Below are 52,006 nucleotides of genomic sequence, written 5' to 3' on the forward strand. Positions count from 1 at the left end.
GGTCGAGGCACCGGACACCGTGCCGCTGGAAGTGTCGGATCTGGAAGACGGCTATCGCTTTCAGGGCGGGCATAACGGATACGAACGCCTCTTTGGCCTGACCCATGCCCGCACATTGGAGCTGGCCGTGGACGGTCGGGGACTGGCAGGCGAGGACATGCTGCTGGCGATAGATACCCGAAACAAGCGCCGCTTTGACAAGGCAATGGATGCCCAATCTTTGGGCGGTGTTGGGTTCGACATCCGGCTACATTTGCACCCTGATGTGGACGCGGCTCTTGACTTGGGCGGCGCAGCGGTATCCATGGCGCTCAAGAGCGGGGAAATCTGGGTGTTCCGTCATGATGGGACCTGCGAACTGAAGCTGGAACCCAGTGTCTACCTGGAAAAGACCCGCTTGAAGCCGCGTGCGGCAAAACAGATCGTTCTCTCCGGGCGGGCAATGAACTATGCAACGCGCATCCGGTGGACGCTCAGTAAAGCGCAGGAAACTGCCGTTGCCGTGCGAGACCTGAACCGGGACGACCCCGCGTTAATCGACTGAGCCTGAAAAGGACCTGCCCTGCCATGACCGACCTTCACCCCGTACGCCGTGCGCTGCTTTCCGTATCTGACAAGACCGGCCTGATCGATTTGGGCAAGGCGCTGGCTGCGCGTGGTGTTGAATTGCTGTCAACCGGTGGTTCTGCCAAAGCGCTGCGTGATGCGGGGCTGACCGTGAAAGACGTCTCCGACGTGACAGGATTTCCGGAGATGATGGACGGTCGCGTCAAGACACTGCATCCGATGGTGCATGGTGGTCTGCTGGCCCTGCGGGACAACGACACCCACGTTGCCGCGATGAACGAGCACGGCATCGGCGCCATCGATCTGCTGGTGGTAAACCTCTATCCGTTTGAGGCGGCGTTGGCACGGGGCGCAGACTATGACGAGATGATCGAAAACATCGATATCGGCGGTCCGGCGATGATCCGTGCGGCATCGAAGAACCATCTGTTTGTGAACGTTGTGACCGACGTGCAGGACTACGAGGCGCTGCTGGCTGAGCTGGACGCCAATGACGGCCAGACAACATATGCCTTCCGTCAGCGCCTGTCGCAGATCGCCTATGCCCGTACCGCAGCCTACGACGCGGCAGTGTCGAACTGGATGGCGACGGCGATTGAAGAGAAGGCCCCGCGCCGCCGTGCCTTTGCCGGTGAATTGAAACAGACCCTGCGTTATGGTGAGAACAGCCACCAGCAGGCAGCGTTCTATACCGACGGAACCAACCGTCCGGGTGTCGCGACGGCTGTACAGCTGCAGGGCAAGGAACTGTCCTACAACAACATCAACGACACTGACGCGGCCTATGAACTGGTGGCGGAGTTTGACCCGGCCGACAGCGCCGCCGTGGCGATTATCAAACACGCAAACCCCTGTGGTGTGGCGAAAGGCGCCACCTTGGTCGAGGCCTATCAGAAGGCGTTTGATTGTGACCGCACATCTGCCTTTGGCGGTATTGTCGCGCTGAACCAGCCGCTGGATGCGGCAACCGCGCAGAAAATCGTCGAGATTTTTACCGAGGTGGTGATCGCACCTGGTGCTTCGGATGAGGCGAAAGAGATCTTCGCCGCCAAGAAGAACCTGCGCCTGCTGCTGACCGATGGTCTGCCGGATCCGCGCAAGCCCATCGTGGCCTACAAGCAGGTGGCAGGCGGTGTGCTCGTCCAGGACAAGGATGTTGGTTACGTCGGCATGGAAGACCTGAAAGTGGTCACTGAAAAGGCACCCACAGATGCGCAGATGCAAGATATGCTGTTCGCGTGGAAAGTCGCCAAACACGTCAAATCCAACGCAATTGTCTATGTGAAGGACAACGCGACCGTCGGGGTTGGTGCAGGTCAGATGAGCCGCCTGGACAGCGCCAACGTCGCTGCTGCAAAAGCTGGTCGCATGGCCGCCGAGCTGGGCCTCGAAGAAAGCCTTGCCAAAGGTTGCGCCGTCGCGTCTGATGCGTTTTTCCCGTTTGCGGACGGCTTGTTGGAAGCGGCCGCAGCAGGTGGTGCCTGCGTAATTCAGCCGGGCGGCTCTATGCGCGACGATGAGGTGATCAAGGCGGCAAACGAAAAAGGCCTCGCGATGGTCTTTACCGGTATGCGCCACTTCCGCCACTGATCGCTGAGTGTATGAACAACGGGCCGGGCAATTCATTGCCCGGCTTTTGCATATAGGGGCCCGATTGGGGCAGACGGGACGAGGCAAGAGGACGTGGGTATGCGCGCGAAGATGATGGTCTGGGCAGCAGCACTGGCGCTGATACTGGATCAGCTCAGCAAATATCTGGTGATACAGGTCATGGATCTGCCCAGTCGCTTCTCCGTTGACGTTTTCCCGCCTCTGCTGCGGTTCCGCTACGGGGAAAACACCGGCATCAATTTTGGTCTGTTTGGTGGCGGGACGGATACGACACGATGGATCCTCATTGGTCTGTCACTGGTGATTTGTGTTGCCCTGGTGATCTGGATCCTGCGTTTGCCTGCACAGGCGCGCGCCATGCAGATTTCTGCGGGCTTGGTGATTGGCGGCGCTTTGGGGAACGTCGTGGATAGGGTGGTTTTTGGTTATGTGCTCGATTTCCTGAATATGTCTTGCTGCGGCATCAACAATCCGTTTGTCTTCAATGTCGCGGACATCTTTATTTTTGCAGGTGCGGCCGGGCTTATTCTATTTGACGGGCGGCATAAAAACCCTGCGTGACCTCACGCGGCAAATGCGATAAACAGCCTTTGAACAGGCAGGAGTGACGGGTCATGCGGATCCATTTTGGTGTTATTGTTTTGATGGGTGCTCTGGCCGTTTCTGCCTGCGGGCAAAAAGGTCTGCGTGATCTGCGACCCTCTGGCACCGGGCCGGACGAGTTCCTGATCTTACCAAGCAAGCCACTGGAAGAGCCGACAACCTATGACAGCCTGCCGGCACCGACACCGGGCCAGGCCAACCTGACCGATCGCAACCCCAAAGGTGAAGCCGTTGCCGCGCTTGGCGGTCGCGCGTCTGCTCTGGTTCCGGGGGAAGGTGTGCCAGCATCCGACGGTGCCTTGGTTTCTGCGGCAAGTCGTTATGGCGTCGATCCCAATGTGCGGATTGATCTAGCCGCTTTGGATGCAAAAAAGCGCAAACGTGAAAACCGCACTGCGCGCTTCAAGCTATTCCCGGTGGATCGCTATCAGGAAGCCTACAAACGCGAGGCAATCCGCCCCGACGAGGTCAATGCACTGTTCCGCCGGTCCGGTTTCGAAACACCTTCGGCCCCGCCACCGAACCAGTAAAACACCGGTCCGTTTTCGCGCTTTTGCCGGTTGAGGCAGTTCACGAAAACGCCATTCCCCTTGTATAGGGTGTCTTCAAGCGTAGTTTGATTTTAGCCACGCCGATCCTATGTTTCCGGGATCGGACGCCAAGGGTGTGTTGCGTCGCCCGTTCCGGAGTGCACGGTGCAGTTTGCATGGATAGCTCTGCACCTGCTCTTGCTCCGGTCGTTTGCGGGGCGATGCAGCACTAAGATAATTTGGCCTTTTCCCGGATTGGACGAAGGCCCCTGAAAGGAGATCGCCAGATGATCCAGCGGATCACGCGGGCTGCAGCAGTGGTTGCGACCCTTTTGGCAGTTGAGGCAGCCGTGCCTGAAACCGGCCTCATGGTCGCACAGGCGAGGGCCGATAGCGGCGCCACTCAGCCCACTGCCGATGACCTAGTGACCAGTTTCACGCTCGAAAACGGTATGCAGGTGGTTGTCATAGAAGATCACCGTGCTCCTGTAGTGCAGCATATGGTCTGGTACCGGGCAGGCTCTGCTGATGAGCCTATCGGCCAGTCCGGTGTTGCGCATTTTCTGGAACATCTGCTGTTCAAGGCGACAGACACGCTGGAGGCGGGCGAGCTTTCGGCAACGGTTGCAGCCAATGGCGGGCGCGACAATGCCTTTACCAGCTATGATTACACCGCTTATTTCCAGCGCGTCGCATCGGATCGTCTGGACCTTATGATGCAGATGGAAAGCGACCGGATGGTCAACATCCGCCTTACGGGACGGGACATCGAAACCGAGCGCGAGGTGATCTTGGAAGAGCGCAACCAGCGCACCGACAGTGAACCACGGTCCCTGTTTCGCGAGCAGATGAATGCAGCCCAATATCTGAACCATCGCTACGGTCAGCCGATCATCGGCTGGCGGCATGAGATGGAAGAGCTGGATATGGAAGACGCACTTTCATTTTACGGCACGTATTATGCGCCAAATAATGCGATCCTTGTCGTATCTGGTGATGTGACACCGGATGAGGTGCGCAGTCTGGCCGAAAAACACTATGGCAAGATCCCGGCGAACCCGGATCTCCCGGAGCGTATGCGCAGCCAAGAGCCGCCGCAAACCGCTGCACGTCGTTTGGTTTACAAGGACGCGCGCGTTGCCCAGCCCTACATGCAGCGCTCTTATCTTGCACCCGAGCGTGACAGCGGGGCACAGGAGCAGGCGGCCGCGCTTTACCTTCTGGCAGAGCTGTTGGGAGGGGGCAGCACATCTTATCTGACAAATGCACTGCAATTCGATCAGCAGGTCGCCGTCTATACAGGTGCATTTTTTTCCGGTGTGTCACTGGATGACACGACCTTTGATTTTCTGATCGTGCCTGGCGCGGATGTATCGCTTGAAGAGGCGGAGGCCGCACTGGACGAAACCTTTGCGCGTTTTCTTGAAGAGGGCGTCGATGAAACGCAGCTGGAGAGGATCAAGCTGCAGCTGCGTGCGTCCGAGATCTATGCGCGCGACAATGTGGATGGCATTGCGAACCGCTACGGCCGGGCCCTGACATCGGGCCTGACGATCGAGGACGTTCAGGCGTGGCCGCAAATTCTGCAATCGGTGACAGCAGACGAGATCATCGCCGTGGCCCGTGAGGTTCTGCGCCCCGAGGTTTCGGTAACGGGCTGGATGATGCGAGACGAAGAGGTGAGCCAATGAAGGCGTTGAAATTCATCAGTGCCGCGCTGGCCCTGTGTATTCTGGCATTGCCTGTCTGGGCTGAGGTCAAAATCAAGGAAGTGGTTTCGCCCGGCGGGATCACGGCGTGGCTGGTCGAGGATCACAGCATTCCCTTTACGGCGCTGGAATTGCGGTTTCGGGGTGGAACCTCTCTTGATCAGCCTGGCAAACGGGGTGCGACCTATCTGATGGCCGGACTGCTGGAGGAGGGCGCAGGTGGTTTGGCTGCACAGGACTACGCGCGCGAGCTCGAAAGTCTTGCTGCCCGTTTCTCTTATGATGCTGATCGTGACACGGTGTCGATTTCGGCCCAGTTCCTGAGTGAAAACCGGGCGGAGGCCGTTGACCTGCTGCGCTTGACCATTCACGAACCGCGTTTTGATCAGGATGCGCTGGATCGTGTTCGCGCACAGGTTCTGGCGGGTCTGCGCTCTGACGAAAAAGACCCAAATGAGATTGCCAGCCGTGCGTTTTCAAAGATGGCGTTTGGTGATCACCCCTATGGCAGCGAGGGAGAGGGCACCATCGACAGCGTGTCGGCTTTGACCCGTCAGGACATGTTTGATGCGCATGAAGCGGCGTTTGCCCGGGACCGGTTATTTGTCGGCGCGGTCGGCGATATTACGGCTGAAGAGTTGGGTGCGCTTCTGGACGAGTTGTTGGGGGATTTGCCCGCAACCGGGGCTCCCATCCCGGGCCCTGCCGAGGTAGCAATTGATGGTGGGGTTACAGTGATCGACTATGACACACCACAATCCGTTGCACTGTTTGGCCACGTTGGCATCGATCTGGATGATCCGCGCTACTTTGCGGCCTATCTTCTGAACCAAGTTCTCGGTGGTGGTTCCTTCAACAGCCGCCTCATGACTGAGGTGCGGGAAAAGCGCGGGCTGACCTACGGCGTTTACAGCTACTTGGTCCCACGGGATCTGGCGGCTGTCTACATGGGTTCTGTGGCCTCTGATAACAGCAAAATTGCCGAGACCGTGGAGGTCATTCAGACCGAATGGGCACGCCTGGCGACAGAGGGCGTAAGTGAGAAGGAGCTGGCAGATGCCAAAACCTATCTTACTGGCGCCTACCCCTTGCGGTTTGATGGCAACAGCCGGATTGCCTCTATCCTTGCAGGAATGCAGATGGACGACCTGCCGATCGACTATGTCGTGACCCGCAATGACAAGGTGAACGCTGTAACCTTGGAAGAGGTCAATCGGGTTGCTCGTGAAATTCTGCTGCCGGAGAAGCTTCATTTCGTCGTCGTTGGTCGACCTGAAGGTCTGCAGTCGACCAATTGATCACCTCTGGTGAAGGGTATGAAAAGGGGCGCGGCCATTGCTGGTCGCGCCCCTTTTATGTTGCCCGGTTGGCAGGATTTACTCGCCGTAAGGGATCCAGATGTTTTTGACCTCGGTCCCGGCTTCGAGAAAGCGACGGGTCTGATCCGTGGACCAGTCCATAGCTGTCGCGTTGTTGACCCAGGTCCGCTTGAGGTTGCCCGCAGACGCCTTTTCAATCTCGGCAGAAAGATCGGTGGAAGAGAAGCTCCAGACTGCATCCAGATTCAGGTGTGATGCCATCGGCGCAGCCAGCTCTGCGTGGCTACCGGTCAGGATATTGACCACGCCAGCAGGGACATCGGAAGTGTCCAGAACCTGATAGAAGTCCGTTGCGGCAAGCGGATAAGTCTCGGACGCGGCCAGGACCACTCGGTTGCCCATCGCCATCGCGGGGGCCATGACTGACACCAGCCCCAAAAGCGGTGCTTCATCCGCGCAGACCGCACCGATCACGCCAACGGCTTCCTTCATGGCGAGTGCCACCCCGCGGATCGGGACCCCGTGCGCCTGACCGTCGTATTTGTCTGCCCAGGCCGCGGCGGTGAACAATCTCTGGATAGAGGCCTCGACTTCATCGGCGCCGGATTTCTTGCCTGTCATGGCGTCGATCCGGTCTGCAAACTCGGCTGCCCGCGCGGACAGGTTCTCTCCGATGTAGTAGAGGATCTGGGCACGCAGGTGGCCAGTCGTCTTCGACCAGGACTTGGCGCCAGCAGCCGCTTCAACGGCGTTGCGCACATCCTTGCGGTTGCCGAGGCCGACATGGCCCAGCAATGCGCCGGATTTGCCGTAGACTGCTTTGGAATAGCCGCCGTCCGGACGCGCCTGTTTGCCGCCGATGTACAATTTTGCGGTGCGGTCGACAGCATCAACTGGCGCGCCTTCACCTGCAAAACCGATGAGCTTTTCCAGTGGTTTCGTCTTTGTTTTGGGCTTGGTGTAGGCGCTGAGACCTTCCCAGCCACCTTCCCGGCCAAAGCCGCTTTCGCGTGTGCCACCAAAACCAGCCGCCGCGTCAAACAGATTGGTCGCGTTGACCCAGACGACGCCCGCAACCAGCTTGGGCGCGATATCAAGCGCCAGGTTGACGTTCTCTGTCCAGACCGTCGCGGCCAAACCGTAGCGGGTGTTGTTGGCCAGTTCGACCGCTTCACCCGGCGTACGGAACGTGGTGGAGACCAGAACCGGGCCGAAGATTTCTTCTTGCATCAGCGCATCAGACGGGGCGAGCCCTTCAACCAGCGTGGGCGGATAGAAACAGCCGCCTTCCGGCATGTCGACACGCGCTTGATGCACCTTGCCTGCGGTGTTGGCCGCCACCATTTCGCTGATCGTGTTCAACTGAACAGGATCCACGATGGCGCCAACGTCGATGCACTTGTCGAGCGGGTTGCCCACGCGCAGCTTGTCCATGCGCGCGCGCAGCTTGTCGTGGAAGCGATCTGCGATCCCTTCCTGCACCAGCAGGCGCGACCCGGCACAGCACACTTGACCCTGGTTGAACCAGATGGCGTCGACCAGACCTTCGATCGCGCTGTCGATATCGGCGTCATCAAACACGATGTACGGGGACTTGCCGCCCAATTCGAGCGTCAGCGCCTTGCCGCTGCCGGCCGTTGCTTCACGAATTTTACGACCCACAGCAGTTGAGCCGGTAAAGGCGATCTTGTCGACATCGGCATTCACGATCATTTCGCCAACTGCACCATCGCCGGTGACGATGTTCACGACACCTTTGGGCAGGCCCGCCTGGCGGCAGATGTCAGCAAACAAAAGCGCGGTCAGAGAGGTGTATTCTGCTGGCTTCAGGACAACGGTGTTGCCCATTGCGATGGCTGGCGCGACCTTCCACGCCAGCATCAGCAGCGGAAAGTTCCACGGAATGATCTGGCCACAAACACCCAGTGCCTCGCGGTCAGGCAGTTCGCTTTCCATCAGCTGGGCCATGCCAGCGTGATAGTAAAAATGCCGCTGTGCGAGAGGGACATCGATGTCGCGGCTTTCGCGGATCGGCTTGCCGTTATCAAGGGTTTCGAGAACTGCAAACAGGCGTGCGTGCTTTTGCATCAGGCGCGCGATGGCATAGATGTAGCGGGCACGCCCTGCGCCACCCAGTGCGGCCCATTTCCCTTGGGCCTTGCGTGCCGCGGCGACGGCGCCATCGACATCGTCCTGGCTTGCCTGGCTCAGCGTTGCCAGGGTCTCGCCATTTGCAGGGTTCTTGCTGTCAAACCCGTCAGCGGGGGAGGTGAACTCCCCATTGATGAAGTGGCCAAAACGGGCCCCTTGGTCGACCAGCCACGCCAGAGCGTCGGCAGCACTTTCAGGAGCGGGGCCATAGTCCATCGTTTCAAAGATCTCTTTTACGGTCATCGCGGTTACTGTCCGGTTTGGAACGACAGGACAAAGACTGTCAGATAAAGGAAGAGCAGGATCAGCCCCGGCAGGCGGCTTTTGCGGTGAAACCGGGCGAACTGAACCAGCTCGGGTGTAAGGCGATCGCGCGGGGGCGGCGTGAAATAGGGCGCAGGCCCTAGACGATCACGCGCAGCCTCCGGCAATTCGGATGCTTCAAGACGCAGACGCCATCGCCGCCACTGGAATGCAACAATCCAGAGACTGATAAAGATCGCACTGACGACCCATTCAGATGGCATCTGCCTCTCCGTTCTTTAGGCCAATGCGTGACGGTAGCCTGCGGAATAGGCGCCAGTCACGTGATGTTCGAGTTGGCGTTCGATATCGCCCAGCAAGGAGGATGCGCCAAAGCGGAACAAATCAGGCTGCAGCCAGCGGTCGCCCAGCTCGTCTTTCATCAGAGACAGATAGACCAGGGCGTCCTTTGCCTTGGAAATTCCGCCCGCAGGTTTGTAGCCCACGCGATAGCCGGTGCGTTCGTGATAGTCGCGAATGGCACGGATCATCACGAGGCTCACGGGAAGGGTCGCGTTCACGCTTTCCTTGCCGGTGGACGTCTTGATGAAATCGGCACCTGCCATCATGCAGATCAGCGAGGCGCGCGCCACGTTGCGCAGCGTGCCAAGTTCGCCGGTTGCCAGAATGGCTTTGACGTGGGCATCCCCACAGGCCTCGCGGAAGGCCTTCATCTCATCATAAAGCGCCTGCCAGTTGCCTGACAGAACGTGCCGACGGGAAATGACAATATCGATTTCCTTTGCGCTGGCCTTCACGCTTTCCTCGATCTCAGCAAGACGCAGGTGGAACGGCGACAGACCGCCCGGGAAGCCGGTCGAAACCGCGGCAACTGGAATGCCGGATCCGTCCAGCGCCGAAACCGCTGTTTCAATCATGTCGTGATAGACACAGACCGCGCCAGTGGTGATCGGGCCCATGTCCAGCGCCTTGAGCAGGTCCGCGCGCACCGGCTGGCGTGCTTTGGCACACAGACGGCGGACGCGACCGGCCGTGTCGTCGCCGGACAGGGTGGTCAGGTCGATCAAGGTGATCGCCTTCAGCAGCCAGGCTGCCTGATAGTCTTTCTTTACGCTGCGACGGCCGGGCAGGGTGGCACAGCGACGTTCGATCGCCGAGGTGTTTGCCTCAACGCCAAGCGCCCAGTCCAGATCCAGCTCCATGCCGGGATTACGGGGTTCGCCCACCTGCGGCAGCTGCGCAGTGTGCTCTGCAATTTGGCTTTCCATGCCGGGAATCCTCGTTGGAATTTGGTGCGAAAATCGCACGCCACCCCTTGCTTGGCAAGCGACGGGCCAGGGTGACGTGGTGAATTTTTGACTATTTGGACAAAAAATCGGGCATTTTGCGAACGATTCTCATTTCTTTTTGCGAATAATTCGCATTTTCATTGACAGGCGCGAGACTCACGCTCTTATTGAGGTCAGTGAAACGCTGGAAGGGGGCTCCCCATGTGGTTGAAAATCGCAGATCTGACACGCGTACCGGGTTTGAACCGTCGGCTGGTTGCAGTGACCTTTCTGGCCATTGCGGCCCTGTTGGCGGCGCCATTTGTCGCGGGCAAGTCGGCGATGGCTCGCGCACAGACACCGCTGAATGTTGTGGCCACGACCGGGATGATCGCAGACGCGGTGCGGCAGGTTGGTGGTGATGCTGTCGAGGTTCGCGCCTTGATGGGCCCGGGTGTCGACCCTCATGCCTATCGCCAGACCCGATCTGACATCGTGGCCATGACCCGCGCGGATCTGGTGTTGTGGCACGGGCTTTATCTTGAGGCGCAGATGGAAGAGTTTTTTCATGATCTGGCCCGCAAGCGGACTGTCGTGGCCGTGGCAGAGGGGCTTTCAAAGGAAAAGCTGCGCGGGCATGACGATTATGCAGACAAATTTGACCCCCATGTTTGGATGACCCCAGTTCTGTGGAAGGATGTGGTGGTAGAGGTGCAAAAGGCCCTGACAGAGGCGCGTCCCGACCAAGCAGAGCTGTTTGCGGCAAATGCAGCAACCCATCTGGCGGAGCTGGATCAGCTGATCGCCTATGGCGCAGATATTCTGACCCAAGTGCCCGAAGAAAACCGCGTGCTGGTCACAGCCCATGACGCATTTGGCTATTTCGGTGGAGAGTACCGCTTTGAGGTGATGGGCATTCAGGGCATCTCGACCCAGTCTGAGGCGGGGCTGAACCGGATTGGCACCCTTGTTGATGTTCTGGTGGAGCGCGGTGTCTCTGCTGTCTTTGTCGAAAGCTCTGTATCTGACCGCTCTGTCAGAGCCCTGATCGAAGGCGCTGCAGCGCGCGGTCATGATGTCCGCATCGGCGGCGAATTGTTCTCGGACGCGATGGGGGCAGATGGCACATATGAAGGCACCTATATCGGCATGCTGGACCACAACATGACGACGATCGCCGGTGCGTTGGGCGCGGATGTCCCTGCCAAGGGGATGTCAGGCCAGCTGTCGCACGCCGGTTTGTAAGAGGTAGGATTGATGACACTCGAACTTGCTCGGGACAATGGCATGCCGACGGCCACAAACGGAACCGCCGCATTGGAGCAGTCCCCCTTTGCGATCCGGGGGCTGACGGTCAGCTACGGCGAAAAACCAGCCGTGTTCTCGGTGGATATGACTGTTGAAGCAGGCAAGATGACCGCCATCATCGGGCCAAACGGTGCGGGGAAGTCGACACTTCTGAAGGCTGCATTGGGTGTGGTGCCTCCGGTTTCCGGGCGGGTTCAGGTGTTTGGAAAGCCGCTGGACACCCAGCGCGCTCGGATCGCTTATGTACCCCAAAGAGCAAGCGTCGACTGGGATTTTCCAACCCGGGTGATCGACGTGGTGATTATGGGGCTCTACCGCGAACTGGGTCTCCTTGGCCGGATCACTGGCCGCCACAAGGCTGCTGCAAGGGATTGTCTGGAGCGGGTGGGAATGGCGGATTTCGCAGATCGCCAGATCGGCCAGCTGTCAGGCGGCCAGCAGCAGCGCGTGTTTCTGGCACGTGCTCTGGCACAGGGGGCAGATCTCTATCTCTTGGATGAACCCTTTGCCGGCGTGGATGCTGCAACAGAAAAAGCGATCATTGCGGTCCTGAAACAGCTTCGGGCAGAGGGAAAGACCGTCGTTGTCGTCCATCATGACCTTGCGACTGTGACTGACTATTTCGACAATGTGTTTCTGATCAACACCCGCAAGGTTGCCGAGGGGCCGGTATCCGAGGCCTTCACCGCCGATACCCTGCAAGCGGCCTATGGCGGGCGCCTGGCAACAGCGCAGGTGGATCAGCTTGGCGTGGCACCCGTGATGGGCGGGGTCTATTAATCATGTTGTTTGACGCGCTGCTGTTGCAGCTGGGGTATAACGCCACGCTGGTTGCCATCGGTGCGACCCTTCTTGGTGTTTCAGCGGGTATTACCGGGACATTTCTGTTCCTGCGCAAACGCGCGCTGGTCAGTGATGCGGTCAGCCATGCCACTCTGCCGGGGGTTGGTATCGCCTTTCTTGTCATGGTCGCGCTTGGTGGGGATGGCCGCAATCTGGCCGGTCTGTTGCTGGGATCTGCGATTTCGGCCGGGATCGGGCTGTGGTGTCTCAACTGGTTGACGCGCAACACCCGCCTGGCTGAGGACGCGGCCATCGGCGCGGTCCTGTCCGTCTTCTTCGGATTCGGCATTGTGATCCTGACCGTGATCCAGACGCTCGGGGTTGGCCGCCAAGCGGGCCTGGAGGGTTTTTTGCTGGGCTCGACTGCGGGGATGCTGTGGAATGATGCGTTGGTCATCGCGGGGGGCGGTGCGGCGGCTCTGCTGCTGATCGTTCTGATGCGGCGCCCCATGACCATGGTCGCCTTTGACCCGGAATATGCAGCAGCGCGGGGCATTTCAGTGTCGCGCATCGACATGGCGATGATGGGGCTGGTGATGGCCGTCACGGTTGTCGGGCTGAAAATCGTCGGCCTGATCCTGATCGTGGCACTCCTTATCATCCCGGCTGTGACCGCGCGGTTTTGGACCGAACGCTCTGATCTCGTGGTTCTGCTGGCGGGGGTGGCCGGTGGTGTCGCTGCCTATGTGGGCGCTGCTCTTTCGGCGTCTGCGCCGAACCTCCCCACGGGCCCGATCATCGTGTTGGTGAGCTTTGCACTTTTTGCGCTTTCGCTGCTGTTTGCACCCAATCGTGGCGTTCTGGCCGCGGTGCTGCGCCATATCCGTTTCCAGAGACAAGTGCATCTGCGCCAGGGGCTGTTGGCCGTTGCCCAGGAACAGCTCATCTATGAGCCGCTCACCCTGCGCCTGTTGCGCCGTCATGGATTGTTGCGCGCAGATGGGGTGCCGACGGAAAAGGGGCGGGCCCGCGCAGCCAAAGCGCTGCGCGACGAGCATCGCTGGGCACTGGTCCGCAGCGATCAGAGCCACGAAGCCGCCGCTGCGATGTATGATGGCTTGCGCGATATCGAAACGGTTCTGACAGCTGATCAGATACGTGAAATTGACAACTTGATTGGTGGCCCAAAGGAGGTATCGGCATGAGTGGATCCGAATTTGTCCCGCTGTCCCTGACGCCGCTCTTGATTGGTGTGTTCGCCGCAGTGGCCTGTGCGCTGCCGGGCAACTTCCTGTTGCTGCGTCGTCAGGCGTTGATCGGAGACGCGATCAGCCATGTGGTTCTGCCGGGCATTGTCGTTGCCTTTTTGTTGACCGGGGTGATTGCGGCAGGCCCGATGATGTTCGGGGCAGCCGGCGCCGCGGTCGTCGCGGTGGTTTTGATCGAGCTGATCCGCCGACTTGGGCGGATCGAGCCCGGCGCGGCAATGGGCGTGGTCTTTACGACCATGTTTGCTGGCGGCGTATTGCTGTTGGAGCAGACCGACACGTCTTCGGTCCACCTGGATGTGGAACACGCCCTTTATGGCAATCTCGAAAGTCTGATCTGGTTGGATGCGACTGGCTGGGCCTCCCTTGTTGATCCAGTGGCGCTGAGCTACCTGCCGCCAGAGCTGTCAAGGATGGCGCTGACCCTGCTGGGGGTTCTGGTGTTTGTCACGTTGTTCTGGCGACCGCTGAAGATCTCTACCTTTGACGAAGGTTTTGCCCGCACGCTGGGGATCCGGACCAACATGTTGGGGCTTGCGTTGGTGATCACTGCGGCGATTGCGGCTGTTGCAGCCTTTGATGCCGTGGGGTCCATCATCGTGATTGCCATGTTCATCTGTCCGCCAGCCGCGGCGCGGATGATGTCGAACCGGCTGGAAGGGCAGGTTGGCTGGAGCGTGGTTTTTGCCGTGGTTTCTGCCGTGCTGGGATATGTTCTGGCTGGATATGGTCCGTTGTGGCTCGGGGCCTCTGACGCGGTGAGTGCAGCCGGAATGATTGCCACGGTGTCGGGTGTTTTGTTGGCAGTCGCAGCCCGGTTCGGCCCCTGTCGCCTGCGCTCGGGTGCCCCCGCAGGCGTCTGAAGCCATCTTGCCTGCAGGCGGTGTGCAGGCGCTTGACCGTGGTTGTCTGCGTCCCGAATGCGGCTGGAAGAATCGTGGCGCTGCGTGCTAAATCTAGCGGCATGGCACATGCAGACCCCCACATCAGCGAAAACTTGCGACCGGTGATCCGGCAGCTTGACGACAGCGCAATCAATAGAATTGCAGCGGGCGAGGTGGTTGAACGGCCAGCTTCTGCCGTCAAGGAGCTGGTCGAAAACGCGATCGACGCCGGGGCGACGCGGATCACGATCGATATCGCCGATGGTGGCAAGACCCTGATCCGCGTAACCGATGACGGGTGCGGCATGACGCCGGATGATCTGCCGCTGGCCCTGTCGCGTCATGCCACATCAAAGATTGATGGCTCGGATTTGCTGAATATCCACACCTTCGGATTTCGGGGTGAGGCTCTGCCCAGCCTTGGCGCGGTTGGCAGGCTGACCATCACCAGCCGGGCTGCGGGTCATGATGCAGCACAAATTCGAGTGTCCGGTGGCAAGCTTGAGCCGGTTAAGCCCGCTGCCTTGCGCGGTGGCACGGTGGTTGAGCTGCGCGATCTGTTCTACGCCACGCCTGCGCGGTTGAAGTTCATGCGCAGTGATCGGGCCGAAAGTCAGGCGATTGGTGACGTGATCAAGCGGTTGGCGATGGCAGAGCCATCGGTTGGTTTTACGCTGCGGGATGTGTCGGGCGGCGGTGACGGGAGAGTGACCTTTCGGGCGGATCCTCTGAGCGGGGATTTGTTTGATGCTCTGCACGGGCGTTTGGCTGCTGTTCTGGGACGCGAGTTTGCGGAAAATGCTCTCAAGATAGATGCCAGCCGCGAGGGCATCCGGCTTTACGGTTATGCGGCGTTGCCGACCTATTCGCGCGGTGCCGCCGTGGCGCAGTTTCTTTTTGTGAACACCCGCCCGGTAAAGGACAAGATGCTGACCGGCGCGTTGCGTGCAGCCTATTTCGATTTTCTCAGCCGCGATCGCCATCCGGCCGCTGCGCTGTTCATCGACTGTGATCCGACACTGGTTGACGTGAACGTCCACCCCGCCAAATCAGAAGTTCGGTTTCGCGATCCGGGTCTTGCGCGAGGGCTGATTGTCTCCAGCCTGCGGCATGCACTGGCTGAGGCCGGACACCGCGCGTCGAGCACCGTTGCCGGGGCGACGCTGGGCGCGATGCGCCCCGAACAGCCAACAGCAACTGGTGCACCGCGTGTTTATCAGATGGACAGACCCTCTATGGGCGCGCGCAGCCTGTCCTATGCGGCACAGGCCCCCTACCGCGCGGACGGAGCCCCTGTGCCGCAAGGCGACGACAATGCGCCCGGTTTCTCGGAATTTGCATCGGCTTATAGTGGGCGGGTCATCGATGCCCCCGCACCACCACATCCCGCTATGGCGGGCCAGGCGGTGCAGGAAGACCAGCCCGAGCCACCGGAGCAGAGAGCGGAAGAGCTGCCCCTGGGCGCGGCGCGTGGGCAGGTGCATGAAAACTATATCATCGCGCAAACCCGCGACGGCATGGTCATCGTCGATCAACACGCGGCGCATGAGCGGTTGGTATATGAAAAGCTGAAACGCCAGATGGCCGAAAACGGGGTTGCGGCGCAGGCGCTCTTGATCCCCGATATCGTAGAGCTGAGCGAGAATGACTGCGCCCGTCTTCTGTCAGTTGCAGATGAACTGCAGAAGTTTGGTCTGGGTATTGAGGCCTTTGGGGGCGGTGCGGTGGCGGTGCGGGAAACACCTGCCATTCTCGGGACTGTCAACGCCGAGGCGATGGTGCGCGATATCCTCGATGAACTTGACGATCAGGGGGAAAGCCAGCTGGTGCAGGCCAAGATCGAAGCGATCCTGAGCCGCGTTGCCTGCCATGGCTCTATCCGGTCGGGTCGCTGGATGCGGGGAGAGGAAATGAACGCGCTCCTGCGAGAAATGGAGGCAACACCCCATTCCGGCCAATGCAACCACGGACGGCCCACATACGTCGAACTGAAGCTTGCCGATATCGAACGCTTGTTCGGCCGCACCTGAGAGATCCCGGATATGGAAAACATGGACATGGCAATCGCAAACATGGACGCGGTGGCCCTTGTGATCGTTGGCGGTGGCGGGCTGATCTTTCTTTTGTTTCTTCTGCTGATCTTGTCGCTGCGCAATTCTGCGCGGGCCGCACGAGCGATTGAGCCGCTGGGCCACCAGATTGGCGTGCTGGGACAGATGACACAGCAGCTGTCGATGGGGCAGGAGGCGCTTCGGGGAAATCTGCAGGCCGTGTCGGACACGCAGGCGAATGCACAGCTGCAGATCCTGCAGACAATGGAAAGCCGTCTGAGCGATGTACAGCAACGCATGAATGATCGGCTCGCGGATAATGCGCTGCGACAGGCACGGGCGCTGGCAGAGATGCAGGAGCGGATGCAAGAAAGCCTGCACGGGTCGACCAAACGCACGGTGACGTCGCTGACCCAGCTGCAAGAGCGCCTGGCCGTGATTGACAAGGCGCAGGACAACATCACCAAATTGTCCGGAGATGTCCTAGGTTTGCAGGACATCCTCGCGAACAAGCAGACCCGCGGGGCGTTTGGTGAAATTCAGCTCAATGATATCGTGTCCAAGGCGCTGCCGGCGGACAGCTATGCGTTTCAGCATACGCTGAGCAACGGCAAGCGGGCTGACTGCCTGATCCACCTGCCCAATCCTCCGGGGCCGATTGTCATCGACTCCAAGTTCCCGCTGGAACCTTACGATGCGTTGCGCAACGCAGAGACACCTGAGCAGCGTGCGAGTGCGGCGCGTCAGCTCAAGGGCGCCTTGCGTGCGCATATCCGGGCGATTGCCGAGAAGTACATTCTGGATGGCGAGACCGCGGATGGTGCATTGATGTTTCTGCCGTCGGAAGCGGTCTATGCGGAACTTCACGCCAATTTTGCGGACGTGGTGAGAGAGGGCTTCGCTGCCAAGGTCTGGATCGTGTCGCCCACCACCTGCATGGCCACGCTGAATACCATGCGTGCGATTTTGAAGGATGCACGCATGCGCGAACAGGCCGGCGCGATCCGAACAGAACTTGGCCTGCTGCACAAAGATGTGGAGCGGTTGGGGGATCGTGTTGGCAATCTGGACCGCCATTTCGGGATGGCTGCCAAGGATATCGCGGAAATCAAGATCAGTGCCGACAAGGCCGGGCGCCGCGCTCAGCGGTTGGACAACTTCGATTTCGAGGAAATCGCCGCCCCCTCGTCAGGTATTGGACAAGGTGCGGATCCGGTGAATGTTGTGCCATTGGGACGGTCCGACAGCTAATGCGCGAGGCAGGCCTCAACCCACTGCTGCAGGATGCGACGGTTGCGGCTGAACGCCTTGTCTCAGTTCTTCGCATGGCTGTCGCCACTGGTCTGCTGCTTGTCTTTGGTCTGACTATTTCCGGAACCGACCTGGGATCGCTTGCGCCGTATCTTCATCGTCAGTTGTTCTTTGCCCTGCTGACAATGATCGCTTATTTCGTCCTTGGCGCGGGCTGTTTCCTCGCGACCTCTCAGGGGTGGTTCAGGCCGTGGATGGCCTGGCTGACCGTTACGGCGGATGCGCTGTTCATGTTGCTGAATGTGCGTCTCAGCATCCTGAATGGGGGCTTTGACGGAAACATGGCGTTGTTGTTGCCGCCCGCCTGGTTGGTGCCGGTTGTGATGGCGTTTGGTGTGATGCGGATGCATCCACGTATGCAGCTTTATGCGACCTTGCTGCTGACCGGGGGGCTGACAGCACTGATTTTTTGGCTGCCAACTGCGCCAGAAGGGGATCAGGCGGCCCGTATTGCCGGGCTCCTGACGGGGCCGCCAAATGTGATGAAGCTGACGATGATCCTGCTCGCCGGGCTTGTCATGGTGCTGGCCGCCGCGCGGATGCGGCGCCTGTTTCAGCGAGCACTCAGCTCTGCGGAAGAGCGCGCAAATCTGACCCGCTATCTGCCTGCTCAAATTGCCGATCAATTGGCTGACGGCGGGCTGGACAGCCTGCAACACGGACAGAGGCAAGCGATGGCGGTGCTGTTCGTCGATATACGGGGCTTTACCCAATGGTCCGAAACCCGTGATCCGCAGGACGTGGGGGATTTCATTACCACGTTCCGCAGCCACGTAGAAAACAGCGCGGCCCGTCATGATGGCATGATTGACAAATACATGGGCGATGCGGCGATGCTCTTGTTTGCGGAGGCGCCCGCGGAGCGTGGGGCCCCCAATGGAGCGGCCCGCGCGCTTGCCTGTGCCGCGACACTGTGCAAATCGATCCACGCTTGGTCAGATCAGCGTCTTGCGGCGGGGGAGGACACCGTGGAGGTGGGCATCGGCGTTCACGCCGGAGAGGTTTTTGCTGGCGTGGTTGGCAGTGAAAACAGGCTCGAATATTCGGTTTTCGGCGATGCGGTAAACATCGCCTCGCGGCTCGAACAACATAGCAAGACCGTTCCAGAGACAATTATCGCCTCTGCTCAGACGCTGGAGGCCGCAGGGATCGCGCCCGCGCGCGGACGCTGGCGCGCGTTGCCGCCGGTGGCCTTGCGCGGGCGGTCGGGCGTCATGGACATCTTCGCCAAGGAAGAGTGACAGGCCCCCTTCCGCACATCGTCTTTGCCTCAGATCAAGGACAGCTGGTTTCGTCTGCAGTGTGATAGACTGCAGCAGCGCGGACACAGAAGGAGCGAAGCCATGCTAGAGATCAGTGCCAGAAAAGTGGCCCAGGTTGCGCTGATGGCCAGAGAACTGGAGCGCGCGGAGGGGGAGCTGCGCGCCTTTATCGACCGCATGGGAGAAGACGAACAGGCGGAGCTTGTCGCAATCATGTGGATCGGTCGGGATAGTTTCGATGCCTCCGATCTGCAAGAAGCGATGGCTACGGCCCGCCAAGAAGCAACCACTCCCACTGCGGACTACCTTATCGGCACGCCGCATCTCGCGGATAATCTGGAAGCGGGGATGGAGGCTTTGGGCATGGATGTTCAGGGCGCCGAGGAAGATGTGATCGGCCGCTAGAGCCACATCGGTCTGTTCTATTTCCTGCAATCGCCATGAGCCAATACCGTCGCGCCAAGGAAAAGGGCACCCGTTTTTCGGGGTGCCCTTGGACGTGTTCTCTTGGCGATCATCAGCTGATGTGATCGACCACCTCAAGGTGCTGCGCGAGCTTCCCGATTTCACTCATCCAGGCGTCCACCAACTGCAAATCGCTTGGAGCGGCGTGAACACCGGGGGCGATCTTGTTGTTCATCGCGGCTTCGATCGCGAAGGAGACAGGGTAAGACACAAGGCGCGCCATCGCCGTACCGCGAGCGTCCCCCCAGGCGTCCATCACATAGGTCTTGTGCCAGACGGGGCTGCCGTTTTTCTCGGCCTTCAGCCCCACGCAAAGCACGACCCGATCGGGCTCTCCCTCGTCATAGGCATTGTCGGCCCAGAACTGATCGGACATTTCCTTGAGCCGGGCATCACCAGCCTCGCCCTCCAATGTCTCGACCTCCTTGAACACGTCTGCCCAAGCATCGGACCAACCGTTCAGGCGTAGGGTTCCGCGGACGAACTCTTTCACCTTCCAGTCGGTTTCAAATTCATATTGCGCCATGAAGGGGATGGAGTCGCGGTTGGGGTAGACTTCAAAGCTCTCTGCAGTGGGCAGCGGGGCTTCGTAAGTGGAGATCGCATCCCAAGGGCGCGCCACATCCAGCTCCTTGAAGTCGCGGATGGATCTGGACGGAGAGCGCAGCGCCTTGAGCACCCCCAAGGGAGACCAGCTGAACTTGTACCGGAAGGGGTTTGGTGTTTTCGGAATACCGCCACAGTAAGAGATGAAGCTCAGTTCATTCTCGCTGTCGAAAGCGTCGGATGCCTTGTAGTCCGCCACCAGCGCATGAGCCATCAGATGGTCAATGCCAGGGTCGAGACCGACCTCGTTGATCAGGCATACGCCTGCGTCTTTTGCCTTTTGGTCCAGGGCTCGCATGTCCGGGGCAATATAGGATGACGACACGAAATGTGCCCCATGTGCGATGGCCAGTTCCGCGAGCTCAACGTGCCAGTCGCCTGGCAGCATCGACACAATCACATCTTTGGGGCTGAGCATCTGGCCAAGATTTGCGATGCTGAAGGCGTGAATGTTGCTGGTCAGATCCCCGACGGCTTCGCGCGCCTTTTCCGGGGTCCGGTTCCAGACGGCAACGTCGTGACCCGCGTCCAGCAGGCGTCGCAGGCCGGGAATCGCGGACAGACCAGTGCCGCACCAGTGAATTGTCATGACTTGTCTCCCTGTTGGTCATTGGTTGCGGGTTTGCACCGCACCAAGGGTTTCCGCATTCAATCTGCGGTGTGTTCTTTGAATGTTGCGTCCGCACGCCCCCAGACGCCTGCGTCCAGATCTCCCAATGCCAGCAGGGACGGCAGCAATTGTGCTGCGTAGTCCTCTGAGCTTTCGACAGGGAGCATGGATGGCAGGTTGTCGATGGCCATGACGTCCAGAACGGGTGTGTCAGCGACGCGCAGGGCTGGGGCATCCCAGCTGGTTGCCCGGTCGTAGACGGGAACCGGGTTGTAATCGCTGTCCGGATCGCAGGCGACATCGCCAATGGCGCTGAGCTTGCGGTCTGCAGTCAATGCGTCGCGTGGCACGAAAACCGGAGTGCCGGGGCGGGCAAAAATGCAGTTCAGGAACAGGTCATGGTCAAGGATTTCGGGGAATGGGCCGCCTGTTGCGGTTTCAGCCATATCCCACTTTGTCACTTTGACGCCCATTGCCTCACAAAGATCCGCGGCGCCGGTGCCCACGCGACCCAAGGCACCGATAACGATGCTGGTCGGGCGATCGATATTCAGTGCATCCAGTTCGGCGCCCAGATCCGCAAGCAGGGCCTCCTTGCCCGAATATACGCCAACCGGACCACAGATTTCCCCGCGCTGTTGGGCGGCCCAGGTTTTGAGGGTGACGGCTGCACCTGCATATCCGGCCCAGTAGCCAAAGGCCGCGACACGGCGGCCGGTTTCGTCCACCAGATATTCAAGATCATAAAGGGTGCCGCCACCGGCCTTGAAGCGTTCCAACAGTGCCTTGCCAGAGTGCTGCCCCTTGAAGGCGTGCCCGAACATGATGTGCCGATGTGGCAAAGCAGTTCCATCTTCGGGCAGTTCCTTGAGGCCAAAGATGATCGCATCAGCTGGTGCCGTGGGCCATGAGTTCTCTGCCGCGATGTCGCATCCTGCGTCGATGTAACCCTGCAATGGGATAGCCCGGACAGAGCTTTCCTCGACCGTGACTTTGATCCCCGCGTCCATCAGCGCCTTTGCGCCCTCCGGGGTGAGACCAACCCGTTCTTCGTTTGGGCGCTGCTCAGCCCTTACCCACAAATGCGTCATCATCTTATCCTTCAAAGCATACCTTTGGCAGTCACGGCGCGCACGGAATCGCGCGCCTCCATCGCTGCCATGAATTCCTGAATCTTGGGGAAATCAGATAGGGTTACCCCGTCGCCCTCCAGCCACGTGCACACCACATAGAGATAGCAATCAGCCAGGCTAATCTCATCGCCCAAGACGAACGGCCCGCGCAGGCCGAACTGTGAAATGTAGTCGCAAGAGGCGCTCATGGTTTGCGGGACCATCTTCTGCATGTCTTTCCAGCTAGAGCGTTCGCTTGCCCAGCGTGCACCGCGCATCTTGTGAGCGTGGTTCACATGCATGGTGGAGGCGAGATAGAACATCACTTCGCGCATGCGGGCCAAGAGCACCGGATCTTGTGGGCGCAGCGCTGCGTCAGGGCTGATGTCTGCGATATATTCCAGCAGGGCACCGGTCTCAGTGAGGATGCCGCCATCCACCACCAACGCTGGGACACGACCCTTGGGGTTGATTTGCGCATAGGCGGCGCCGGTCTGTTCCTTGGACGCAAAATCGATGTGGATCGGCTCGTAGTCCTGTCCCGCTTCTTCGAGGGCGATCGCCACGGCGACTGAAATCGTGTTGGGCGCAAAGTAAAGCTGCATTGGTCGGTCCTCCCTTGGCTGGTCCTATGGCCTGCGCTGAATGTCTAGAGATGCGTTTGTGCGAATTGGCGATCTGGGTGTTCCAGGTGGGGCACCGCGTTGAACAAAACAGGGCTGAGCTGGCCGCCCATCGGATGTAGACGGTGTAGCGAACTGTTCATGATGGCAAGCGCCATGCGGGCCGTGCCACCGCTATCCAGCCCCATTGTCTGGCGCATGGCCATGGCGATCAGCCCACCAGAGGTGACCACAATCGCGGGCCCCTCGCCAGCGGCAATTTCCTCTAGTGCCGATTGGGTGCGGTTGGCAAAGTCGCGCCAGCTTTCCGGTGGGTTGGCGATCTCGTCTGCCTCCCAAGCGGCAAATACCTTGGGCATGTGTGCGACAAACCCCTCCCGCTCCACCGGGATCGGCAGGCCATGCTGTGTTTCCATTGCCGCGGCGAGATTAAAGTACTCCATCTCGTTCAGACGAGGATCCTGCACAACATCTGTGAGCCCCATGGCCTGTGCCGTTTCCAGGTGACGGCGCAGTGTTCCGCAGTAGGCCCGCGGATAGAACGCACCGGTGTCGCGCAGATGCTCACCCAGCCAATGCGCCTGCTGATGTCCCAGATCGCTCAGCCGGTCATAGCTGGTTTCATCCCGAGCACCTGTATTGGCCTGTCCGTGACGGACCAGGGTGATATGCGTCATGCGATGTTCCTTTTCGTCGGGGAAGTCTTAAGCAAGCTTTGCTGCAGTTGAAAGGGCCAGATGCAAGTTTTGGATCCAATATGTGATTTGACTGTGATGTCGCGCGAATAGCGCGCAAATGCAGCGCCATTGCCTGCCGCCTGGCGGATCAAGCAAGAGCTATGACAGTTCTGTTGGATTGCAACCAAGGACGAGGATCAGCAGCGCGGTTGTGGGTCAGGCCCGGTCATAGCCACGTTTGATCATGCGATTGCGGTGTTTGTCTGCAGCAACAGATACATCGCGCAGGTTGCCATAGATGTTGATGGTACTCTGCCCATTCCGACCGGCAACGCCCCATTCGCGCAGGACAGAGACCTCTGCAAAGAGGTTCATCGCAAGTTCGATCCGATAATAGCGCGGAGCCCGCGCCGGTGCTTGGCGGTAGAGCAGACATGTGGCCATGCCCGAATCATATCGAGGCCGATTCGCGCCGTCCAGTCTGCAGTGGGGCGGGCGCAGTCCCTGGCAGGGTCAAAGCCAGCTGACATCACCCAGAAAAATGTAGCCAGCTCCGTAGATCGTTTTGATCAACCTTGGATTTTTGGGATCTTCACGCAGTTTCGTGCGCAGACGTGAAATGCGTACGTCCATCGCCCGATCAAAGCTCTCCCCTGCGCCGCCGCCGAGGCTTTCTTGCATTTGCGCGCGCGAAATGAGCCGCTTCGGGCTTTCAAGAAACAGGCGCAACACCTCGCCCTCGGCATGGGAAAACGGTGTTTCCTCACCGGTGTCATCCTCCAGGATGTAGCGATCGAAATGCGCCGTCCAACCAGAGAACTGGGCAGTGTTGCCCGTTGTTGCAACGGTTCTTGGCCCTCCCCGCAGACGTGCCCGAATGCGAGCGACGACCTCTGCGGGGTCAAAGGGTTTGGTGATGTAGTCGTCCGCTCCCAGTTCCAATCCGGTCACACGGTCCTGTACCTGGGCCCGGCCTGATATGATGATGACCGCTGCACCTTGCTCCAACGCAAGACGGTGCACCAAAGCGAGGCCATCGGTGTCGGGCAGCGACAGGTCAACAAGGCAGACATCCGGAGTGACCCGATTGAGGGAGGCCTCAAACTCGCGCGCCCGCGAAAAGCTCTGGGTGCGAAACCCGGCCTCTTCCAACGTCTCCGTCAGGATTTGGCGGATTTCCGGCTCGTCATCGAGAATTGTGATCAGGGGTCTGCTCATGCGGCGGGCTCCGATTTGATCAGCGCTGACAGCTGGTGTGTGGTAAAGGGCTTTTGCAAAACCGGACAGCGTTTCAGCGCCTGCCGAAACAGCGCGTCCGAGGTCGGCAAGGAGGTCATCAGAATGCAGGGCAGGCCGGTTCCCTGCAAGCGGTCCGCCAGGTCAATCCCCGTCGCCGCCCCCTGCAGCTTGATATCGGACAGAACCAAAGCGATGCCTTCGATGTCTGCGGTCAACGCGCAGGCTTCATCAACGCTGGTGGCCTCTATGACCGCATATCCAAGATCAATCAGCATGTCGCGGAACGTCGCTCGCAGCTCTTCGCTGTCCTCGACCAGCAGGGCAAGACCGCCATCCGCGTCCGGAGCGAGCCTGTAGGGAATGCGCAGGGTCACACTGGCCCCTGATACCGTATTCCCAAGTCGCATATCGCCCCCGGTTGATTTGGCCATGTCGTAGACCATCGGCAGCCCAAGCCCTGATCCTTCACTGCCCTTGGTGGTGAAAAAGGGATTGAGCGCCTTTTCAAGCGCAGTTTTGGAAAACCCGGGGCCGGTGTCGTTGATGCTGAGTTCGAGCCAGGTCTGACCAACCACGTGGGCACTGACGGTAATCTGTCCTTGGCTGCCACAGGCATCGCGGGCGTTCAGGATAAGGTTCAACAGCGCGTCTTGCAGCTTGCCGGGATCAAGCAGCAGGCGGACATCCGGCGTGTGGTCCACGATACTCAGCCCAACCCCTTGCGGCAGCGATGGTGTTGCCAGGACCTGCAGCTCCTGCAGCAGTCCGTGCAGATCCGTCGCGCGCGGCCGCAGGCTCCGATGGCCGGTCATTTCTGCAATCCGGTTCAGCAACCGTCCGCCGCGGCGCGCGGCTGATAGGGTGGCCTGGACAAGCTCATCGGCATCAGCAGGCAGGTCGAATTTCGCCAGCTTGCCCTGCATCCCCAGAATGATCGTCAACAGGTTGGAGAAATCATGTGCCAGCCCGCTCGTCATCTGAGCGGCCATTTCGCGTCGTCTCGCCTGCTGCAGCGCCACCCGTGTCTGGGTTTCTTCCGTCACATCCATCGATAGAATAAAGACACCGCCCATGTTGTCGGGAGTAAAGGCCACCCGAATGCGACGGCTGTCGTGGTCTTCGTTGAACTCGAACACCGGGCTTTCACCCTGATAGGCCGCCATCAGATGTGGAGCGATTTTGTCATAGGCCGGCCCACCGAGTGCATCTGCGATGTGCATCCCGAGGATTTCGGAAGGACGGCTGGGAAAGACCGAGCTGAGCCGCCGATTGGTATAGGTGTAATAGCCGTCTGCATCCACGTGAGCGATATGCGCAGGCATCATCTCGGTGGTCAGTCGGGTGCGTGCTTCGATCTCGGTCAGCTGGTTCTTCGCCTCTTCCAGCGCCGTGATCGTAGCGGCCAGTTTTCGGTTGGTTGCAGACAGTTCCTCTGTGTGTGCGATCAGCTGATCCGACATCTCTTCAGAGCGGGCGCGTAGCAACTGTTCGATCCGTTTTGTGCGTGTGATGTCAGTATAGACCGTGACCCACCCCCCTTGCGGTAGCGGAGCCCCCTCGATCGAAATGACCTGGCCGTTGCTACGCTCCCGCTCCAGATAATGTGGGACAAAATCCAACGCTTGATCGACGCGCTGCTGCACAAAGGCTTCGATATCATCAACCGGGCCGTATTCTCCGCTGGTTGCGATATGGCGGATGGTCTCATCGAACCGGGCGCCGGGGGTGATCAGGTGATCTGGCAGGTCGAACATTTCCTGAAACCTGCGGTTGCAGGCCGCGAGGCGCAGATCGCTGTCATAGATCGACATGGCTTGGGCAATCAGGTTGAGCCCAGCGGTCGTCATCGCAGCGCGGTGTTTTTCGGATCGGTTCATCGTGTCTCCCCGCTGCATGGCTACCATCCAATGCCCCGATGGCAAAGGAGAATGCGGCGCAGTGTCGGTTGTCGGGCTGGGCGAGATGACGCAGTCGAGAGCCTGTTACAATTCGTAAGATTTGAGAAAACATCAAGAAAAAGTTGACGCCATAGCATGAGGCCGTCCCTAATCGGGATCAGAATCGCGCTTAGCGATCGCTCCGGCCGCATCGGCCGGAAAGGGGAGGAGAAAGAACGTGGCTCAGACGCAGTCGGGTGCCGCAGGGATGTTGTCCCTGCCGGCGCTGCTTGAACGCAACGCGGCACAATTTGGCGATCGCCAGGCCTATCGCGAAAAAGAATTCGGCATCTGGCAGTGCTGGACCTGGTCCGAGGTCAAGCAGGAGATTGATGCGCTTGCCCTTGGGTTGATCAACCTAGGGGTCAACGAGGGTGACTTTATCGCCATCATCGGTCGCAACCGGCCCTATCTTTATTGGGCTATGGTGGCAGCGCAGTCCGTCGGCGCCGTTCCTGTCCCGCTCTATCAGGATGCGGTGGCAGAAGAGATGGCCTATGTGCTGGGCCACTGTGGCGCACGTTTCGTCATCGCAGGTGATCAGGAACAGGTCGACAAGGTGATCGAGGTTCAGGATCAGCTGAGCAACCTGGAACAGGTGATCTATCTCGATCCGCGCGGCATGCGGAAATACGATCATCATACGCTGCACCAGTATTCTCATGTACAGGATCAGGGCCGTGCGGCCCGCGACGAATGGACCCCGGATCTCGAAGAACGCAAGGCCAAGCTGACCTATGACAGCACCTGCGTGATGCTCTACACCTCTGGAACAACGGGCAAGCCCAAAGGGGTTGTTCTGTCCAACCGCAACGTGATCGAGAGCGCCAGGAACTCGGCAGATTTTGACAATCTGACGGTTGGTGAGAACATCCTGTCCTATCTGCCGATGGCGTGGGTCGGGGATTTCATCTTTTCGGTCGGCCAGGCGTATTGGTGTGGGTTCTGCGTGAACTGCCCAGAGAGCGCAGACACGATGATGACCGATCTGCGTGAGATCGGCCCGACCTATTTCTTTGCTCCGCCGCGGGTTTTCGAGGGCCAGCTGACCAGCGTCATGATCCGGATGGAAGACGCGGGCGCCCTGAAGCGCAAGATGTTCCACCACTTCCTTGAACATGCCAAGAAGGTTGGTGGCAAGATCCTTGATGGCAAACCCGTCGGCATGATGGATCGCCTGAAGTACAAGCTGGGCGATATCCTGGTCTATGGCCCGCTCAAGGACACGTTGGGCTACGGCCGCATCCGCGTCGGTTATACCGCAGGCGAGGCCATTGGCCCTGAGATTTTCGAGTTCTACCGCTCTCTCGGCATTAACCTCAAACAGTTGTACGGCCAGACAGAAGCGACGGTTTTCATCACTGTTCAGCCTGATGGCGAAGTGCGTGCCGACACAGTTGGCGTTCCTGCGCCGGGTGTCGAAATCAAGATCGATGAGCGCAGAGAGATCCACTACCGCTCTCCCGGTACATTTGTTGAATACTACAACAACCCGGAATCCACGGCTTCGACCAAAGACCCTGAAGGGTGGGTGGCAACAGGCGATGCTGGTTTCTTTGAAGAGGGCAGCGGCCATTTGCGGATCATCGACCGCGCCAAGGACGTGGGCCAGATGGCAGATGGTGCCATGTTTGCGCCGAAGTATGTCGAGAACAAACTGAAGTTCTATCCGGACATTTTGGAGGCTGTTCTGTTCGGCAACGGCCGTGATCGCTGCGTTGCGTTCATCAATATCGACCTCACCGCAGTCGGCAATTGGGCCGAGCGCAACAATATTGCCTACGCCTCTTATCAGGAACTGGCAGGCCACCCCAAAGTCCTGCAGTCGATCAAAGAGCACGTCGAAACGGTCAATGCCTCCGTCGCAGAAGACCAGATGCTGTCCGGCTGTCAGGTGCATCGCTTTGTTGTGTTGCACAAAGAACTGGATGCCGACGATGGAGAGATGACCCGGACCCGCAAGGTGCGTCGTGTGATCGTTGAAGACAAATACTCCGATATCATCAACGCCCTTTATGACGGGTCCTCGCAGATCTCTACCCGCACGGAAGTGACCTACGAAGATGGTCGCAAAGGGTCGATCAGTGCGACGCTCGATATCATCGATGCCAAGGTTGTGCCTGTGCGGCCCCAGTCGGTGGCCGCCGAATGAAACAGCGCATCAACACAGCCGCGGCAAAGCGGTACGGCCTGGCCATGAGCCGGAGCACAACAATCAACAAGGCGAAAGGCGCGGTGTCGTGAAGGATATGGAAGAAGGCTATATCACCGAGGACGGGCGCACCATTGGCGGCGTCGTCATGGAGATGAAAAACATCACCCTGCGGTTTGGCGGTGTGGTCGCGATCAAGGATATCTCTTTTGATATCCGCGAAGGCGAAATCCGCGCGATCATCGGCCCGAACGGCGCTGGTAAATCGTCAATGCTGAACGTTATTTCCGGCTTTTATGTTCCGCAGGAGGGAGAAGTCTGGTTCCGTGGGGCCAAACGGCCGCCCATGCGCCCCTATGAGGTCGCGCGCCAGGGTATCGCCCGGACCTTCCAGAATATCGCGCTGTTTGACGGCATGAGCGTTCTGGACAACGTTATGACCGGTCGCCTCAACTACATGAAGACCAATCTCATGCAGCAGGCGCTTTGGCGGGGCAAGGCCGAGGCCGAAGAGACGGAAAACCGCGAAGTGGTCGAGCGGATCATCGACTTCCTGGAGATCCAGGCGATCCGCAAAACTCCTGTCGCCCGTCTGCCTTATGGTCTCAAGAAACGGGTCGAACTGGCACGCGCGCTGGCAGCAGAGCCAAAGCTGTTGCTGCTGGATGAGCCGATGGCAGGCATGAACGTCGAGGAAAAAGAGGACATGTCCCGCTTTATCCTGGATGTGAACGATGAGTTCGGCACCACCATCGCCCTGATCGAACATGACATGGGTGTGGTCATGGACTTGTCCGACCGCGTGGTTGTCATGGACTACGGCAAAAAGATCGGTGACGGCACCCCGGACGAGGTGCGCAACAACCAGGATGTGATCGACGCCTATCTGGGGGTCAGCCATGACTGACCAGACCATTTTGACAATGAATTTCGAGATGATTGCGCCGATGTCCGATGTGGCATCTGCAGGAGGAGAGCGGGATGCCTGAACAACTGGTTTTTGCGATGGAAGTCACGCTCAACGGTCTGATGGCCGGCGTGCTTTATGCGCTCGTCGCACTTGGGTTTGTCCTGATCTACAAAGCGTCGGGTATCTTTAACTACGCACAGGGTGTGATGGCCCTGTTTGCTGCCATGACGCTGGTGGGCATCATGAACGGACAAGTTCCGTTCTCGCATCTCATCAACGCGATCTTTGGCGGCCACATCACCCACTTCGGCTGGACGGTGCCATCGTTCGTCGCAATCTTGCTGACGGTTGGCGTCATGGTCCTTTTGGCCTGGATGGTGCAGCAGTTTGTTATGCGTCATCTGGTTGGACAGGAGCCGATCATTCTCTTTATGGCGACGATTGGTCTTGCCTATTTCCTTGAGGGTGTGGCCGACCTTATGTGGGGGTCTGAAATCAAGACGCTGGACGTTGGCCTGCCGCAGGGTATCAACCTGTGGATCGACGAACGAACCTTCGAGATCTTTGACTACGGCTTCTTCATCGACAATCTCGACCTTGTCGCGACCATCATTGCTGCGCTTCTGGTGGCTGGTCTGGTTGCCTTTGCCCAATATACCAAGCAGGGCCGCGCCATGCGTGCGGTGGCAGATGATCACCAGGCCGCTTTGTCGGTCGGCATCTCGCTGAACTTTATCTGGGTTCTGGTCTGGTCTGTTGCTGGTTTTGTTGCGCTGGTTGCAGGCATCATGTGGGGCACCAAGTCTGGCGTGCAGTTTTCACTCTCGCTGATCGCGCTCAAGGCTCTGCCGGTTCTGATGCTTGGTGGCTTCACCTCTATTCCGGGTGCCATCGTGGGCGGCCTGATCATCGGTGTTGGCGAAAAACTGTTCGAGTTCCTGGTCGGACCATTGGTTGGTGGCGCGACAGAGAACTGGTTTGCCTATGTGCTGGCCCTTCTGTTCCTGGTGTTCCGTCCGCAGGGCCTGTTCGGGGAGAAGATCATTGAACGCGTCTGATCTGCATATGCCAAATGCGCGATCCCCTTTCGGGGCCGCGCACAAGGTAGCGGGTCTGCGGGGTGCTCAGCCTTCCAAACGTCGGAAGGCAGCGACCAGAACGGCAGCCAGCACGCTGATCACCAAAGTCAGCGCAATGGTGAAGTCGCCGATCATTTGCCCGACCAGCACTGTCATCGCCAAGGCCGCGACAAGGGCAATGGCGACGATGCCCCAGAACCCCGAAGGGGCGTTGCGGCTGACCGGAGCTGGCGAAGGCCGGGCCCGTCGTCGCGGGCGCTCCTGCGAGATCACAGTTGCATCTTCGACCGAGCCAAGCAGCGTCTCCTTGGCGGCGGCAAATTCCTCTGCGGATAGCTCTCCGCGATCCCGGGCGGACTCCAGCCGCCGGATCTCCTGTAAAATTGAACTCATGGTTCCCACTCACTTTTCCCGCACACAGACTAGCAGAAAGAGCTGGATGAATTGTGGCGAAAGCCGGAAATCTGAGTCGTTGGTTAACGGAGCGACCCCATGATCAAGCTGGTCGCCATCATCAATGTGGTCGCATGGTCAGGTTTTTGGGCCTTTGGCTACCTCGCGCTCTCCGCAACAGGGTTTACAGAAGCCCAGATGGTGACCGCTTCCCTGCTCGCTGCGGCAGGTCTCATTACCGGAATTCTGGCCTATCTGCGGCTGGCACGCGCCGCCGAACAGACCGGCTACGCAAGCAAGACAAATCAACTCGACGCGGCGCAGAGAAACCGCGCGCAGGAAAAAGGGAGCATCTGAGCCATGTTCTATCGTGAAGCCGGAGATTTCAAAGTCTCCTACCAAGAGGACAGCCAGACCTTCCCGATCAAGTTTGACCGGATCCGGTACTACGCTGTCATGGCCTTTGCTTTTCTGGTCATTCCGTTCTTCATCAACGACTACTGGGCGAATGCAATTCTGCTGCCGTTCCTGATCTATTCGATCGCGGCGATCGGACTGAATATCCTGGTCGGCTACTGTGGTCAGGTGTCGCTGGGCACCGGCGGTTTCATGGCAGTGGGCGCCTATGCCTGCTACAAGTTGATGACTGCCTTCCCCGAGGTGAGCATGTTCATTCACGTTCTGCTTGCAGGTGGGATCACGGCGCTGGTCTGCGTTGCCTTTGGCCTGCCGTCCCTGCGCATCAAGGGCTTCTACCTTGCGGTTGCGACGCTTGCGGCACAGTTCTTTCTGGTGTGGCTCTTCAACCGGGTGCCGTGGTTCTACAACTACTCGGCCTCGGGTCAGATCAACGCGCCGGAGCGTGATGTGTTTGGCATCATCATCACCGGCCCGAATGCACCGGCCTGGGCTACCTACATGTTCAGCCTGATTTTCCTGACCTTCTGCGCGCTTGTTGCCCGCAACCTGACCCGCGGCACCGTCGGGCGTAGCTGGATGGCGATCCGTGACATGGACATTGCTGCCGAAATCATTGGTGTGAACCCGCTTAAGGCCAAACTCTCGGCCTTTGGTGTCTCGGGGTTCTTTATCGGCATCTCCGGCGCACTGTTCTTTGCGGTTTACCTCGGCGCGGTAGAGGTTGGTGAAGCCTTTGGTATCAACAAGTCATTCCTCGTGCTCTTCATGGTTATCCTCGGTGGCCTGGGCTCGATCTTCGGATCCTTTGCCGGCGCGGCGTTCCTGGTCCTGCTGCCGGTGATCCTGAAGGTGGTTGGCGTGGACGTGTTGGGCTGGCCGACAGATATCGTGGCCCATTTCCAGCTTGTGATCGTGGGCGCGCTGATCATCGTATTCCTGATTGCTGAACCTCATGGCATGGCCCAGCTGTGGCGCGTGGCCAAGGAGAAGCTGAGACTCTGGCCCTTCCCGCACTAAGGCGGGGCTGGCTGACCAAGACGGCGGGGAAACAATAAGATCAATCCCTGCATGACCCCCATCGGACAATTCAAGGGAGGATGAGACCCGATGAAACTGAAACTGACGACACTGGCGCTGGGCGCCGCGATGGCCGCTGGCCCTGCAATGGCAGACCTTGTGTTCCCGTCGCTGAGCTACCGGACCGGCCCCTATGCTGCTGGTGGCATTCCCTTCGCGGATGGCTACGCTGACTATTTCACACTGGTGAATGAGCGTGACGGCGGCATCGGCGGTGTTAAGGCACGCGTTATCGAATGCGAGACCGGCTACAACACCGAAAAGGGCGTGGAATGCTATGAATCCACCAAAGGTGAAGGCGCGCTGATCTATCAACCGCTCTCCACCGGGATTACCTACCAGCTGATCCCCAAAGTCACCGCGGACGGCATTCCGCTGCACACCATGGGCTATGGCCGGACCTCGGCTGCGAACGGCAAAGTGTTTAGCAACGTCTTCAATTATCCCGCGAACTACTGGGATGGTGCATCGGGTGTTATCAACTACCTGCTCGAAGCCAACGATGGCGATCTGAACGGCAAGAAGATCTCGCTGCTGTTCCACAACTCCGCTTATGGCAAAGAGCCGATCCGCACACTGGAAGAGCTGTCCAAGAAGCATGGTTTCACCCTGTCGACCCTGCCTGTTGACCACCCCGGTCAGGAGCAGAAGTCGCAGTGGCTGCAAATTCGTCGTGACCGTCCTGATTTCGTGATCATGTGGGGCTGGGGCGTGATGAACCAGGTTGCCATTCAGGAAGCGGCAAACATCCGCTACCCGATGGAGAACTTCATCGGCGTCTGGTGGTCCGGTGCAGAACATGACGTGATGCCGGCAGGTGAAAAGGCGGATGGCTACAAGGCCGTAACCTTCCACGGTGTTGGCCGTGACTTCCCGGTGTTTGACGACATTCAGACACATGTTGTGGACAAGGGCCTTGCAGCTGGTGCTGGCGATCAGATCGGCAACGTTCTGTACAACCGCGGTATGTATGCGGCGATGCTGGCTGTCGAAGCTGCAAAAACTGCTCAGGAAATCCACGGTACCGCCGACATCACCCCTGCGATGATGCGCGACGGTATGGAAGCGCTGGAAATGCCTGAAGCGCGCATGTCTGCACTTGGCATGCCGCTGTTTGGTCCGGCGTTCAACGTCTCCTGTGAAAATCACGGTGGTCCGGGTCTGGTTGGCATGACCCAGTGGGATGCCTCTGCCAAAGAGTGGACGCTGATCTCTGATTTTGCGCAGAGCGACCGTGACGTGATCCAGCCGCTGATCGACGAAGACTCCGCTGCTTATGCGGCAGAGAACAACATCGAACAGCGCTGCAACTGATGTGGCGGGATCCTGACCTGCAAGGGTTGGGGTCCACCACCCTGCGCTGATTGCGCAGTGGACTCATGATGCGGCGCGCTTGCGCCGCATCCACAGACAGACCCGGCAACAAACCCCGTCCAGGGCAGAAACGGTCGGGACCACGTGAGGATAAAAAAGATGCTGGATACAGCCAAACCCACCGATGTGCAGGCAGACACGCTGCTTGAGGTCAACAACATCGAAGTGATCTACAACCACGTGATCCTTGTCCTGAAGGGTGTCAGCCTCAAGGTGCCCAAGGGCGGTATCACGGCCCTTCTGGGCGGCAACGGCGCGGGCAAGACGACCACGCTCAAGGCTGTTTCGAATCTCCTGCACTCAGAGCGCGGCGAAGTGACCAAGGGCTCCATCACCTATCGCGGTGAACGGGTACAGGATCTTGATCCCGCCGAGCTGGTGAAGAAGGGCGTCATCCAGGTGATGGAAGGCCGCCATTGTTTTGAACATTTGACGGTCGAGGAGAACCTCCTGACCGGTGCGTATACCCGCGGTGATGGCAAGGCGAACATCCAGCGCGATTTGGAGATGGTTTACAGCTATTTCCCCCGCCTCAAGGAGCGCCGCCGCAGCCAGGCGGGTTACACCTCCGGGGGCGAGCAACAGATGGTTGCGATGGGCCGCGCGCTGATGAGCCGCCCGGAAACCATTTTGCTGGACGAGCCCTCCATGGGCTTGGCGCCGCAGTTGGTGGAGCAGATTTTCGAAATTGTGAAATCGATCAATGAGAATGAGGGCGTTACGTTCCTGCTTGCAGAACAGAACACCAACGTTGCTCTGCGTTACTCGCACTATGGCTACATTCTTGAATCTGGCCGCGTCGTGATGGATGGGCCAGCAGCCGAGCTGCGTGAAAACCCGGACGTGAAGGAATTCTATCTCGGCATGTCGGACGAAGGACGCAAGAGCTTCCGTGATGTGCGGTCCTATCGCCGTCGTAAGCGGTGGTTGAGCTGAGGCGGGGAGGCTGACATGAGCTATTTTGACGAGCTGGAAACCCGCAGCGCGGATGCACGCGCAGCTGATATCGCGCGCTTGCTGCCTCAGCAGATCGGCCGCGCACAGACAGCGGCCGGTTACGGTGACAGCCTGGGGCAGATTGATGCCGCAGCGATCACCAGCGTCACAGATCTTGCGGGTCTGCCGGTGCTGCGAAAGTCTGATCTGAGCAAGGCCCAGGCCGCGAACCCACCCTTTGGTGGCTTTACCGTAAAGCCAGCGAGCGGGTTTGCGCATGTGTTCCAGTCGCCAGGTCCGATCTACGAACCAGGTGGGGTTGATCATGATTGGTGGCGGATGGGCCGTTTCCTGCACGCCGTGGGAATTGGGTCTGGTGATGTCGTCCAGAACTGCTTTGGGTATCATCTGACGCCCGCGGGCATGATCTTTGAAAGCGGGGCACGTGCCGTGGGAGCCGCTGTCCTTCCTGCAGGAACGGGTCAGACAGAACTGCAGGTCACCGCTGCCCGTGATGTCGGCGCAACCGCCTATGCGGGCACGCCAGATTATCTGAAGGTGATCCTGGATCGTGCAGATGCGATGGGGGTGGAGTTGGGCTTTCGCAAGGCGGCTGTCGGCGGCGGCGCCCTGTTCCCGTCACTGCGTCAGGAATATGCCGACCGTGGGATCACCTGCCTGCAGTCTTATGCGACTGCGGATCTCGGCAATATCGCGTATGAAAGTGCGGCGATGGAAGGGATGATCGTTGATGAGCAGGTCATCGTGGAGATCGTCACGCCCGGCACTGGCACGCCAGTCGCAGCGGGTGAGGTTGGCGAGGTTGTCGTTACAACTTTGAATCCAGACTACCCGTTGATCCGTTTTGCAACAGGCGATCTGTCTGCGGTGTTGCCTGGTCAATCCCCCTGCGGACGCACCAACATGCGGATCAAAGGCTGGATGGGGCGGGCCGATCAGACGACCAAAATCAAAGGCATGTTTGTTCGTCCAGAACAGGTCGCTGCATTGGTCGACAAGCACGACGAGATCGTGAAGGCCCGCGTTGTTGCGAGCCGTGACGGCGAGATGGATGCCATGACTGTCCAGATTGAGGCGGCCGATGGCGACGAGATGGCCTATGCGAAGTCTGTTGTTGAGGTGCTGAAGCTCAAGGGCAAGATCGAAATCGTCGCGCCCGGTGCCCTGCCGAAGGATGGGCTCGTGATCGAAGATCAACGCAGCTACGACTGAACCCGATGGGTGAATTGACCTGATGAGGGTCCCCGACTGGCACGACCGGAGATATCTCTCTGGTCGTGCTTTTTTGTGCTGTGACCCCTCGGGCGCGCGGCGAATGGATGCGGGCCGCCTTTGTTGCTGGCAATTCCGACGAAAATGATCGAAATAGAGGTCTGCACTGATATGAGCCCGGACCCATGAGCAAGTCGACGCAGATACCCTCTGTTCCTTCCAAACGACGGCGCAGCAAGAAAAGCGGCGGCACCGCTTTTGCGATCGTTGCCTGGATTGTGGCTCTTGCCTGCCTGCTGCCGATGGTTGCCGTCGCGCTGGCTGCTGCAACAGGGGGAACGGACACGATCCGTCACCTGATGGAAACAGTGCTGGCTGGCTATGCGGGCACGACCCTTGTTCTGGTCCTTTTGGTGGCTATCGGAACCGGTATGGTCGGTGTTGGCGCGGCGTGGCTGGTGACGATGACCCGGTTTCCCGGCGTGCGTCTCCTTGAGGTGGTTTTGGTTCTGCCATTGGCCTTCCCGGCCTATGTTCTGGCTTATGCCTATACATTCATTCTGGACCACCCCGGCATTGTGCAGACCACCTTGCGTGAAGTGACAGGCTGGGGGCCACGGGATTACTGGTTCCCAGAAATCAGGTCAGTAGGCGGTGCCGCCCTGATGCTTGTTCTGGTCCTCTATCCCTATGTCTATCTGCTGGCGCGAGCTGCCTTTGTGCAGCAGAGCGCAGGTGCATTTCTGGCTGCCCGGGCCTTGGGCAATACCTCCCTGCAGGCCTTTTGGCGGGTCAGCTTGCCGATGGCGCGTCCGGCGATTGCATCGGGGGTGCTGCTGGCGGTGATGGAAACAATCGCTGATTTCGGCACCGTCAGCTATTTTGGTGTCCAGACCTTTGCGACGGGTATTTATACCAGCTGGTTTTCTCTTGGTGACCGCACAGGGGCCGCACAATTGGCGCTTTGTCTCCTCGGGTTTGCACTGGCTCTGGCACTGGCAGAGCGAACCAGTCGGGGCCGGGCACGGTATCACCATGCTGGCAAGCAGCAAGCTAAGATGCCACCGGTTGAGCTGCGAGGCGGACAGGCCGCGCTGGCTATTGTGTTCTGCGCGCTGCCGGTTCTTTTGGGGTTCGTTCTGCCGGTTCTGGTCCTGTTTGAGATGGGGCTGGAATCAGAACAAAGCCTGTTCAGCAAACGCTACCTCGGTTTCCTTCAGAATTCCGTGACGCTGGCCATGACGGCAGCGATGCTGACGGTTGGCGCTGCAATCTGTCTTGGGTTCTACCAGCGGCTGCGTCCGGGGCGTCCCTCGGCGCTCGCGGGGCATGTGTCCCGTTTGGGCTATGCGGTTCCGGGAGGGGTGATCGCCGTCGGCCTGATGGTACCTTTTGCGGCCTTTGACAACGCGTTGGACGCATGGATGCGCGCGAACTTCGAAATCCGGACTGGTCTGCTGATTACCGGGTCCATCTGGCTTTTGGTCGCGGCCTATATGGTGCGCTTCATGGCCGCCGCGCTTGGCGCCTATGAGGGAGGGCAGGCGACACTGCACGCGAATATGGATGCAGCAGCAAGGTCATTGGGGCAGGGCCCATTGGGTATGCTGCGCCGGGTGCACCTGCCCATTCTGACACCAAGCCTGATGACTGCCCTGTTGATTGTCTTTGTCGACGTGATGAAGGAACTTCCGGCAACGCTCATCATGCGGCCGTTCAACTATGACACCCTGGCTGTGCAGGCGTATCGGTTGGCTTCGGATGAACGCCTGGAGGGGGCGGCTGTGCCATCCCTCGTGATCATGCTGGTTGGTTTGCTGCCTGTCATTCTGATCTGTCGACAGGTCGGGCGCAGGCACTAACTCAGCCGCCTTGCCCCAAAAAAAGCCGCGTCAGGCAACGCGGCTTTTTATTGACTAAAGAGAGCGGTGGTTCAGCTGGCCCACCATGCTTCGATTTCATCCCGGGTGACGCGGTCTGCCGGGCCCAGTGCCACCAGCGCGGTTTCTTTCGCCTCACACCGTTTGGCCGATACTTGGCGGCCCACGACGTGCAGCTCATACGCGCCACCGTTGGTCAGCACAAAACCCTTCATCCGATAGATGCCTTCCGGTCTCTCGGCCAGCTTGTCGCCAAGGGCGCGGCGATCAATTGCAGTGGTGGAGTTATGGTGCCAGGTCACATAGGCGCGATGTGCTGCCTTTGTCTTGGCTCCCAGTGGCAAGGGAAGGACATCAAACAACAGATCCGCAACGGGGGCCTCGCCCAACACCACCGGCGTTCTTGCACCAAGCTCGGCGAGTTGCTGCATCACCCCGTCAGCGGGGCGCGCACATTTGCTGATCAACACCGTGTCCGCGGCGCGGATCTGTTGCACGACCTGATCGCGAAGGAGGTCATCCTCGATCAGGGACGAAAGGTTCTCTCCGTCTGCGACCGTCACGATGCCACCGTAGCTCAGCCGCGCGTCATTCATGACTGTGTTCGCAATTGCCACTGGGTCGGACAGGCCACTGGCCTCGATCACGATATGATCCGGAACGGTGTCAGAGCTCAGCGTTTGGTGCAGTGCCAGTGCAAGATCATCGCCCAGTGAACAGCACACACATCCGTTGCTCAGCGCGACAGTCTCGGCGCCCCGGTCCATCAGCAGGGCGTCATCGATATTGATCTTGCCGAAGTCATTGACCAGCACGGCCATGCGCAGACCGTGGTCTTCCTGCAGTAGGCGATTGATCAACGTGGTTTTTCCCGCGCCAAGGTAGCCGCTGACGATCGTAACCGGTGTTCGGATCATGCCCGAGCCTCTGGCTGCTGCGACTGATGTGTCATTGGTGACGACCCTCCCGATTGGCGCATCCTGTGTTGGGGAGGATGCTATAGGCGGTGCGTCCGCAGCCGTCCAGAGAGCTGTTGGCTTCATCGGCGTGCCAGAATTGCAGGAGGGGAGTATTCGGACCGGGCTGCTGGGCATTTGTCCGCACAGAAAAGGCGCAGGGAAGCCCTGCGCCTTGCGTGTCACGTCATCGGGTGGCGTGACTGTTCACAGGGTTGTTGGAATTATTCCCAGCCAACGTCGTTGAAGATTTTCTGTGCAGTCGGCAGGTTCTCTGCCACGTCAGACAGGTTCACGTCGTCAGCAACAAATTCACCCAGTTTGGCAACGCTTTCGGATTTCTCCACGCCGGGCACGGTGGGGAATTCGTCGTTGCCGCCAGAGAAGTACTGCTGAGCCTGATCAGAGGCGAGATACTCCAGGAACTTGATGGCATTCTCACGGTTCGGCGCATGGGCTGCAACGCCGCCGCCGGAAAGGTTCATGTGCGCACCTTCAGCGTCCTGAGAGGGGAAGATCCAGGTGATCTGGTCGATGTCCGCGGTCAGGCCTTTGACGTCTTTGCGCAGAGCGCGGGCAAAGTAATAGGAGTTCGCGACGGAGATGTCGCACTCGCCCGAGATGATCCCACGCAGCTGATCTGTGTCGCCGCCCTGTGGCGCACGAGCAAAGTTCGCGACCATGCCAGCTGCCCATTCACGTGCGGCTTCTTCGCCGTGTTTCTCGATGATCGAGGACAGCAGGGTCTGGGAATAAACGTTGCTGGAGGAACGGTGGCACACCATGCCTTTGTATTCAGGCTTTGCCAGGTCCAGGTAGGTTTGCGGCGGGTTGGCGACTTCGTCGGTGTCGACAAAGATGATGCGCGCACGCTGGGAGAAACCGAACCACTGGTTGTCGTTGTCCTGCAGGTTGGCAGGAATGCGCTCTTCCAGGGTTGCGCTTTCAATCGACTGCAGGACGCCCGCGTTCTTGGCACGTGCCAGGCGGGAGGTGTCGACAGTCAGCAGAACGTCTGCGGGAGAGTTCTCACCCTCGGCCTGCATACGGGCGATCAGCTCGTCTGCTTTGCCTTCGATGCGGTTGATGGTGATACCGGTTGCCTCTTCAAAATCGGTGTAGAGGCGTTCGTCGGTATCGTAGTGACGGGAGGAGTAGAGGTTCAGCTCACCCTCGGCTGCGGCAGTGGTTGCAACGGCGGCGGTCAGGGCGCCGGCCAGAATGGTGGTCGATTTCAGCATGGTACATCCCATCTATTCAAAACTTTTCTGGGTTCTCAGCAATTGCTTTTGAACCCGACTGATTTGCTCAGATAAAGGATTCGGCAAAAGATGCAAATCAAAACCGACAAAAATGATCGGGAAAAAGCGTCGCAGCGGAAATCTGCCGCTGCGATGGCAGGGGGTGCGGGTCGGAAAAGACGGAGAGATAGAGGTGAACGCAGGCCCTGAAACGAAGAAAACCGCATCCGAAGATGCGGTTTTCCGAAATCAGCTATGCTGCGTCTGGCGATCAGCCCTGGCGTGCTTTAAAGCGGCGCTGGGTCTTGTTGATCACATAGACACGGCCCTTACGACGCACAACGCGGCAGTCACGGTGCCGGTTCTTGAGCGAGCGGAGCGAGTTCTTGACCTTCATGGCCTATCTCCTGTTCTGCGGCGCGAACCAGCGCCTGGGTTAGCGGGTGTTCCGATCCGTGGATCAAAACAATGAATTCATGGTGGGCGATACAAGGTTCGAACTTGTGACCCCTTCGATGTCAACGAAGTGCTCTACCACTGAGCTAATCGCCCATGAATACCAGTGTTTGCGGTTGGCCCCAAAGTGAATGGGGCGCGGATAACCGCGCCGGTGAAGGGGTCTATAAAATGAGTCGGAGGGGGGTGCAAGAGCTTTTGACCACAGAAATTTCCAGACTATGCTGTTTCTTGTATTTCATCGGCCGGAGCCCGCATGTCTGAGACAGTTTTTTCGGTAAAAAGGCCGCGCAAGCTGCGCTCAGGCGTGGTTTTCGCGTCTCCGCACAGTGGTTCGGACTACAGCGATGCGTTTCTGGCCCAGACGATTCTGGATCCGCTTCAGCTGCGCAGTTCAGAAGATGCCTTTGTACACGAACTTTTCCAGGCCGCGCCGCGATTCGGGATGCCGCTGCTGATGGCAAAGGCTCCGCGCGCCTATGTGGATCTCAATCGATCGATAGAGGAGCTTGATCCCGCGCTTATCGACGGGGTGGTGAAACGGGGGCAAAATCCCCGTGTGGCCTCTGGGCTGGGCGTGATACCTCGTGTCGTGGCTCATGGTCGCGCAATCTATTGCGGGAAGCTGAGCCAGACAGAGGCTCATCGCAGAATTGACACCCATTGGCGTCCCTATCACGCTGCTTTGCAGAATCTTCTGGATCAGGCCCGTGTCGAGTTCGGTCAGGCGGTACTGATCGATTGCCACTCCATGCCGCACGAGGCGATCGCCACGTCTGGCCGCCGGATTGGGGGGCTGCCGGATGTGGTCCTTGGAGATCGATTTGGCGCTGCATCCAGCGCAGAGATCATCGACAGGGTCGAGGCGGCTTTTGTGTCCGCCGGGCTGAAGGTCGCCCGCAATGCGCCATTTGCGGGGGCCTATATCACCCAGGCCTATGGTCGGCCAACGCGGGGGCAGCACGCCATTCAGGTCGAAATCGACCGAAGTCTCTATATGGATGAAGCTCGAATTGAGAAAACGGCGAACTTTGAGCCCCTGCGCAAGGTTCTGACCGATGTGGTCGCTGAGATCTCGCAACTCCGATTTGATCGGATCGCCCTGGCCGCCGAATAGGTTTACCGCAGGGCGCGCCCTTTCTGGATGGCGGCATCGCCGAATTTTTGGCGAATGGCATCTGTGGCGCGTTCGGCCTTTGCCCGCTGGACGGCCTGAGGGTCCAGCAGATCCCCTGTGATGTCTGCCTGCGTTTCTGGCACGAGCTCTGAAATCCCGCAGCCAAGCAAACGGTATGGTCCCTCGTCTCCGACTTGATCAAGCAGGCTGCGGGCAGTTCTGTAGATCGTGTCTGCAATCTGGGTGGCATCCCGCAAAGACTGGCGCCGTGTGAGGCTGCTGTGATTGGCGCGTTTCAACTTGAGTGTGACAACACGGCCAGCGAGCTGCTTTGCCTTGGCCCTGTCCGAGACTTTTTCCGCAAGGCGCCAGAGGTGCCCGTCCAATACCTCCATATTGGCTGTGTCTTCGTTGAAGGTGGTTTCCTTGGAGATGGATTTCACTGGTGCATTTGCCGATACACGCCTGCGATCCTGGCCCCGCGCGAGGTGATAGAGCCGCTCCCCCATCGAGCCAAACCGGGCGGTCAGATCAATGAGCTCCCAGCGCAGCAGGTCGGAGAAATGGCGAATCCCTGCCTTTTCGAGAGAGGCCTGGGCAGCGGGACCGATGCCCCAGATCATGCGAACGGGTTTGTCATGCAGAAAGTCAGCGGTCTCGGCAGCCCCGATGACTGAAAATCCACGTGGTTTGTCGAGGTCGGACGCCACCTTTGCCAGGAACTTGTTGTGCGACAGCCCGATAGAGCCTGTGACCCCCAGTTCATCTTTCATCCGCTTCACAAGGCGGGTCAGCATCACCGCGGGCGGAGCCCCGTGAAGCCGTTGCGTCCCACTCAGGTCCATAAAGGCCTCATCCAGTGAGAGGGGCTCAACATCGGGGGTCAGCTCGTCCATCATTGCGCGGATTTTGTGGCTTACATCGACGTAGACATCCATCCGCGGTTTGATCACCACCGCATCCGGACACAGCTTGAGCGCCTGAAACATTGGCATGGCTGAGCGAACACCACGAATGCGGGCCACATAGCAGGCTGTTGAAACCACGCCGCGGCGGCCGCCTCCGATGATCACCGGCTTATCTGCCAGTTCGGGATTGTCGCGTTTCTCGACGCTTGCATAGAAAGCGTCGCAATCCATGTGAGCAATCGACAGCGAGAAAAGCTCGCTATGGGCCTTAATCCGAGGGCTTTGGCATTTGGGACAACGGCGCGCGACGGGGGCCTTGCCACCTTTTGGTTTCATCACGCCATAGGACAGACATTCCCGGCACAGCACCTGCAAAGGAACAGGCGGCTGCTCCTCTGACGGGTCAATATGGGGGTGTGTCGTCTCAGGGTCTGTCATCGGGCAAAACAACATGTTCAGATGCGGGCGGGAATCGCGCGATCCGGGCAGAACAGCAAGTTATCCTCCGACGCGGCGAATGTCTTTAGGACGCATTCAAATGACGACAGCTCAGATGACATTCAACGGTGCAAAACTGGCCTTGTTCGTCGGTCGGCGCCTTTTGGTGATCGAGCGGGATGATTTCGCCCATATTCCTTACCCTGGCCATTGGGATTTCCCCGGAGGCGGACGTGAAGGTCAGGAAACCCCGGAAGCCTGCGCCTTGCGCGAGACACGGGAAGAAGTCGGGCTTGAGGTTGATGTGTCGGCAATCACATGGCGCCAAAGCTATGAACGGCGAAATGGCCGGGTTTGGTTCTTTGCTGCTCATCTGCCCGCGCAAAGGGAGCGTGACATCGTTCTGGGAGATGAGGGGCAGGGCTGGGCGCTGGTGACGCCGCAGTGGTACCTGGATCATCCCCTCGCGGTGCCCCATTTCGCGGACTATCTAAGGCAGTATCTTGCACACGCCGATGGGCATGCGGGGCTGACACGGATCTGTCGCTGAAAAGAAAGGCCCCCGCTGCTGAAAGCGGGGGAAGGTGACGAACCTCAGGAAGAGTTGGTCGTCTTGGGGAGTGTCTTGACCTCAGGGTCGGTCATTTCGTCCATTTCTCAAAGCATGAGCGCAGGATTATGTAATTCTGCTTTTGGGTGTGTGGTTTTGGGGGCACAGGACAATTCGGCGCAGCTGTAGCGGGCACCAAGAAAAGTTTCCTTTGGTTTTGGCAAGTTGACCTAAGGTCAATGTGTGTTTTTGGGGCCTGATATGCGGCTCTCTCTAGGTCTCTACCAAATTTTCTTTTTGCCTAATTATTGGGCGTTTTGATCAGGGGAGGCCCGTGAGGGTCATTTTGTCCGGTATTGAAAATCCCCTGCCGTGGGCTTGGACGGCAGGGGATATCGTGTTTTTGAAATTTTGGAGCAGCGCTAGAGCGATCTGCGCGGGGCTTCTGCCTTAGCGCGGCAGGGTGGCCAGAATATCCTGTGCTGCAGTGCGCGGCGACTGCGCGGCCCAGATCGGGCGGCCGACAACGATATGGTCTGCGCCAGCTTCAAGAGCGCTTGCAGGGGTTGCGACCCGCTTCTGATCGCCAAGATCTGCACCTGTAGGGCGTACGCCTGGTGTTACGATCAGCTTGCCCGACGCTTCTGGCAGGGCGCGGATAAGCGCGGCTTCTTGCGGGCTTGCGATAACTCCATCGGCCCCGGCAGACAGGGCAAGGCCCGCGCGTTCCTGGACCAGATCCGGGATATCTCCTGCCTTGATCAGTCCCTCATCAAGGTCGCCCCGGTCGAGGGATGTCAGAATGGTCACACCGAGGATCTTGAGATCTGTGCCCGCTGCACCTTCTTTTGCGGCGCGCACCACATGCGGGTCACCGTGCACTGTTAGAAAATCGAGATCAAACTGAGCAAGGCCTCGCACAGCCGCCTCAATCGTTGCGCTGATGTCGAACAATTTCATGTCCAGAAAGATGCGCTTGCCATGTTCCTGTTTCAGTTCGTTTGCCAGCGCAAGCCCACCTCCTGTGAGCATGCCAAGGCCGATCTTGTAAAAGGATACGGCGTCTCCGAGATCTTCGGCCAGTTTCAAACCCGCGATGGCGTTGGGTACGTCCATTGCTACGATCAGGCGGTCATCGGCAAGCGTCGTCATCAGAGATCTCCTACTGGGCTGGCATGGTCTGGGATTGCCAGTCTGCTTAGACCCGCCAGAGCAGGGAGGAAAGACCCAATTCTTGCAGTGCAGGTTCATCCATGCGGCTATCGTGCAGAAACGGGGAAGTTTGATCGAAGTCAGGGATTTGGTGACATATTTGCCGCATGGTGATCTTGAAGAGACGCCAAGATCTCCCACATTTGATGCGAGGCCCTGACCGGGACGTGCCGCAAAGCGGGCGTTGCCACTGAACGGGGCGCTTATAAAAGGAGAGCAAGATGGACTTGAACAAGTTCACTGAACGGGCCCGTGGCTTTGTGCAGGCGGCCCAGACCATTGCGCGACGTGAAGATCATCAACGACTTATGCCAGAGCATCTGCTCAAGGCTCTCATGGATGATGATCAGGGGCTCGCGAGCAATCTGATTTCCCGTGCAGGCGGCACCCCGGCCCAAGTGGTTCAGGCGCTGGATCTGTCTATGTCCAAACTGCCAAAGGTGCAGGGTGCGTCTGCTGACGTCTACCTTGACGGTCAGACCGCGAAGGTTTTGGACGAAGCGGCCAAGATCGCTGAAAAGGCTGGGGACAGCTTTGTTCCTGTAGAGCGGGTTTTGATGGCGCTCTGCATGGTGAAGTCCAAGGCAAAGGACGCCCTTGATGCAGGGGGTGTTTCAGCGCAGGCCCTGAACGAGGCGATCAATGACATTCGCAAGGGACGCAAGGCGGATAGCGCCAGCGCAGAAGATGGTTATGACGCCCTGAAAAAATACGCCCGAGACCTGACCGAAGCTGTTCGTGAGGGCAAGATTGACCCGATCATCGGCCGAGACGAGGAAATCCGCCGTGCGATGCAGGTGCTGAGCCGCCGCACCAAGAACAATCCGGTGCTGATTGGTGAGCCGGGTGTCGGTAAAACCGCAATCGCTGAAGGGATGGCTTTGCGCATCGTCAATGGGGATGTGCCTGAATCACTGCGCGACAAGCAGCTCTTGTCCCTGGATATGGGGGCCCTGATCGCGGGCGCGAAATACCGAGGTGAGTTCGAGGAACGTCTTAAGGCGGTCCTGACCGAGGTCACAGAGGCTGCGGGCGAGATCATTCTCTTTATTGATGAGATGCACACCCTTGTGGGCGCTGGTAAATCCGACGGTGCAATGGACGCGGCCAACCTGATCAAACCTGCGCTTGCCCGGGGTGAACTGCACTGTATTGGTGCGACCACTTTGGATGAATATCGCAAATACGTCGAAAAAGATGCGGCTCTTGCGCGCCGGTTCCAACCCGTGTTGGTGAGCGAGCCGACAGTGGAAGACACCGTGTCCATCCTGCGTGGTATCAAGGAAAAATACGAGCTGCACCATGGCGTGCGCATCGCCGATGCTGCCCTTGTTGCCGCTGCGACCTTGTCGCACCGCTATATCACTGATCGGTTCCTGCCTGATAAGGCGATCGACCTCGTGGACGAGGCGGCCGCGCGTCTGCGAATGCAGGTGGACAGCAAACCCGAAGAACTGGATGCGCTGGATCGCCAGATTTTGCAGATGCAGATCGAGGAAGAGGCGCTGAAGCTTGAAGATGATGCCGCATCCAAAGACCGGCTCGAGACCCTGCAAAAGGAATTGTCTGACCTGCAGGAGCAATCCGCGGAAATGACAGCGCAATGGCAGTCTGAGCGCGATAAATTGGCCTCAGCCCGCGAGTTGAAAGAGCAGCTTGATCGGGCGCGCGCTGATCTGGACATTGCCAAGCGTGAGGGCAACCTCGCCCGCGCGGGGGAGCTGTCCTATGGCGTCATACCGGGATTGGAAAAGCAGCTGAGCGAGGCAGAAGCATCTGAACGCGACGGGCTGATGGTCGAAGAGGCGGTGCGCCCTGAGCAGATCGCAGGTGTGGTAGAGCGCTGGACCGGCATCCCGACCTCCAAGATGCTGGAGGGTGAGCGCGAGAAGCTGTTGCGGATGGAAGATGATCTGCATGGCCGTGTGATTGGTCAGGATGCGGCGGTGACCGCTGTTGCCAATGCAGTGCGTCGCGCCCGCGCTGGACTGAATGACGAGAACCGGCCACTTGGCTCGTTCCTCTTCCTTGGTCCGACCGGCGTCGGCAAGACAGAGCTTACCAAGGCGGTTGCCGAGTTCCTGTTCGACGATGACAGCGCGATGGTTCGCGTGGACATGTCGGAGTTCATGGAGAAACATGCCGTGGCCCGGCTGATCGGCGCGCCTCCGGGTTATGTCGGCTATGATGAGGGTGGTGTTCTGACCGAAGCGGTCCGGCGCAAACCGTATCAGGTGGTTCTGTTCGACGAGGTCGAGAAGGCACATCCGGATGTCTTTAACGTGCTGCTGCAGGTTTTGGATGACGGTGTGCTGACAGACGGGCAGGGCCGGACGGTCGACTTTAAGCAGACGCTTATTATCCTGACGTCGAACCTCGGTGCGCAGGCCCTTAGCCAGTTGCCCGATGGTGCGGATGCCGCGGATGCCAAGCGCGATGTGATGGATGCCGTCCGCGCACATTTCAGGCCGGAGTTCCTGAACCGTCTTGATGAGACGATCATCTTTGACCGGTTGGGGCGCAAGGACATGGATGGCATCGTGGAGCTGCAGCTAGCCCGGCTTGAGAAACGGCTGGTTGGTCGCAAGATCGCGCTGCAACTGGACGATGGCGCGAAAACTTGGCTGGCTGATGAGGGCTATGATCCTGTCTTTGGTGCGCGGCCGTTGAAGCGGGTCATCCAGCGCGCGCTGCAGAACCCCCTTGCCGAGATGTTGCTTGCCGGGGATATCCGCGATGGTGACACCGTACCGGTGTCAGCCGGGGCCGAGGGGCTCATCATTGGCGATCGCATCGGAACGACGGACCGGCCGCGACCGGATGATGCAGTGGTGCATTGACGTGCTGCCCGGCTGAAGCCGGCCTGAAGTGAGAAATTATAAAGGCCCGCTCTTTCTTGCGGGCCTTTTGCATTTTTCCACTGGTGTGGGATCTGCCGTTGTCGGCGTCTTGTGCGACGCAGGCTCAGCCCTCTGACGCCAGCCGCCTTTCGTGTTTGCGTCGCAAAACTGTCATGCGGGGTTCCCAGTCATAACGTGGGTCTGCGCGGGTCGGCGACCAATACAGATCGCCGGCGTCGCGCCAGGGGTCGATGATGATCCCATTATATATGTCGCCACCAACGGGCGCGATCACCGCAGAGCTGTGTTCAATGCGAAAGCTGTTGCGTGGTTCTGCGATAGCGCGCAGCACAGTCAAGGTCGTGAACCCCTCCTGCGACAGTCGTCTTTGCATGTCCTCGGCATAGTGTTTGCAAAGCCCACGCTGTTTGACGCCGCTGTTGACCAGTGTGTTGTGCAAAATGGCAGAGGTCGTCACCCCATAGGATGTGGCCAGATCTGTTGAATGCGCAAAGGCCAGCGCAGCGGCGCGGCGGGCCTCGTCCGGGTCAATACCCGGCCCCATCTGCTGCAGCGCGTCCGCCAGTTGCGAGACCTCACCGTCTTCGGGCGGGGGCGATGCGGTACAGGCGCTCAGGAAAGATGCTGCCAGCAGAAGGCCTGCAACCAGATGCTTTATCATGAATGTGTCCCGATCCGTATTTGCGGGGACTATAGCAAAAGGTCGCGAAGGATCTGAGGGGAAATTACTCCTCGATGGCCTCCAGCACGATTTCATCAAGCAGGGATTGGATCACCTGCATCTCTCCCTCTGGGAACGCGCGAAAGCCAATCGTCACGCTGTCAGCGCCGGGGACCTGGGCGACAAAAATGTCATAGGGGCAGAACGCGATATTCATCGGATTGGCTTCCATCACTTCGCGCGACAAGCGGGCAGAGCAGAAGGAATAAACCTTGGCCTGCTCGAACAGCACAATGTCAGAGCCGACATCCTCGCGCGTGCGTTCCAGCATGTCACCAACGTGACTGGTATGATCCACCAGAAGCCCACGGTCGGTGATTGCATTTTCCAGACCAAAGGTCACATCATCAAATGACAGAGTTGTCTGATAGCTGACGATTTGGTCCTCTTCTCCGGCTGCTGCGGGGATTGGGGCCATCGCAAGACAGGAAATGACTACGGCTAGGAACGCGGGCGCACGGGCAGACTTCAAACGGTTTCTGGCAAACATGGATATTCTCCCATTGTGAACAAAGGTGACTTGCCCGCTGACCGGATTACGGCAAGCTTGTTAGGGGCGGACAGGCCGATGGGCCGCGCGTTCCATAGATATATAGGAGTTTTTGCATGGGTTTCGCGGCAAACGCCATAGAATTTCTCGTCTACGCATTTGTTTTTGCAGTTGGGGCCATCGTTTTGGTGGCTGCATGTCTGTTTGTCGTGGACCGGCTTCAGACAGAAGATGCCGTTCGACGCAACTATCCGGTGATCGGGCGGTTCCGTGGGCTGTTTTCGACCTTGGGGGAGTTCTTTCGTCAGTACTTTTTTGCGATGGACCGCGAAGAGATGCCATTCAACCGTGCCCAGCGGGAGTGGGTTGGTCGGGCAGCAGAAGGCAAAGGCAATACTGTTGCGTTTGGTTCAACCAGAAACCTCAACGTTCCCGGCACGCCTATCTTTGTGAACGCGGCATTCCCAGCGCTTGATACGGGCAAGGCCGAGAGCGAACCCCTGTTGATCGGGCCAACGGCGCGAACGCCCTACATGGCGCCTTCTTTCTTTAACATCTCGGGAATGAGCTATGGCGCGCTGTCTGCACCTGCTGTGCGCGCCCTCAGCCGTGGCGCAAAAGAAGCCGGTGTTTGGTACAACACCGGTGAGGGTGGGCTCAGCCCCTTTCATCTTGAGGGCGGCTGCGATGTGGTGTTCCAGATTGGGACAGCAAAATATGGTGTCCGCGATGCCGAAGGTCGGCTGAGCGACGAACAGCTGCGCAAGGTCGCGAGCCATGACAGCGTGCGTATGTTCGAGCTGAAGCTGGCCCAGGGCGCGAAGCCCGGAAAAGGCGGTATTCTGCCCGGCGCAAAAGTGAACAAACAGATTGCGGAAATCCGCGGCATCCCTGAGGGCGAAGATAGTATTTCCCCTAACCGCCATCCCGAGATCGGCACCTATGATGAGCTGCTCGACATGATCGCCCATGTTCGCGAGATCACCGGCAAGCCCGTCGGGATCAAGCTGGTGGTGGGGGCAGAAGCTGCCCTGCGAGAGATGTTCCTGCATATCGCGGCCCGCAAGGATGACAGTGCGCCCGATTTTATCACAGTGGATGGTGGTGAAGGCGGCACCGGTGCTGCGCCCATGCCGTTGATTGATCTTGTGGGCATGTCGGTCCGCGAGGCGCTCCCGCTTGTATGCAATCTGCGTGATGAATACGGGTTGAGGGATCGGATTCGCCTGATTGCTTCGGGTAAGCTGGTGAACCCCGGCGATGTGGCCTGGGCGCTTGCGGCAGGCGCCGATTTTGTGACCTCGGCCCGCGGCTTCATGTTCTCGCTTGGCTGCATCCAGGCGCTCAAGTGCAACAAGAACAGCTGCCCCACAGGGATCACCACCCATGACAAACACCTGCAAAAGGGCCTCGTGGTCGAGGAAAAATCAACTCGCGTGGCGCGTTATGCGCGCGAGATCATCCACGAGGTGGAGACCATCGCCCATTCGGTTGGGGTCAACGAACCCCGGCAACTGCGTCGTCGGCATGTGCGCATCATGCAAGAGGATGGCACCAGTCGCCCGATGCATGAGCTGATGCCAGGTTACAGTGCCATCGCGGAGACGTGAGACGATATGTTTTGGAAAGCCCCGGCGTCTGTCTTAGGTCCTAGAGCAGAGGACAGAAAAGGAGACGCCGAATGGCCCATCGCTGGAAAAACGACCTGACCAAGGAAGATGTCACGCCCTATGCGGCCTTTCTGAACCGCCGCCAGATCATGGCCGGTCTTGGTGGGGCTGCGGGGCTGGGGCTGGCTGGTCTGACAGCGGGGCAGGCACAGGCGGCAGGCGATGAAGCATTGGAGCCAAACAGCTGGGAAGATGTGACCTCCTACTGCAATTTCTATGAGTTCGGCACCGGGAAAACCGATCCCGCAGCATATGCCGGTCAGATGACCACAACACCGTGGAGTGTGGAAATCGACGGAATGGTGGATCGTCCCGGCAGCTATTCGATGGAGCAGATCCTCGACGCCATGACGCTGGAGGAACGGATCTATCGTTTCCGCTGCGTAGAGGCCTGGTCAATGGTCGTGCCGTGGCAGGGGTTCGAACTCGCCGATCTTCTGGACGTGGCAGGCGTGCAGGATGGCGCGAAATACGTGGCCTTTGAAACGCTCTATCGCCCGTCCGAGATGCCGGGCACTGCCTATAAGGTGCTGGATTGGCCCTATCGTGAGGGGCTGCGCCTTGACGAGGCCCGCCACCCGCTGACAATCATGGCCACCGGGATATTCGGCAAACCCCTGCCAAATCAGAACGGCGCGCCTCTGCGTCTTGTTGTGCCGTGGAAATATGGCTTCAAATCGATCAAGTCGATTGTCCGGATCACCCTGACAGACAAGGAACCGCCAACCAGCTGGAACATGGCCAACCCCCGCGAGTACGGGTTTTACAGCAACGTGAACCCCAATGTTTCCCACCCGCGGTGGAGCCAGGCCAGTGAACGCCGCATCGGCGGCGGTCTCTTTGCCCGGCGTCAGCCAACACTGATGTTCAACGGCTACGAGAAAGAGGTCGCCTCTCTCTACGAGGGGATGGATCTGGCACGGAATTTCTGATGCAGCAGATCAATACCCTCCTCCGCCGCTTGCCCGTCTGGTTGGTCTATGTCGCAGGTGTTCTGCCTGCCGGCGTCCTGTTCTATCAGGCGCTCAATGGTGATCTGGGTGTTGATCCCGTCAAGGCGCTGGAGCACCGTTATGGTGAACTGGCCCTACAGCTTCTGGTCCTCACCCTTGCGGTGACACCACTGCGGCGTCTTGCCGGTCTCAATCTCATGCGATTTCGCCGCGCGATCGGACTGCTCTGTTTCTTTTATGTGGTCTGCCATCTGATGGTGTGGCTGGTGCTGGACGTTCAGCTTCTGGACCAGATCATCGCCGATATCGTCAAACGGCCGTATATCACCATTGGAATGGTCGGCTTTGTTCTGATGGTCCCGCTTGCCGTCACCTCCAACAACATGTCGGTTCGTCGCCTGGGCCCCAAGTGGCGTCAGCTCCATCGCCTGACTTACCCGACCGCCCTGCTTGGCGCATTGCACTACGTGATGTTGGCCAAAGGGTTCCAGCTGGAGCCACTGATCTACCTTGCCTTGATTGGGGGGCTCCTGGTGATGCGGCTGCCTCCGCTGCAAAAGCTCCGCGTGGTCTGATCATCCCGGCGCCGACGCCAAAAACGCCCGTGAAATCAGGTGACTCGCGGGGGCAGGGGGCGGGATTCCTGCCCCGAGTCGGCCTGATGTGCTGAAAAGGCAGGCGTTATCAGAGGCTAAGGGAGTGGTAAGAGCGATATGTGGGCGGTGTGATCGTTCATAACCATTTGTTTTTGCATATATTTTCAGAATTTTTGGAAAAAGTCTGATTTCTGTTCATTTTCGGGTTGCGGGTGATTGTTGTTT

At 58.9% G+C, this 52,006-nt stretch carries 47 protein-coding genes and 1 tRNA gene (1 of these 48 cut by a window edge); 29 read left to right on the plus strand and 19 right to left on the minus strand.

The features are described 5' to 3' along the window. From NIT7645_RS16780 to NIT7645_RS16805, 6 genes are all read left to right on the plus strand, one after another. On the plus strand, positions 1-544 hold the final stretch of the coding sequence (locus NIT7645_RS16780; RefSeq protein ID WP_050687604.1) for a heparinase II/III family protein. Its footprint begins 1,199 nt before the window's first position; 544 of the gene's 1,743 nt are visible here — the last part of the coding sequence; its start codon lies beyond the left edge, outside the window; the stop codon is at positions 542-544. Between the two features lie 23 nt (positions 545-567). Continuing rightward, positions 568-2,157, plus strand: coding sequence for a bifunctional phosphoribosylaminoimidazolecarboxamide formyltransferase/IMP cyclohydrolase (gene purH, locus NIT7645_RS16785; protein ID WP_008561913.1), 1,590 nt, complete (start codon positions 568-570; stop codon positions 2,155-2,157). 99 nt (positions 2,158-2,256) lie between these two features. Next, entirely contained in the window at positions 2,257-2,739 is a 483-nt protein-coding gene (gene lspA / locus NIT7645_RS16790) for a signal peptidase II (RefSeq protein WP_008560175.1), read from the plus strand. Between the two features lie 53 nt (positions 2,740-2,792). Continuing rightward, positions 2,793-3,311 carry a DUF3035 domain-containing protein gene (locus NIT7645_RS16795; RefSeq protein WP_008561570.1) on the plus strand — a complete coding sequence of 173 codons (519 nt, stop codon included), beginning with the start codon at positions 2,793-2,795 and terminating at the stop codon, positions 3,309-3,311. A 368-nt stretch (positions 3,312-3,679) separates the two neighbouring features. After that, positions 3,680-5,002 (plus strand): M16 family metallopeptidase, encoded by a 1,323-nt coding sequence (locus tag NIT7645_RS16800; RefSeq protein ID WP_050687633.1) that lies wholly within the window; start codon positions 3,680-3,682, stop codon positions 5,000-5,002. Then, positions 4,999-6,318: a M16 family metallopeptidase gene (locus NIT7645_RS16805; RefSeq protein ID WP_008561376.1), complete on the plus strand. Its 1,320-nt coding sequence runs from the start codon at positions 4,999-5,001 to the stop codon at positions 6,316-6,318. Before NIT7645_RS16800 ends, NIT7645_RS16805 begins: the two co-directional genes overlap by 4 nt. A gap of 78 nt (positions 6,319-6,396) precedes the next feature. Here NIT7645_RS16805 and NIT7645_RS16810 read toward each other — a convergent pair whose 3' ends face one another. Genes NIT7645_RS16810 through deoC form a run of 3 tightly spaced genes read right to left on the minus strand, consistent with a single transcriptional unit; the run spans position 6,397 to position 10,022 of the window. Next, on the minus strand, positions 6,397-8,733 hold the full coding sequence (locus NIT7645_RS16810) for an aldehyde dehydrogenase family protein (protein ID WP_008560050.1): 2,337 nt from the start codon (positions 8,731-8,733) through the stop codon (positions 6,397-6,399). A gap of 5 nt (positions 8,734-8,738) precedes the next feature. Continuing rightward, positions 8,739-9,017: a hypothetical protein gene (locus tag NIT7645_RS16815; RefSeq protein ID WP_008561259.1), complete on the minus strand. Its 279-nt coding sequence runs from the start codon at positions 9,015-9,017 to the stop codon at positions 8,739-8,741. Positions 9,018-9,032: 15 nt separating this feature from the next. Next, positions 9,033-10,022, minus strand: coding sequence for a deoxyribose-phosphate aldolase (gene deoC / locus NIT7645_RS16820; protein WP_050687606.1), 990 nt, complete (start codon positions 10,020-10,022; stop codon positions 9,033-9,035). A 222-nt stretch (positions 10,023-10,244) separates the two neighbouring features. Here deoC and NIT7645_RS16825 point away from each other — a divergent pair, with 222 nt between their 5' ends. The 8 genes from NIT7645_RS16825 to NIT7645_RS16860 all read left to right on the plus strand — a co-directional run bounded on the left by NIT7645_RS16825 (position 10,245) and on the right by NIT7645_RS16860 (position 19,294). Next, complete coding sequence (locus NIT7645_RS16825) at positions 10,245-11,267, plus strand: metal ABC transporter solute-binding protein, Zn/Mn family (protein ID WP_008560475.1); 1,023 nt, start codon at positions 10,245-10,247, stop codon at positions 11,265-11,267. Positions 11,268-11,279: 12 nt separating this feature from the next. Next, positions 11,280-12,110: a metal ABC transporter ATP-binding protein gene (locus NIT7645_RS16830; protein WP_050687608.1), complete on the plus strand. Its 831-nt coding sequence runs from the start codon at positions 11,280-11,282 to the stop codon at positions 12,108-12,110. Between the two features lie 2 nt (positions 12,111-12,112). Further along, positions 12,113-13,318, plus strand: a complete 1,206-nt coding sequence (locus tag NIT7645_RS16835; protein WP_008561884.1) for a metal ABC transporter permease — start codon at positions 12,113-12,115, stop codon at positions 13,316-13,318. Then, on the plus strand, positions 13,315-14,244 hold the full coding sequence (locus NIT7645_RS16840) for a metal ABC transporter permease (RefSeq protein WP_008559728.1): 930 nt from the start codon (positions 13,315-13,317) through the stop codon (positions 14,242-14,244). The genes NIT7645_RS16835 and NIT7645_RS16840 overlap by 4 nt, the downstream gene beginning before the upstream one ends. 101 nt (positions 14,245-14,345) lie before the next feature. Next, a complete protein-coding gene (mutL, locus tag NIT7645_RS16845; RefSeq protein WP_008562725.1) occupies positions 14,346-16,295 on the plus strand; it encodes a DNA mismatch repair endonuclease MutL in 1,950 nt (649 codons plus the stop codon). A gap of 12 nt (positions 16,296-16,307) precedes the next feature. Beyond that, complete coding sequence (locus tag NIT7645_RS16850) at positions 16,308-17,567, plus strand: DNA recombination protein RmuC (protein WP_008561427.1); 1,260 nt, start codon at positions 16,308-16,310, stop codon at positions 17,565-17,567. After that, positions 17,567-18,868, plus strand: a complete 1,302-nt coding sequence (locus tag NIT7645_RS16855; protein ID WP_008558781.1) for an adenylate/guanylate cyclase domain-containing protein — start codon at positions 17,567-17,569, stop codon at positions 18,866-18,868. The genes NIT7645_RS16850 and NIT7645_RS16855 overlap by 1 nt, the downstream gene beginning before the upstream one ends. Before the next feature lie 102 nt (positions 18,869-18,970). Further along, a complete protein-coding gene (locus tag NIT7645_RS16860; RefSeq protein WP_050687610.1) occupies positions 18,971-19,294 on the plus strand; it encodes a DUF3775 domain-containing protein in 324 nt (107 codons plus the stop codon). Positions 19,295-19,406: 112 nt separating this feature from the next. Here NIT7645_RS16860 and NIT7645_RS16865 read toward each other — a convergent pair whose 3' ends face one another. The 7 genes from NIT7645_RS16865 to NIT7645_RS16895 all read right to left on the minus strand — a co-directional run bounded on the left by NIT7645_RS16865 (position 19,407) and on the right by NIT7645_RS16895 (position 26,098). Then, positions 19,407-20,549, minus strand: coding sequence for a saccharopine dehydrogenase family protein (locus NIT7645_RS16865; RefSeq protein WP_008561503.1), 1,143 nt, complete (start codon positions 20,547-20,549; stop codon positions 19,407-19,409). Positions 20,550-20,608: 59 nt separating this feature from the next. Continuing rightward, positions 20,609-21,661, minus strand: a complete 1,053-nt coding sequence (locus tag NIT7645_RS16870) for a saccharopine dehydrogenase (RefSeq protein ID WP_008559066.1) — start codon at positions 21,659-21,661, stop codon at positions 20,609-20,611. A gap of 11 nt (positions 21,662-21,672) precedes the next feature. After that, positions 21,673-22,287, minus strand: coding sequence for a glutathione S-transferase family protein (locus tag NIT7645_RS16875; RefSeq protein ID WP_008560959.1), 615 nt, complete (start codon positions 22,285-22,287; stop codon positions 21,673-21,675). Positions 22,288-22,331: 44 nt separating this feature from the next. After that, positions 22,332-22,982, minus strand: a complete 651-nt coding sequence (locus NIT7645_RS16880) for a histidine phosphatase family protein (RefSeq protein ID WP_008561218.1) — start codon at positions 22,980-22,982, stop codon at positions 22,332-22,334. A gap of 216 nt (positions 22,983-23,198) precedes the next feature. After that, positions 23,199-23,426 (minus strand): WGR domain-containing protein, encoded by a 228-nt coding sequence (locus NIT7645_RS16885; protein WP_050687612.1) that lies wholly within the window; start codon positions 23,424-23,426, stop codon positions 23,199-23,201. A gap of 69 nt (positions 23,427-23,495) precedes the next feature. Next, complete coding sequence (locus NIT7645_RS16890; protein WP_008559694.1) at positions 23,496-24,200, minus strand: response regulator transcription factor; 705 nt, start codon at positions 24,198-24,200, stop codon at positions 23,496-23,498. Then, a complete protein-coding gene (locus NIT7645_RS16895; protein WP_037302999.1) occupies positions 24,197-26,098 on the minus strand; it encodes a hybrid sensor histidine kinase/response regulator in 1,902 nt (633 codons plus the stop codon). Before NIT7645_RS16895 ends, NIT7645_RS16890 begins: the two co-directional genes overlap by 4 nt. 268 nt (positions 26,099-26,366) lie before the next feature. Between NIT7645_RS16895 and NIT7645_RS16900 the strand changes: the two genes are divergently transcribed. From NIT7645_RS16900 to NIT7645_RS16910, 3 genes are all read left to right on the plus strand, one after another. Further along, positions 26,367-28,310, plus strand: a complete 1,944-nt coding sequence (locus NIT7645_RS16900) for an AMP-binding protein (protein ID WP_037302593.1) — start codon at positions 26,367-26,369, stop codon at positions 28,308-28,310. Between the two features lie 97 nt (positions 28,311-28,407). Beyond that, positions 28,408-29,217, plus strand: a complete 810-nt coding sequence (locus tag NIT7645_RS16905; RefSeq protein WP_008559579.1) for an ABC transporter ATP-binding protein — start codon at positions 28,408-28,410, stop codon at positions 29,215-29,217. A gap of 74 nt (positions 29,218-29,291) precedes the next feature. Beyond that, positions 29,292-30,278 (plus strand): branched-chain amino acid ABC transporter permease, encoded by a 987-nt coding sequence (locus NIT7645_RS16910; RefSeq protein ID WP_008561031.1) that lies wholly within the window; start codon positions 29,292-29,294, stop codon positions 30,276-30,278. Positions 30,279-30,344: 66 nt separating this feature from the next. Here NIT7645_RS16910 and NIT7645_RS16915 read toward each other — a convergent pair whose 3' ends face one another. Next, entirely contained in the window at positions 30,345-30,692 is a 348-nt protein-coding gene (locus NIT7645_RS16915) for an SHOCT domain-containing protein (protein WP_008560226.1), read from the minus strand. A gap of 99 nt (positions 30,693-30,791) precedes the next feature. On the opposite strand from NIT7645_RS16915, the gene NIT7645_RS16920 reads away from it, so the two are divergent. From NIT7645_RS16920 to NIT7645_RS16945, 6 genes are all read left to right on the plus strand, one after another. Further along, positions 30,792-31,049 carry a hypothetical protein gene (locus NIT7645_RS16920; RefSeq protein WP_008560279.1) on the plus strand — a complete coding sequence of 86 codons (258 nt, stop codon included), beginning with the start codon at positions 30,792-30,794 and terminating at the stop codon, positions 31,047-31,049. Positions 31,050-31,052: 3 nt separating this feature from the next. Beyond that, positions 31,053-32,129, plus strand: coding sequence for a branched-chain amino acid ABC transporter permease (locus NIT7645_RS16925; RefSeq protein WP_008561035.1), 1,077 nt, complete (start codon positions 31,053-31,055; stop codon positions 32,127-32,129). A 90-nt stretch (positions 32,130-32,219) separates the two neighbouring features. Then, positions 32,220-33,503 carry an ABC transporter substrate-binding protein gene (locus NIT7645_RS16930; RefSeq protein ID WP_008562529.1) on the plus strand — a complete coding sequence of 428 codons (1,284 nt, stop codon included), beginning with the start codon at positions 32,220-32,222 and terminating at the stop codon, positions 33,501-33,503. A gap of 159 nt (positions 33,504-33,662) precedes the next feature. Continuing rightward, positions 33,663-34,499, plus strand: a complete 837-nt coding sequence (locus NIT7645_RS16935) for an ABC transporter ATP-binding protein (RefSeq protein WP_008561702.1) — start codon at positions 33,663-33,665, stop codon at positions 34,497-34,499. 15 nt (positions 34,500-34,514) lie between these two features. Further along, positions 34,515-35,732, plus strand: coding sequence for a phenylacetate--CoA ligase family protein (locus NIT7645_RS16940; protein ID WP_008563016.1), 1,218 nt, complete (start codon positions 34,515-34,517; stop codon positions 35,730-35,732). Between the two features lie 185 nt (positions 35,733-35,917). Then, the gene (locus tag NIT7645_RS16945) at positions 35,918-37,594 is read left to right on the plus strand and encodes an ABC transporter permease (RefSeq protein WP_008562910.1); all 1,677 of its coding nucleotides are present in this window, start codon (positions 35,918-35,920) and stop codon (positions 37,592-37,594) included. A gap of 71 nt (positions 37,595-37,665) precedes the next feature. On the opposite strand, the gene NIT7645_RS16950 is transcribed toward NIT7645_RS16945, so the two are convergent. The 4 genes from NIT7645_RS16950 to NIT7645_RS16965 all read right to left on the minus strand — a co-directional run bounded on the left by NIT7645_RS16950 (position 37,666) and on the right by NIT7645_RS16965 (position 40,361). Then, positions 37,666-38,529, minus strand: a complete 864-nt coding sequence (locus NIT7645_RS16950) for a CobW family GTP-binding protein (protein WP_008563268.1) — start codon at positions 38,527-38,529, stop codon at positions 37,666-37,668. Between the two features lie 263 nt (positions 38,530-38,792). Further along, positions 38,793-39,809: a Fe(3+) ABC transporter substrate-binding protein gene (locus tag NIT7645_RS16955; RefSeq protein WP_050687614.1), complete on the minus strand. Its 1,017-nt coding sequence runs from the start codon at positions 39,807-39,809 to the stop codon at positions 38,793-38,795. 271 nt (positions 39,810-40,080) lie between these two features. Next, positions 40,081-40,206 carry a type B 50S ribosomal protein L36 gene (ykgO, locus tag NIT7645_RS16960; RefSeq protein WP_008562923.1) on the minus strand — a complete coding sequence of 42 codons (126 nt, stop codon included), beginning with the start codon at positions 40,204-40,206 and terminating at the stop codon, positions 40,081-40,083. Between the two features lie 80 nt (positions 40,207-40,286). Next, a tRNA-Val gene (locus NIT7645_RS16965) sits at positions 40,287-40,361 on the minus strand. 160 nt (positions 40,362-40,521) lie between these two features. Here NIT7645_RS16965 and NIT7645_RS16970 point away from each other — a divergent pair. Beyond that, positions 40,522-41,382, plus strand: coding sequence for an N-formylglutamate amidohydrolase (locus NIT7645_RS16970; RefSeq protein WP_008561624.1), 861 nt, complete (start codon positions 40,522-40,524; stop codon positions 41,380-41,382). Positions 41,383-41,384: 2 nt separating this feature from the next. Here NIT7645_RS16970 and NIT7645_RS16975 read toward each other — a convergent pair whose 3' ends face one another. Then, positions 41,385-42,665: a DNA polymerase IV gene (locus tag NIT7645_RS16975; protein WP_370728878.1), complete on the minus strand. Its 1,281-nt coding sequence runs from the start codon at positions 42,663-42,665 to the stop codon at positions 41,385-41,387. 178 nt (positions 42,666-42,843) lie between these two features. Here NIT7645_RS16975 and NIT7645_RS16980 point away from each other — a divergent pair, with 178 nt between their 5' ends. After that, complete coding sequence (locus tag NIT7645_RS16980; protein WP_008562804.1) at positions 42,844-43,278, plus strand: NUDIX hydrolase; 435 nt, start codon at positions 42,844-42,846, stop codon at positions 43,276-43,278. Between the two features lie 450 nt (positions 43,279-43,728). On the opposite strand, the gene pyrF is transcribed toward NIT7645_RS16980, so the two are convergent. After that, on the minus strand, positions 43,729-44,430 hold the full coding sequence (pyrF, locus tag NIT7645_RS16985) for an orotidine-5'-phosphate decarboxylase (protein WP_008559863.1): 702 nt from the start codon (positions 44,428-44,430) through the stop codon (positions 43,729-43,731). 281 nt (positions 44,431-44,711) lie between these two features. Between pyrF and clpB the strand changes: the two genes are divergently transcribed. Next, on the plus strand, positions 44,712-47,330 hold the full coding sequence (clpB, locus tag NIT7645_RS16990; RefSeq protein WP_008562924.1) for an ATP-dependent chaperone ClpB: 2,619 nt from the start codon (positions 44,712-44,714) through the stop codon (positions 47,328-47,330). Between the two features lie 124 nt (positions 47,331-47,454). Here the strand turns inward: clpB and NIT7645_RS16995 are convergent, their stop codons facing one another. Beyond that, positions 47,455-48,012 carry a hypothetical protein gene (locus tag NIT7645_RS16995; protein ID WP_008559633.1) on the minus strand — a complete coding sequence of 186 codons (558 nt, stop codon included), beginning with the start codon at positions 48,010-48,012 and terminating at the stop codon, positions 47,455-47,457. Positions 48,013-48,076: 64 nt separating this feature from the next. Further along, the gene (locus tag NIT7645_RS17000; protein WP_008561738.1) at positions 48,077-48,562 is read right to left on the minus strand and encodes a DUF302 domain-containing protein; all 486 of its coding nucleotides are present in this window, start codon (positions 48,560-48,562) and stop codon (positions 48,077-48,079) included. 116 nt (positions 48,563-48,678) lie between these two features. On the opposite strand from NIT7645_RS17000, the gene NIT7645_RS17005 reads away from it, so the two are divergent. From NIT7645_RS17005 to msrQ, 3 genes are all read left to right on the plus strand, one after another. Continuing rightward, complete coding sequence (locus NIT7645_RS17005; RefSeq protein ID WP_008561903.1) at positions 48,679-50,172, plus strand: FMN-binding glutamate synthase family protein; 1,494 nt, start codon at positions 48,679-48,681, stop codon at positions 50,170-50,172. A gap of 71 nt (positions 50,173-50,243) precedes the next feature. After that, positions 50,244-51,164, plus strand: a complete 921-nt coding sequence (gene msrP, locus NIT7645_RS17010; RefSeq protein ID WP_008562018.1) for a protein-methionine-sulfoxide reductase catalytic subunit MsrP — start codon at positions 50,244-50,246, stop codon at positions 51,162-51,164. Beyond that, complete coding sequence (gene msrQ / locus NIT7645_RS17015) at positions 51,164-51,760, plus strand: protein-methionine-sulfoxide reductase heme-binding subunit MsrQ (protein WP_050687617.1); 597 nt, start codon at positions 51,164-51,166, stop codon at positions 51,758-51,760. The genes msrP and msrQ overlap by 1 nt, the downstream gene beginning before the upstream one ends. Positions 51,761-52,006 lie beyond the last annotated feature (246 nt).

The organism is Phaeobacter italicus, from assembly GCF_001258055.1.
Lineage (GTDB): Bacteria > Pseudomonadota > Alphaproteobacteria > Rhodobacterales > Rhodobacteraceae > Phaeobacter > Phaeobacter italicus.

Bases quoted from the DNA above. Each gene is read 5' to 3' on its own strand.
- ykgO (WP_008562923.1), bottom strand. From the start codon at position 40,206: ATGAAGGTCAAGAACTCGCTCCGCTCGCTCAAGAACCGGCACCGTGAC.
- purH (WP_008561913.1), top strand. From the start codon at position 568: ATGACCGACCTTCACCCCGTACGCCGTGCGCTGCTTTCCGTATCTGAC.
- NIT7645_RS16795 (WP_008561570.1), top strand. From the start codon at position 2,793: ATGCGGATCCATTTTGGTGTTATTGTTTTGATGGGTGCTCTGGCCGTT.
- NIT7645_RS16885 (WP_050687612.1), bottom strand. From the start codon at position 23,426: ATGGCCACATGTCTGCTCTACCGCCAAGCACCGGCGCGGGCTCCGCGC.
- NIT7645_RS17000 (WP_008561738.1), bottom strand. From the start codon at position 48,562: ATGTTTGCCAGAAACCGTTTGAAGTCTGCCCGTGCGCCCGCGTTCCTA.
- lspA (WP_008560175.1), top strand. From the start codon at position 2,257: ATGCGCGCGAAGATGATGGTCTGGGCAGCAGCACTGGCGCTGATACTG.
- clpB (WP_008562924.1), top strand. From the start codon at position 44,712: ATGGACTTGAACAAGTTCACTGAACGGGCCCGTGGCTTTGTGCAGGCG.
- NIT7645_RS17005 (WP_008561903.1), top strand. From the start codon at position 48,679: ATGGGTTTCGCGGCAAACGCCATAGAATTTCTCGTCTACGCATTTGTT.
- pyrF (WP_008559863.1), bottom strand. From the start codon at position 44,430: ATGACGACGCTTGCCGATGACCGCCTGATCGTAGCAATGGACGTACCC.
- NIT7645_RS16880 (WP_008561218.1), bottom strand. From the start codon at position 22,982: ATGACGCATATCACCCTGGTCCGTCACGGACAGGCCAATACAGGTGCT.
- deoC (WP_050687606.1), bottom strand. From the start codon at position 10,022: ATGGAAAGCCAAATTGCAGAGCACACTGCGCAGCTGCCGCAGGTGGGC.
- NIT7645_RS16920 (WP_008560279.1), top strand. From the start codon at position 30,792: ATGATCAAGCTGGTCGCCATCATCAATGTGGTCGCATGGTCAGGTTTT.
- NIT7645_RS16935 (WP_008561702.1), top strand. From the start codon at position 33,663: ATGCTGGATACAGCCAAACCCACCGATGTGCAGGCAGACACGCTGCTT.
- NIT7645_RS16980 (WP_008562804.1), top strand. From the start codon at position 42,844: ATGACATTCAACGGTGCAAAACTGGCCTTGTTCGTCGGTCGGCGCCTT.
- NIT7645_RS16865 (WP_008561503.1), bottom strand. From the start codon at position 20,549: ATGACAATTCACTGGTGCGGCACTGGTCTGTCCGCGATTCCCGGCCTG.
- NIT7645_RS16890 (WP_008559694.1), bottom strand. From the start codon at position 24,200: ATGAGCAGACCCCTGATCACAATTCTCGATGACGAGCCGGAAATCCGC.
- NIT7645_RS16950 (WP_008563268.1), bottom strand. From the start codon at position 38,529: ATGATCCGAACACCGGTTACGATCGTCAGCGGCTACCTTGGCGCGGGA.
- NIT7645_RS16855 (WP_008558781.1), top strand. From the start codon at position 17,567: ATGCGCGAGGCAGGCCTCAACCCACTGCTGCAGGATGCGACGGTTGCG.
- NIT7645_RS16860 (WP_050687610.1), top strand. From the start codon at position 18,971: ATGCTAGAGATCAGTGCCAGAAAAGTGGCCCAGGTTGCGCTGATGGCC.
- NIT7645_RS16875 (WP_008560959.1), bottom strand. From the start codon at position 22,287: ATGCAGCTTTACTTTGCGCCCAACACGATTTCAGTCGCCGTGGCGATC.
- NIT7645_RS16805 (WP_008561376.1), top strand. From the start codon at position 4,999: ATGAAGGCGTTGAAATTCATCAGTGCCGCGCTGGCCCTGTGTATTCTG.
- NIT7645_RS16815 (WP_008561259.1), bottom strand. From the start codon at position 9,017: ATGCCATCTGAATGGGTCGTCAGTGCGATCTTTATCAGTCTCTGGATT.
- NIT7645_RS16900 (WP_037302593.1), top strand. From the start codon at position 26,367: ATGTTGTCCCTGCCGGCGCTGCTTGAACGCAACGCGGCACAATTTGGC.
- NIT7645_RS16940 (WP_008563016.1), top strand. From the start codon at position 34,515: ATGAGCTATTTTGACGAGCTGGAAACCCGCAGCGCGGATGCACGCGCA.
- NIT7645_RS16970 (WP_008561624.1), top strand. From the start codon at position 40,522: ATGTCTGAGACAGTTTTTTCGGTAAAAAGGCCGCGCAAGCTGCGCTCA.
- msrQ (WP_050687617.1), top strand. From the start codon at position 51,164: ATGCAGCAGATCAATACCCTCCTCCGCCGCTTGCCCGTCTGGTTGGTC.
- NIT7645_RS16955 (WP_050687614.1), bottom strand. From the start codon at position 39,809: ATGCTGAAATCGACCACCATTCTGGCCGGCGCCCTGACCGCCGCCGTT.
- NIT7645_RS16945 (WP_008562910.1), top strand. From the start codon at position 35,918: ATGAGCAAGTCGACGCAGATACCCTCTGTTCCTTCCAAACGACGGCGC.
- NIT7645_RS16850 (WP_008561427.1), top strand. From the start codon at position 16,308: ATGGAAAACATGGACATGGCAATCGCAAACATGGACGCGGTGGCCCTT.
- NIT7645_RS16930 (WP_008562529.1), top strand. From the start codon at position 32,220: ATGAAACTGAAACTGACGACACTGGCGCTGGGCGCCGCGATGGCCGCT.
- NIT7645_RS16825 (WP_008560475.1), top strand. From the start codon at position 10,245: ATGTGGTTGAAAATCGCAGATCTGACACGCGTACCGGGTTTGAACCGT.
- NIT7645_RS16810 (WP_008560050.1), bottom strand. From the start codon at position 8,733: ATGACCGTAAAAGAGATCTTTGAAACGATGGACTATGGCCCCGCTCCT.
- NIT7645_RS16915 (WP_008560226.1), bottom strand. From the start codon at position 30,692: ATGAGTTCAATTTTACAGGAGATCCGGCGGCTGGAGTCCGCCCGGGAT.
- NIT7645_RS16905 (WP_008559579.1), top strand. From the start codon at position 28,408: ATGGAAGAAGGCTATATCACCGAGGACGGGCGCACCATTGGCGGCGTC.
- NIT7645_RS16925 (WP_008561035.1), top strand. From the start codon at position 31,053: ATGTTCTATCGTGAAGCCGGAGATTTCAAAGTCTCCTACCAAGAGGAC.
- NIT7645_RS16895 (WP_037302999.1), bottom strand. From the start codon at position 26,098: ATGAACCGATCCGAAAAACACCGCGCTGCGATGACGACCGCTGGGCTC.
- NIT7645_RS16995 (WP_008559633.1), bottom strand. From the start codon at position 48,012: ATGATAAAGCATCTGGTTGCAGGCCTTCTGCTGGCAGCATCTTTCCTG.
- NIT7645_RS16840 (WP_008559728.1), top strand. From the start codon at position 13,315: ATGAGTGGATCCGAATTTGTCCCGCTGTCCCTGACGCCGCTCTTGATT.
- NIT7645_RS16800 (WP_050687633.1), top strand. From the start codon at position 3,680: ATGGTCGCACAGGCGAGGGCCGATAGCGGCGCCACTCAGCCCACTGCC.
- NIT7645_RS16835 (WP_008561884.1), top strand. From the start codon at position 12,113: ATGTTGTTTGACGCGCTGCTGTTGCAGCTGGGGTATAACGCCACGCTG.
- msrP (WP_008562018.1), top strand. From the start codon at position 50,244: ATGGCCCATCGCTGGAAAAACGACCTGACCAAGGAAGATGTCACGCCC.
- mutL (WP_008562725.1), top strand. From the start codon at position 14,346: ATGGCACATGCAGACCCCCACATCAGCGAAAACTTGCGACCGGTGATC.
- NIT7645_RS16870 (WP_008559066.1), bottom strand. From the start codon at position 21,661: ATGACGCATTTGTGGGTAAGGGCTGAGCAGCGCCCAAACGAAGAACGG.
- NIT7645_RS16910 (WP_008561031.1), top strand. From the start codon at position 29,292: ATGCCTGAACAACTGGTTTTTGCGATGGAAGTCACGCTCAACGGTCTG.
- NIT7645_RS16830 (WP_050687608.1), top strand. From the start codon at position 11,280: ATGACACTCGAACTTGCTCGGGACAATGGCATGCCGACGGCCACAAAC.